The sequence below is a fragment of the Pseudoduganella aquatica genome (assembly GCF_020865585.1).
In the GTDB taxonomy this organism is placed as follows: Bacteria; Pseudomonadota; Gammaproteobacteria; order Burkholderiales; family Burkholderiaceae_D; genus Rugamonas; species Rugamonas aquatica_A.
Genome location: NZ_CP086370.1, coordinates 3,415,545 through 3,471,945, shown reverse-complemented (window position 1 = coordinate 3,471,945; position 56,401 = coordinate 3,415,545). Strand labels below are relative to the sequence as shown.

Below are 56,401 nucleotides of genomic sequence, written 5' to 3'. Positions count from 1 at the left end.
AGCCCGCCAGCCCGGCTGGTACGGCCAGCGCGGCCGACAGCATGCGCAGCGCGGCGCGCCGGCTGCGCAGATGCGCAGACTTGTCCGAAGCAGTGTTCATTTTGCCCTTCCCGGCTCCGGCGCGGGCGGCGGGCCGCCCGCGCGGCGCCTGCTTAGTTGCTCTGGCCTGCCATGTAGTCGACGGCAGCCTTGATTTCGTCATCCTTCAGGCCCGGATTGCCGCCGCGCGGCGGCATCATCTTCACGCCGTTCAAGGCGCTGGTGTAGAGCGCGTTCTTGCCCTTGGCGATGCGGGGCTTCCAGGCTGCCTTGTCGCCCGGCTTGGGCGCGCCCAGCACGGCGGCGCCATGGCAGGACAGGCAGGTGGCTTTGTAGATCTTCTCGCCGTCCACAGGTGCGGCGGCGGCGCTGCCGGCGCACAGGGCGAGCAGCAGGATGGCGGTTTGACGGTATTGCATGGTGCTTCCTTCTTCGTGGTTAAACCTGGGTCAATCGCATTGCGTAAGTATTCAGTGGGCGGCGCCGTGGTCCATGCCGTGCGCGCCGGCTCCGGCCATGCGCAGCTGGCTGCTGTCTACCTGGTCGAAGCGCAGCACCCTGCCGCCTTCAGCGGCGGCGAAGGCGCGCGCTGTTTCGGCTGTGCCGAAGGGCACGATGGTCGGCCCCATGGAACCGGCGCGGCGGCTGCCCGCCACATACCACGCATGCTGCGCGGGTATCCAGTGGCCCATGGGCCGGTCCCATACTGCGCGGGCCATGTCCTGCACGTACAGGCCGGCCACGGGACGGCGCTGGTCCGGCATCAGCACCATGCTGAACAGTTCCATCACATCGCAGAAATAGTCGGTCTTGCCGTCTTCATAGCGGATCTGCGCCTTCGATGACGGGAAGTCCTTCAGCACCATGCCGTCCAGCGCGCAGGCCGCGTTCGAGTCGGGTTCCAGGGCGGCCAGCTTGGTGACGGCCTGCCCGCAGGCGGCCAGCAGCAGCGTTGCGGCCCAGCCGGACCAGCGCAGGCGCAGCTTGCGCCTGGTCGCGCGCGTGGCGCTTGAATAGTCTTGGTTCATTTGAATCTCCTGTAAGCAAATAGAAAAGGCAGCGCCATCCAGGCCAGCATCACGGCCGGCAGCGCCGCGCCTGTGGTCCAGCCAGGCGGCAGCACTGCAGACAGCCCGCCCATGCCGGCGCCGGCGGTGTAGAGGCGGAATACGTCGGCTGGATTGAGCATCAGCAGCGCGGCAAACGCGCTGTTGGCCATGCTGCCCTGGCTGAGCACCAGGGCGCCCATCAGCAGCAAGTCGTACACCAGCACAAAGAAGAACCACAGCGCCAGCGCGACGCCGCTGGCGCGCACGCGGTCGCTGGCCAGCACCGACACCAGCAGCGCGATGCTGAGAAAAGCCCATCCCATGGCGATGGCGGAAGCGACGAAGGCGGCGTAGCGCCAGCCCTCGCTGACAGTTAGCTGGCTGGCCAGCGGCAGCAAGCCGGCGCCGAAGCCGAGCGCAGTGGCGCCAGTCAGCGCCGCGCCCAGCCCGAGGTACTTGCCCAGCAAGACCTCGAAACGGCTGACCGGCATCGACAGCAGCAGATCCAGCGCGCCGCGTTCGCGTTCGCCCACCACCGCGTCGTAGCCCAGCAGCAGCGCGATCAGCGGCACCAGGTAGACCACCAGGCTGGCAAGGCTGGCCAGCGTGGCGTCCAGGCTGCGGAAGCCCACCGCGCCCTGCTGCGCCGCGCCGAAATAGGCAATGGCGAGCGCAAACAGCGCAAACAGGGCCGCCACCGCCAGCACCCAGCGGTTGCGCAGCCGGTCGCGCCATTCCTTGGCGGCCAGCACGCGCACCAGCCGCCATTCAATGCGCCTGGGCATGCGCGTCTCCGTAACCGAGGAACAGCTGCTCCAGCGTGGGTTCCTGGATATCCAGTCCGGACGCCACCGGCGCCAGTGCGGCCAGCAGCTGCATCTTGCGCTCCGGCGGACAGGCGATGGTGGCGCGGCCCGCGCCCGGCGGAAGTTTCGCGTCCAATGTGGCCTCGTTCATCTCCAGCACCAGGCCCAGGCTGCGCAGGCTGTCCAGCGTGCACGCCGGCAGGCCGGGCCGCAGCGTGGCGGCGATGCGCAGCGGCAGCGGCTGGCGTTCGCGCAGTTCTCCCAGCGTACCCAGCGCGGCCAGGCGGCCGCCTTGCAGGATGGCCAGGCGGTCCACGCGCTGCTGGATCTCGGCCAGGATGTGCGAGGTGATGACGATGGTGGCACCGCGCCCGCGCAGCTCGTGCAGGATGGCGTAGAAGTCCGCGATACCGGCAGGGTCCAGGCCATTGGTCGGCTCGTCCAGGAACAGCAGCCGGGGTTCGCCCAGCAGCGCCTGCGCCAGGCCGAGTCGCTGGCGCATGCCCTTGGAATAGCCATGCACGCGGCGCCCTGCGGCGTCACCCAGGCCCACACGCTCCAGCAGCGCGGCGCAGCCGCGGCGCGGCGCGTTCTTCAGGTCCGCGAACAGGTAGAGTACTTCCAGGCCGCTCAGGTTTTCGTAGGTGACGAAGTTCTCGGGCAGGTAGCCTATGCGCGTGCGGGCGTTGCGGAAGGCTGCGCTGCGCGTATCCGCACCGAGCACACGCAGCATGCCGCCACTAGGCTGGATCAGGCCCAGCATCATTTTGAACAGCGTGCTCTTGCCGGCGCCGTTGTGGCCGATGAGGCCAAACAGTTCGCCGCGCCGCACCGTCAGCGACACGCCGTCCAGCGCCTGCACTGGGCCGAACTTGCGGCGCACGTCTAGCAGTTGCACCGGATCGGCGGCGTCATCGGGAAAATTTGGCATTCCAGTCTCTCCAGTCGGGATGTTGGGGTTGCATACGGGGCCGCCTGTCCACCACGCTGGGCGCGCGCAGCACGGGAAACTGGCGCGCGGCGTAGCGCAAGGTGCGCAAGGCGGGGCTGGCCGACAGCAGCTGCATCAATGGGTATTGCCAGGCGAGCCGGTCAACCAGGTCGTTCGCTTCGTAGGGGAAGTCGCCCACGCCGTCGCCGTCCTGGTCCCAGCCGCTGTAGTTGCTCCAGTAGTTGCCGGCGCTGCGGCCCCATTCGGTGTCGCGCGCGGCCACGAAGCGCACTTGCTCCTGGTTGCCGATGAAGTCGTTGCCGTCCACCGCGTTGTTGGAGGAGCCAGCCGACAGGTGCACGCCGGTCTGGTTGCCCACCACCAGATTGCGGCGCACCACGTTGTATTCGGCGTCGTAGATGAACAGGCCGCGCCCGTTGCCCGCCACGACATTGTCTTCAATGACGGAGTCCTGGATGGTGCGCAGCATGATGCCGTGGTCCGCGTTGCGCCAGGCCTGGTTGCGGCGCACCACCAGGTTGCGCACTTCCATCAGGGCCAGGCCGCCACGGTTGTCATGCACCTTGTTGCCTTCCCAGGTGCTGTGGTTGGTGTTCATATAGTGGGTTCCGTAGCGGACGTGGTGGATCTCATTGCCCCGGAATAGCGCGTCGCGCGAGACGTCCACATAGATGCCGTCGCGCGCGTGGCTAATGCGGTTGCCGATGACTTGCACGCCGCGCGTGTTGTAGACCTGGATGCCGTTGCCGCGCGCGGCCGATTGCAGATCGGGCCGGCCGACGACGAGGTTGCGCAACAGGCGCGCGTCGTCCGAGCGTTCAAGCCAGATGCCGAACAGGTTGTAGATGATGTCGCAGTCGGCCACGGTCACGCGGTGCGCCCCCGGCGCCACGTAGATGCCCGCGTTCTGCGCCGTGAGGTCGGCGCCGCTGTCGCGCACGACGAAACCGGTGAGGGTGACGCCGCTGGCGGTGATGCGTACCGCGTCGCCGCTGCCGCCTGCGCTGATGACGGGCTTACCGACGCCCTCCAGCGTCAGGGGCTTGTTAATTAGCAGATGGCCGGGATGGCGGCCGCCCAGAACCCGCACCGTATCGCCCGGCGCGGCGGCTGCCACAGCGTCGGCCAGCGCCATGCCCGGCCCCACGCTGATGACCGCGCCCCAGACCGGAGCGCACGCCGCCATCAGCAGACAGGCCATTGCCCGCAGCGCAGCCGCAGCCGAGTTGTCCACACGTGCGCGCCTCATGGCTCGCTCCTGCGCGCAGGCAGGCTGGCGCGCAGGCTGTCCAGCGGAATGAAATGGCCGCCCGCGTCTATGCGGCTGAGCGCCAGCCCCGCCTTCTCGCGCTGCTTGCGTTCGCGCACCAGCGGCGGACAGGCGTGGTCGTCGTAGTACATCACCATGCAGTCCAGGCAAAGCATGCATTCCGTCTGGTCGATGCGCCCTTGCGCGTCGATGGCGTGCGAGCCGCAGCCTGCCGCGCAGGCCTTGCAGGAAGTGCATTCCGCCTTGCGTTTCAAGCCAAGCAGCCGGAAGCGCCCCGGCAGCGCCAGCCCCGCGCCCAAAGGGCACAGGTATTTGCAGTACGGCCGCTCGCTGAACATGGCCAGGCCCAGTATGGCGCCCACAAACAAACCGTAAGGCCAGCTGCGCTGCCAGATCCCCACCAGGAAGGTGGTCTTGAACGGCTCCACCTCCGCAAGCAGCTCGGCGTTCTCCATCGACCACAGCGATACCGCCAGCAGCGTAAAGAACACGCCATACTTGAGCCACTTCAATCGGTCATGCAGGCGTTTGGGCAGCAGCTTCTGGTAGCGGCCGAGCCCAACCAGCTTGCCCAGCTTCAGCGCCAGGTGCTGCAGGGAGCCGAATGGACACAGCCAGCCGCAGAACAAGCCCCGTCCCCACACCAGCACCGTCACCGCGATGAAGCACCAGAACAGGAAGATGAACGGGTCCGACAGGAACAGCTCCCACTTCCACTGGTAAAGGATGGAATGCACCCAGGTCAGCACCTGCGTGATGCTGGGCTGCGCCTTCAGATAAAGGCCAAAGAAACCCGCGCTGGCCAGCCACAGCGCAAGGCGCGGCACGCTGATCCAGGGCTTGTGCTGCCGCGTGGACGCCCGCACCAGCCGGTCGCGCTGCGAATACAGCAAGGCAGTGAAGGCCAGCAGCGCACAGAAGGCAGCCAGCTGCGGCACGCGCGCCGCCCATATCGCCCGCCATGCGGGTTGTGCCTCCACCACCAGCGGATGGCCGCCCTCAAGATAACGCGCCGGCAGCCAGTACTCCTGCTCGAAGCGCTTGAAATCCACCTTGCCGCCCGCCTTGCCCCCTGCGGACGCGCCGTGCGCCAGCAAGCTGAGCGACCAGGGCCAGGCCGGATTGAAGTCCGCCGAGCGGACGATGAAAATGGCCGACTCCCGGTACGCGGGCGCACCGGCGGCGCGCACGCTGTACAGGTTCAGGTAGTCGGTATCGCGGAAGGTGTAGGTGCGGCTGTCCTGGCGCAGCTGGACGCGGTCATAAATGCCGCCGCGTACAAAGCCGGAGCCCTTGAACGAGCCGCTGCCATGCGCCACGATAAAGATCGCGTGTTCGTCCTGCGCCAGCCCGGCAATCAGCTGGCGGTAGCCCTCCTCGCCCAGCACGCTGTTACCAACGCTGGCCGCGTTCAGATAGCCGAACTGCAGATCGACATAGGGCTGGCCGCTGGCCAACGCACCAGCCTCCGCCTCGCTCACCCGCAGGCGTGCAATGCTGCCCTCCTTCGCCAGCGCGGCCCAGTCGAGCCGCTCGTCCAGCGCGGTAAAGCGGGCCGGCGGCCGCGCGGCGGTGGTGAAGATACCCACCTGCCGCCCTATTTCATAAGCGCTGCGCGCAATGACCTGGTTTTCCGCGATGGCTGTCACGGTGGCGCCGCTGATCGCGTCCAGCCCCGAAGCGCCGCCGATCTCGAAACGCGCGTCCGCGCGCCGGCCCGGATACTGGGCAATGAAACGCTGCAGCGCGGATTCCGGTATGCCTGCCAGCAGGATGGGCTCCGAGTGCTTGAGCACGCGCACGCCTGCGATCACGCCGCTGCGGTCCATGCCGACCAGCGTGACCACCGGCTTGCCGGAATAGGCTGGAATGTCCACCACGTCGGTGGACAGGAACACATAGCCCGCCAGCTGCTCGCTGCCGTCCGCCGCGCGCGCATAGCCTTCCACGTATTGCGGCGATCCCTTGCGCTGCGTGAAGCGGCTGGCCCGCGGCAGCACGGCGCGGCAGTCCGCATGCGCGCACAGGTCCGGGCCATGCAGCAGCGCAGCCGGCAGCTCCGCATCGTAGCTGCCCGCGCGCGCCGGCGCGGACAGTGGCCCGGCCAGCAGCAGGAGCAGGAACGGGAACAGCGCGAACAGGCGGCGCAGCACGGGCATCGTTCAAGCCTCGACCAGGAAACGGCTGCGCATCTCCAGGTGCAGCGCATGGCAGAAGTGCGTGCAATACAGCCAGAACGCCCCCGCGTGGTCCGCCTTGAAGGTGACCGACTTGGTCTCCTGCGGATTGACGATGAAGTTGATGTTATAGGTCGGCAGCGCGCAGCCGTGCGTCAGATCTTCCACCTTGTCGTGGTTGGTCAGCGTCAGCGTTACCTCGTCGCCCTTCTTCACTTTAATCACCGGCATGCTGTACGACGGCGCCTGCGACATCAGCCGCACATGCACCTTGTTGCCGCGCCGTTCCACGCCCGCCGTCTCCGCCGTCACCGCATTGGGGAAGTCCGTCATGGTGTAGATCTGCCGTGTTTTCACCACTTCGCGCTTGACGATAATGCCGTCGTGCGGCTCGGAGTAGGCCGTGTGGTCCGCCACCAGCTTCATGGCCGCGCCGCTGATGTCGATCAGCTGCTCGGTTTCCACATGCAGCGGGCCGATAGGCAGGAAGCGGTCCTTGGAGAACTTGTTGCCCGAGTTGAGGTATTTGCCGTCCGCCTGGCGCGTTTCCCCCATGGAGCTGTAGTTGTGGCCCGGCTGGTAGTGCACGTCCAGCTTTTCGATGATGACCTTGGCCGCCTTGTCGCCCTTGAACTGGGCAATGGCCTGGTCCACATTCCATTTCACGCACTGGCTGTCCAGGAACAGCGAGGTGTAGGCGTTGCCCTTGCCGTCGAAGGCGGTGTGCAGCGGGCCCAGGCCGATTTCCGGCTCCGCCACCACGGCTTCGCGCGCGTCCTTGAGCGCGCCGCCGAACCACTGCGCCACGCGCGCCAGGTCGATCACCGTGGCGGTGGGCGACAGCTTGCCCGAGCAAACGAAGTACTTGCCGTCCGGGCTGGCGTTCACGCCGTGCGGGTTCTTGCCGACCGGGACATAGCACGTCAGCGCCGTCTTCGGATCGCCGTTGGCTGCCAGGCGGCCGTCAACCACCGGCACCTTGGAGCTGCCTATGGTGGTGAACTTGCCCGCCTTGACCTGCTGCTCGATGCGCTCGATGTTGAAGAACACGCAGGCGTCGCGCTCGGCGGCCATCATGCCCGCCAGGTCGGCGGCGTTCTCGGTGTTGTACTGGTTGGATGCGGCGAACTTGCCGTCGTAGGACGTGGCCACCAGGTCCATATTGCCGTCCACGCGGCACTGCCACATCACTTCCATGGTGGAGGCGCTGACGCAGGTGAACAGCGCGCCCCATTTGGCGGGATCGTCCAGATCGTGGCCGTCGTTCGGCAGCGGAATATGGAACTCGGCGCCGCAGAACACGCGCGTGGTGTAATTGACGGACTTGTCCACCGGGTCGCACTTGTCCGGGAACAGGCCGTGCATGCCCATGACGTTGGGCAGTTCGGTGATCTTGTCGCACTCCATCGTGTCCATGCGGATGCGGGCCACGCGCGAATGCAGCTTGTCGTTGATGAACAGCCAGCGGCCGTCATAGGTGCCGTCACGGTAGCTGCCGTGCACGTGGTGGGTGTCGCCGGTGGTGTATTTGAGGGTGCCGTCCGGGCGCGTGCCCATGATGGCCTTGGATTCGTTGGTAATGCCCCAACCCACCATGCAGTCCATATTGAACACCGGGATGCGCTTGAGCGTGCGGCCGGACGGCATGCCCAGCACGCGCGCCTCGCCTGCGTGGCCGGAGCTGATAAAGGCATAGTAGTCATCCAGCTGGCCCGGCGCCACCTCGGAGCCGCCATGGGCGTGGGCTGGTGCGGCAGCTGCGGTGGATGCACCGGTGCCGGCATTGCCGCCTTCCGCCTTGCAGCCCGCCAGCGCCACGGCGGCGCCGGCCAGGCCCAGGGCTGCGCCCTTGCCGAGGAAGCCGCGCCGGCTCACTTGCACCTCGCCGTTGTCTATGCTGTTCTTCTTGCTGCTATCCATTTGCTGATTCTCCTGTGATCGGCCATCGAACGCTGTACGCCAGGCCGCGCATGGCACAAGGCATCGGCAGGCAGCGGTATTGTCGGCGCGGGGCTGACCGCAGGGCCATGATGTAAATCAACAATTGGGAAATGGTCCGGCTCCGGCCGCGCCAATTACTGCCTAGGCCGGACGAGCTATGGCGCGACGCCCCGCGCATGCGCACAATGACGCTTGCGACTCAACTGCAGGAGGACAAGATGGATGAATGTGACGCGCACAACTACGCGGGACCAACACTGGTCTGCACCGTCAGCGGCGACGGCTACCGCGTGCACCGGCTGGTGGACGACCAGCCCTACCGCTTCAAGGACAGCAAATGCCAGGTCCGGCGAGACCCCATGGTGGCCGCGCTGTTCGGCGCGGCCGGCAGCACCGCCAAGAAGGGGAAGAAGCTATACTCATAGCGATGAACCGACGCCAGCTCCTCGCCGCCCTCGCCCTCTCGCTGCCCCTTTGCGCGGACGCCGCGCCGCCGCCGGCGCCGCATGCGCTCCCGCGCGTGGTCGTCTCCACCGACATAGGCGGCACGGACTTCGACGACTTCCAGTCGCTGGTGCATCTGCTGCTCTACAGCGACAGCGTGGACCTGGAAGGCCTGATCGCCTCCCCCTGGGGCGAGGAGCGCAACCGCAAGCGGCATCTGCTCACACTCATCTCCGTCTACGAGCAGGACTATGCAAAGCTGCGCGCCGTATCGGCACGCTACCCCACCCCGGAACGCCTGCGCAGCATCGCCAAGCAAGGCGGCACCGACCTGGCCAGCCCGCGCGGCTGGGACCAGCCCACCGAGGGCTCCAACTGGATCATCGCCAGCGCCAGGCGCGACGACCCGCGCCCGCTCTGGGTGCTGCTGTGGGGCGGCTTTGAAGACCTGGCCCAGGCGCTGCACGACGCGCCCGACATCAAGAGCAAGCTGCGCGTCTACATGATAGGCGGGCCAAACAAGAAGTGGTCGCTGGCGGCTTACGACTATATCGCCCGCGAGCACCCGGACCTGTGGATCATCGAAAACAACTCCACCTATCGCGGCTGGTTTGTCGGCGGCCAGCAGTCGGGGGATCTGGGCAACGCTGGCTTCGTTGAGCGCCACGTCAAAGGCGCGGGTGCGCTGGGCGCCTATTTCAACGGCATCGCCCCGCAGATCAAGATGGGCGACACGCCTTCGCTGGCTTACGTGCTGGGGACCAATCCGGAGCAGCCCGGCGCGGGCGGCTGGGGCGGACGCTTCGTCCGCGCCTGGGACCGGCCGCGCGTCACCTTCACCAGGCCACCGACAGCGGCGGACGTGGTGGAAACCTTCGCCGTGATGGAACTGGTCTACCGCCCCGACGGCCCGGCGCCGGCCAAGGCCGAAGCCAGCCTGCTGGTGGACAAGCAGGAGTTCCCCGGCCACCTGGGCAGCGACGGCGCCTGGCACTTCCTGTTCTCGCCCAAGGAAGCCAAGACCTGGAGCTACCGCATCCGCAGCAGCCACCCAGGCCTGGACGGCCAGGGCGGCGGCTTCACCTCGCGCATGCCGGCGCCTGAGCTGGCCCGCCAGCCATCCGCGCGCTACCCGAACTGGTGGACCGACGATCCGGATCCCCAGTGGAGCGAAGGTCCGCACCAGGGCGCCAAGAGCATCAGCCGCTGGCGCGCGGACTTCCTGCGCGATTTCGCCGCCCGGCTCGCACCGCTGCGCGCAGACTAGCGGGCGCTCTCTCTTTTGGTCGGCAGCAAGTTTTTGTGTCCGCCTATATCATAGGAAGACACAAACCAACACTCGCTTAGAAAATGACCGCACAATTTGCCGCCGCAGTGGCGCCCGAGTTCTCCATGAGGAAGCCCAATTCGGAACAGGAGCGCGTGGCCGCGCTGGAACGCCTGGGCATACTGGACAGCCAGACCAATGAGTATTTCGACGGCGTGACGCGGCTGGCCATGACCATATTCGGCCTGCCGGGAGCCTTCATCTCCCTCATCGACCGCGACCGCCAATGGCTCAAGGCCAGCACCGGCTTCTGCACACCGGGCGACTCGCGCGAGCATTCCTTCTGCACCCACACCATCCAGGCCTCCGACGTGCTGGTGATCGAGGACACGCACGAAGATCCGCGCTTCCGCGACAACCCCATGGTCACCGGTCCGGACCGGATCCGCTTCTATGCCGGCGCGCCCATGCTCACGCGCGACGGCTTCGCCATTGGCGCCTTGTGCATTATCGACCAGCAGCCGCGCCAGCTCAGCGAGTCGCAGCGCCACAAGCTGCAAGGACTGGCCGCGCTGGTGATGTCGCACATCGAGCTGCGGCGCGCCGTTGGCCACGTGGACGCGGTCAGCGGCATCGCCAACAAATTCCAGCTGGAGGTGGACCTGACCGAGCAATGCGGCGTGGCCGAAGGCGAAGAACGGGTGCTGGTCTATATCGACATGCCGGATGCGGCCAAGGCCTTCGAAATCGCCAGCGTGCTTGGCATCGCCGTGTACGACGACGTGGTGCGCAGCGTGGCAGGCAGATTGTCCGCCCTGTTCCGCCACCGCGCCACGCTGTATCACGTGACCGACACGCGCTTCGCCCTGCTCTCGAAAGATGGCGACACGGCGGCGTTTATCGCCTTCCTGGACAGCGTGGACGCCACCCTGCAAGAGCCGCTGCTGGGCCTGAACCTTCCGCTCAACCTGGACAGCTTTGGCGGCATCGTGCAGTTCAAGCTATGTCCGCAATCCTCCACCGATGCGCCGCGCAAAGCCTCGGCGGCCGTGAACCAGGCCCTGATCGGCCGCCAGCGCTGGAGCGCCTACGACTCGCAGCTGGACGCCAGCCAGCAGCGCGCCTTCCGCCTGCTCAACAGCGTGCAGTCCAGCCTGGCCGACGACGCCTTCCACCTGGTCTACCAGCCCAAGCACGACGTGCGCACCGGCGCCTGCCACGCGGCCGAAGCGCTGCTGCGCTGGCAGCATCCGGAGCTGGGTTTTGTGTCGCCGGCGGAGTTCATCCCGCTGATAGAAAAGACCGCGCTGATCGGCCCCCTCACCCGCTGGATCATGCGCACAGCGATCAAGCAAACGGCGGCCTGGCACCGGCAAGGCCACGCCATCAAGATCGCCATCAACCTGTCGGCCTACAACTTCGAGGAAGTGGACATCTGCGAACGCTTGCTCGCCACTTGCCTGGAATTCGGGCTGGAGCCGCGCTACGTTGAAATCGAATGCACGGAAGGGACCTGGATGGAAAGCCCGGCCATCCTGAAAGCCATGCACGATATCCGCGCCGGGGGCATGAGTTTGGCGCTGGACGACTTCGGCACCGGCTACAGCAATTTCTCCTACCTCCAGAACGTGCCCGCCACCGTGGTCAAGGTGGACCAGTCGCTGATACGCAATGTGCACACCAGCGAGCGCGACCAGCGCATCGTCCGCTCGCTGATCGCCCTTGCCGCCGAGCTGCAGTACCAGGTGGTGGCCGAAGGCGTGGAGACGGCGGAGTCGCTGGAGCTGATACGGAGCTGGGGCTGCCAGGTGGCGCAGGGCTACTACTTCGCCAAGCCGCTGGCGGCGGATGCGTTTGTCGGGCACGTGGAGAAGTTCGTACAGCCGTCTTTTTCAAGCACTTAAGCCATCAAATACGGCACATATAGATCGTACACGCGTCACATTGCAGTCATAAACATTCGCTAGCATCACGGTTTCCAATCACACCCGAGGAAATCCATGAACTACCGCTTGATGATGACTGCAGGACTGGCCCTGTGCGCCAGCCCGGCTTTTGCCCTGAACATCGTGCTCACCAACGACGACGGCCTGACCAGCAATCTGAAGGCCCTGTACGACGAGCTGAAAGCCGCCGGGCATTCGGTCATTGTTTCGGTGCCCTGCTCCGGACAAAGCGGCCGCAGCTCGGCCATCGTCATGTACAGCACCACCAACATCGTGCCCGACAACGACAAGACGCAGATCGAAGCCGAAGGCGGCTGCCACAACGGCGCCGCGCCGCTGGGCGCTCCCGCTGTTGGTCCGTTCACCAAGACCGGCTACACCGGCGGCGACTTCAACTACGTGCACGGCACCCCGGTCATGTCCACCATGTACGGCCTGGACGTGCTGGCGCAGGCACGCTGGGGCAAGGCGCCGGACCTTGTGCTGTCCGGCCCCAATGAAGGCCAGAACGTGGGCAAGCTGGTGATCAATTCGGGCACCATAGGCAATGCGCAATTCGCAGCGGGACGCGGCATTCCGGCCATCGCCCTGAGCGCCGGCGCCAACACCACCGACAACGCCACCCTGGCCAGCCCCATCTCCCGCACCGTGGCGCAGCTCACCACCAAGCTGATCTCCGCGCTGCAGGCCAAGGCAGGCTCCTCGCCGCTGCTGCCGGCCGGCGTTGCGCTGAACGTGAACTTCCCCGATGTGCCAAGCACCACCACGCCTTGGGCCTTCTCGCGCCAGGGCACCTACGACACCTACAACCTCAAATTCAGCAGCGCGGCCCCATGGGGATTGAGCGGATCGGCTCCGGGCGCGGCCACCGCCGAACAGGCCGAGGATGAAGCGCTGGTCTACAAGACCAAGGTGTCCGTCACCGCCATGCAGGTGGGCTACGAGCAGCGTCCCGCCGGCCAGCAGTGGCTGCGCCTGCGCCTGCGTGACCTGTTTGCTCAATGAGGCGCGCCATGATGCACAAGACTTACACCCGCGCCGGCGCCGCGCGCCTGCTGCCGATCCTGCTGCCGCTGATGCTGGCCGCCTGCAGCAGCGGCGGCGATGATGCGCCCACCGTGAAGGTGACCGAGCTGCCTGCCGGCGTGTACGCGGTCAGCGCCGGCGACGCCGCCAGCCCGACTGCGGGTAGATACTACGCGGCAGCAGACGGCAGCCGCCTGCTGGTGCTCAATGCAGGAACCCAGCTGGCATCGGCCATGTACCAGCGCGAGACGGACGGCAAATGGAAAATGACGCCTGCCGCCACCAGCGATACGGCGCTGGATCTGCTGAACAGCAGCGCCATCCCGTCGAACGTGCTCAATGCCGCAGCCATCGCGCGCAGCTACACCGTCCGCCTGGCGGCAGGCGGCGTGGCGGCATTTTCGGTGAACGCCAGCGGCGATATCGTTGCGGGCGCCACCAGCTGCAAGCTGTCCGGCAAGCTCGCCGCCAGCGCACTGCCGCAAACGCTCAAGCTCTCGCTCAGCACCGCCGGCTGCGGCGACCTGCCTGCGCAGTCCGAGGGCTTCCTGGTAGCCGACAGTGACTACGCGCCGGCCGCCTTCCGCCTGCTCACCTCCGGCGCCGCGGCGCCGCTTGACCTGTGGGCCTATCCGGAATAGGCTGGCCCGCTCCCGCCTGCAGCCACTTCGCGGTGGCTGCAAAGGCCGAGGCGACCGAATTCTCGGACGCCTCGCCCGGCGGCTCGAGATTGGTCAAGCCGGTCAGCCCCATCGAGATCACCTGGGCGCACAAGCCATCGATGCCGCGCGCGCCGGGCATGTACTGTTCAAACACTTTCACCAGGTTGTTGCCGCGCCGGCTGCGCAAGCTGGCCGTGTAGTCTTTCAGATCGGGCATGCGCGCGGCGGCAATGGCCACCGCGAAGTTGGCGCGCGCCAGGTCCAGCTTTTTGCCGTCGCCCGCTATCCGCAAGCGCTGCAATTCCGTCAGGCTGCCCGCATCCACCGCCAGCAGGATGTGCGCGGCGATGGACTCCAGGCCCGCTATCACGAGGTCGTACTGCGTGGGGAAACGATAGCTCAGCGTCGTGTGCGGCACACCGATTTCCGCCGCAATGGCCCGGTGCGTAAGCCCGCCGACGCCCTGTTCGGCCAGCCGTATGCCGCAGGCGCGCGCGGCCAGCGCCATCCATGCGGGCGTTTGGCCCGTGCCGGATTCGGCGGCCAGCTTGTCGCCTCCAGGCTGCATCTGTTCGATCAGCAGCGCGAACAGGACGGCGCCCGCCTCGTCCGGCGCGGCAGCAAGGCCGCCGGCGAACAGCCGTTGCAAGCACACCCGCCGCAGCATGCGGTAGGACGAGACGGCGTTCAGGGCCACGCTGTAGGCGAGTTCCGCCACAACGTAGCCTTGCCACCACGCGCACTCCACCAAGGCTCCGGCCAGCCCGGCCCTCCGGGCAAACTCGTGCCAGAACGCGCGCCGCTCCTCAGCCCAGGGCTCGAAGGCGGGACGCAGCGCCGCGTCCCAGGTGCAGGCATGCAGCATTTCCAGGTAGAGCATGGAGATGGCGCGCTGTTCCGTGACCAGGTCGTCGAGTATGGCTTCCGCCATATCGGCTGCGATGGACGGCGGCGGGCTGCCCAAACCCGCCAGCAGCTTGCGCCAGTGGTCCAGGCGCTGCGCGTCATGCTCGCGCGCCGCTCGGCAAATGGCGGCGATAATATCTGCACGCGCACCGTAGTGATTGCTGAGCACTGTTACGGATACGCCCAGCGCTTCGGCCAGGGGCCGCAAGGTCAGGCCGGCCAGCCCTTCCGCCGCAACGATGCGGCAGGCCGCAGCCAGCAAGGCATTTGCCTGCGGCGCTTTTCTGGACCTTTTTTCAACGGCGGGGTCGGACAATGGGGGCTCGGGGATGGGAGGCGGAAATCAGGCCGATTGTAAAACATTTGTCCTGAATTGTGGAAATTCAAACCGGTGGAGGCCAGCAATGGAAACCGTCAGGCTAAAAAAGAAGATGGCACTGGCAGACGCGTTCAGCGCGCTGGGCCGGAGCTGCGTGGCGCAAATGGAAGCTAACATGGCCGGCGTGCAGGCCAGGGATGCCGAAAGCTTGCACCAGATGCGGGTTGCGCTGCGCCGCTTGCGCGCGCTGCTGAAGATGTTCGAGCCGCTGGTCACGGCACCGCAGAATATTCAGAAGGGCCTGGACTGGCTGGCCGCCGCACTGGGTCCGGTACGCGACTGGGATGTACTGGCCGGCACCACCCTCAAGCGGGTGCGCGGCGCTGATACGTCAGCACTCAGCGAAACGGCTCTCGCAAAAGCAGCCAAACTGCACCGCGCAATGCTGCGGACACTGGACTCACCCCGCTTCAAGAAGCTTATGCTGCGCCTGAACAGCTGGATGCAGGAAAAACAGTGGCGGAACGACGTGACCGAGGCTGGCCGCGTGGCCATGAAAAAACAGGCTGCGCGCAGCGCCATACCGCTGCTGAAAAAGGCGGAAAAGCGGCTACGCAAACGCATCGCGTTGCTGGAGCCGCGCGAAGCCCCGGCGGTTCACCGCGTGCGCATCGCAGCCAAGAAGGCGCGCTACGGCGCAGAGTTCTTCCGCGATCTTCTGGACCGGGAAAAGGCCGCGAACTATATACACAAGCTGTCTGCGCTTCAGGACAGGCTAGGCATGTTGAACGACATGACGGTGGCCGCGCGGCTGCTGGCAGAACTCCAGTATGAAAATAGTCAGCTGGCGCAGGCGGCGGCGTTCTCGCTTGGCTACCTGTCTGCGGAGGCCGAAGCTGGTCTTGAGCAGCTGGAAAAACCGCTCAAGGCCGTCGCAAAGCTACGCATGACCTGATAGCCTGCTGAATGCATTCGCAGGCGTTATTCTGCCTGACTAGAACACCCAGTGAATCTTGCCGCGCAAGGGGGCAGCACCGGCCCCGCAGCGGTTCTCGAAACGCACGTCCAGCGTCTTTACCTTGCCGAATGAATAGGTGATGCCATCGATCGCGAACCACCCCGCATCCGGAGCAGAGGTGCACCCCCGCCCCATGCCGCCCCAGTCAATTCCGCCCCATGCGGCTTTATGGTAGGGATAGCGCGACAAGCCGCCGTAGTAGCCCGGCTTCAGTTCGCGCAGCGCAGCCATGGCGGCAAGCTGCCCGGTCCACTTGTCGCCGCTGGGGCCGTCGTTCACATTGACGCTGAACAGTGTGCCAGAGACGGTGACCGCCGTTCCGCCCGCGTGCGTGTACAAATAGGTCTTGCCCAGGCCGACCGTGTCGCCCGCAACGCTTTCAAGGTAGACGTAATTGCCGGACGGCGCGCTGGCGGTGGGCGTCCACAGGCCGGCGGGCATAGGCAGCACCGGCAGCGGCACGTTGGTGGTGTCGGACGCATCCCAATGGATCTGGCCATGCAGCACGCCTGGGGCGCCGTCGCAGCGCTGCTCGAAGCGCAGGTCGATCGCGGCCAGTTCGCTGCCGCTGTAGCGCACTTTGTCGATCACGAACCAGCCTGCGGGCGCGGCGCACTTGCCGTCGGGGTTATCCCAGCGGAACGCGCCTGCTGTGCCTTCGCCCATCGGGAGGCCGGACAGGTCGCCATAATAGCCGGGCACCAGCCGGGTGCCCTTGCCCGGCAGCTGGAACAGGCCGCCCCAGTTCTCCCTTTCCCAGGTGCTGTAGCTGCGTTTCAGCCACACGTCTGCGACGTTGCTGTGCGCGGACAAGCTGAAGGCAGCATCGCTCTGCGTGTACAGATAGCTGCGGTTGCCAACGATAGCGTCGCCTTCCGTGCCCTGAAGATAAACATAGTTACCGCTTGCAGGCACCTTGCCCGCATCCGCTTTCCAGACGCTCGGAATGGTCTTGGCCGTCACCTGCAGCGACGCCTGGCTGCTGAACGAGGCGCCATCCCCTACCACCAGCGTGAGTCCGTAAGTACCGGCGAGATCGGCCGTGAAGGCAGGAGCCGCACTGTCTGCGTCCGACAGACCCGCCTTGCTGCCCTCCGGCTTGGAGGACAAGGTCCAACGGTAGGAAACCTTCCTGGCTGCGGAGCTGGCGCTGCCGTCGAGCCGCACCTCCGTCCCGACGAGCACCTCCTGCGACGCACCGGGGCGGGCGACAGGCGTGTAATTCACGCCTGGCTCGTACAGAACCACGCCCTGGCTCATGGCCGCCCGCGTGCCGTCCAGGTTCTCCTGGCTTTCGCTGAAGCTGACCAGCACTTGCGCCACCGTTGCGCGGCCCTGCGTCAAAACGCCAAGCCAGTAGGCGACGCCAGCCGCATCGCCCTCGCGGCGCAGCACGTTTCTGTACAGATTATCGACAGTGGCCTGCGCGCCCGGCGATTTGCCATACAAAGCCTGGTACTCCGAGGACGTGGCAAACCCGGTGGCGATGGTATCGAGCGACGCGCCCTGCTCCAGCAAGGGCGCCCAGTAGCTCAATCCCGCAGCGTCGGGCGCGCGATTGAATGCGGCCTGGTACAGCCTCAGTATGCGGGCGGCGGCGCTACCTGTTCCAAACACCAGGCTGCAGTCGTCGAAGCGCAGCGTACTGTCAGCCGGCACGGCAACCTGCGCGCCAGCCTTGCTGGTCACCGTCATCGAAGCGGCACCGGCGGAGATGGTGTAGTCCTCGCGCAGTCCTGGAAATTGCTTGACGCTGACCGCTGCTGCGGCACTGCTTGGGGCGGAGCCACCCAGCAGTTTTCGGGCGCCGGCGCTATCCTGCTGCGCGCCATCGCCACCGCAAGCGGTCAATCCTGCGCACAGCAGCACTACAGACGCAAATCTGAACATACTTTCAAGCCTGACTGACGGAAAAAGGTGCCAAGCGTACCACGCAGTTCCCGCCTGAATTGTCACCAATAACCACCGGCCAATATCGCCCCAGCGCACTGGCGCATAGCGCGAACCGGCTTACTGCCGGTTTTACAGCAGCCAATGCGCTAAAATACCCCGTACCTTCAACGATGTAAAACCGATGAACGATGAAAATTCTGGCGCTCGCCGCCCAATATCCGGCAGCACGATATGGACCCATCGCCATATGCGGCTGGCTGCGGCGTCGCTGGTGATGGTGTTGAATGCCGGGGCTGCGGTAGCGGATGTATCAAAACCGCCGCAGGCCATGGCCGCCACGGATGCCACGCCAGACACGGTAACCGTGCAGCGCGGCGACCTGCAGCAAACAGTCGACGCAATCGGGAAATTGCAGTTCCATCGCGTTTCGGACGTCAGTGTCCAGACGGCGGGCCAATTGAAAGCGGTACTGTTCGCCGTTGGGGATACGGTGCACGAAGGCACGGTGGTAATGGAGATGTCGCCGGCGGTCCAGGCCATCCAGGTCGAAAGCAATCGTGCGCAAATGGCGCGGCTGCAGGCCGAGCTGGCGGACCAGCAGGCGCAAACCGATTTCGCCGAGTTGCAGTTCAAGCGCCAGACGCAGCTCAAGGCGCAAAACGCCACGCGGGAAGAAAGCGTCGAATCGAGCCGCATGAATCTGTCTTCGGCGCGCGCCCGCATGGACTCCATCAAAGCGCAGATTCAGCAGCTCCAGGCGACGCTGAAATTCGATGAAGAAAGCCGCCAGCATACGCAGATATTGGCGCCGATCTCCGGGACCGTCGTGGCCGTGAATGCGCGCCCCGGACAAGCGGTCAGCATCGGCCAGGCGGGCGCGCCATTGCTGCGCATTGCGGACCTGTCGCAAATGACGGTCCAGGCGCGCGTGGCGGAAGCCGATGTGACGCGCCTGCGGCGCGGCATGACGGCCAATTTCCAGACGCCCGGCTATCCGGGCCGCACCTGGTCGGGCAAGCTGCGCCAGGTGCTTCCCGTGCCTGCCGAGGGAACCGGCGAACAGGGCAAGCAGACTTTCTACAACGTTCTGTTCGAGGTCGACAATCCGGAGCAGGATTTGATGAGCGGGATGACGGCCCAGGTGCAGTTCGTCGTCGCGCAGGCCAAGGATGCCTTGCTGCTGCCGGCCCACTTGCTGGGCAAGCGCGACGCGGCGGGAATGTATGAGGTCCGCGTCGTGAACGCCAACCGGCAGATCGTGCCGCGCGCAGTGAAGGTCGGCATGCGCAATCAGCAGCAGGTACAGGTGTTGTCCGGCCTGGAGGCCGGCGAGCAAGTTCTGGCAGGGCCGGTGCCCGTGCCGGCTGTCGCTCCCCTGCCCAAGCGGGCAGCACTGATGGGGACGCCATGAAACAACGCTCCCTGTTCGACGGATTGGCACAAGCGGGAATGCTGCGGACAGGCGCGCCAGCCTTGTGCCTCGCCGGCGCGCTGCTGACGGGCTGCGCGCACACGATTCCCGTTGCGGAACCGTTGCCGGCGGTCGACTTGCCCGCCGGCTGGTCACAGGCCGGGACGCCGGGCAGCCAGGAATGGCCCGATACCAACTGGTGGCAGCGCTTTGGTAGCGCCGAGCTGAGCCAGCTGGTGCGCGAAGGGCAAGAGAACAACCTGGAACTGGCCGCCGCGCTGTCGCGGCTGCGGCAGGCCGAGTCCCAGGCGCGGATTGCCGGAGTCGCGCTGTTGCCTTCCGTCGATGCTGTTGCAGGCGCCAGCCGGGATTTACCGGTCGCCGGACATCACAACGCCAATGTTTCATCGAGCGGGCTGTTGCAGGTGTCATACGAAGTCGATTTTTGGGGCAAGAACAAGGCCAATGTTGCCGCGGCCGCAGCATCGCTCAGGGCCAATGCCTATGACCGGCAAACTGTCGCCCTCACCGTGACCAGCGGCATCGTGGCGACTTATCTGCGCGTATTGTCCCTGCGCGACCGTCTGGACGTGGCGCGCGAGAACGCGACGAATGCCGAGCATGTGCTGTCGCTGGTCGAAGCCCAGAGCAGCGTCGGCGCCGCCACTTCGGTCGATCTGGCGCGCCAGCGCTCCGCTGTCGCCAATCAGCACGCTGCCATCCCCGATTTGCAGCAACAGGAACGCGAGGCGCATTCGGCCTTGGCGATTTTGCTCGGCCGCTCGCCGCAAACCTTTCGCATCCACGATAGCGGACTCAACACGATTCAATTGCCGGAGGTGGCGCCTGGCATGCCGTCCGAACTCCTGTCGCGGCGCCCCGACATTCGCCGTTCGGAAGCGGTCCTGGCTGCTGCCAGCGCCAATGTCGACGCGGCGCGCGCGGCGTTGTTCCCCAGCATACGCCTGACCGGAACGGCGGGCACGCAGAGCAGCGCCCTGCTGTCGCTGCTCAACGGCCAGAACTTGTTCGCCAACGTCGGCGCATCGTTGATGGCGCCGATTTTCGATGGCGGACGCCTGCGGACACAGCGTGACCTGGCCGTTGAACAAAAACAGGAACTGGTGCAGGCATATCGCTCGACGGTACTCGCGGCCTTGGCGGAAGTGGACACCGTGCTGGGCCAGATCAAAAGTCTTGACGAGCAGCGCCGGCTAAAAATGGTCGAGCTGGAACAGACGCGCATGGCCTTCAATTTGTCTGAGATCCGCTACAAGGCGGGGGCGGAAGACTTGATGACCGTGCTAGATACCCAGCGCAGCCTGTCGGACGTGCAGAATGAGTTGGGGATACTGAAGCTGAAACGGCTACAGGCCACGGTATCGCTGTACAAAGCGCTCGGCGGTGGGTGGCAAGCCGGATGACCGACGCGAGCGCCTGCTGAGCCGTTTCATCAAGACTGTCAGTGCTGCGGAAATGCCTCGCGCCCCGCTCTCGCCTCATCGAATTCCAGCGCCTGCTCCAGATCAAACTTGCAGATCCAGCCCTGCTGCAACAACGTCAGGGGAGACTCCAAACACTGCTGCTTGAGTTCGAAGCCGGATAAAGTGAAACGATCGGACGACATCCAGTCCAGGCCGCACTCGAGCAAAGGGAATTCCATGGAATCGGCCGCGCCGTCCCGTTCACCGATTGCGCCATACGTGGTACTGCGCCCAAAGATAGGGCTCAACATGCTGTCGACCACCAGACGGCCGGACGTGTTGCGGGCAAATCTGTCTGCCAGCATCCGCCTTTCCAGCTCAACGCCGTAGTCGAACATGTGGACCGCACGAAACCGCGTGACGCCACGGGGAACCGCAAGCCGGCAAATCCAGGTCTGCGCGACACGCCTGCGCCCTTTGTCGCTCACAACAGTCTCAACACCGCTGATCACAAGCTGCCAGGACTTGAACCAAACCAGCTTGGGCGCCAGCAGTTCGCCAATCACGCGCTGCGCTCCCAAAGGGTAAAGGCGGGCGACCTTGCCTGGCCTGCGCTGCCCTTGATCGGTCACGTTGAGCACCAGCAGTTCGCAAGGTTCGGAGCCGTCCCACAGCGGCACCGGATGGTCCAGCAACACACCAGACTGACGGCGCTTCGCAACCCATACCTTCACCTTCCCCTCCAAAAAATACTGTACACACATACAGTATATCAGCAAGAGCGAAAAGCGCTATCATTCCAGTCTCGTCTCCAGCTCACCACCCATTATGTGTGTCAACTTTCAACCTCCAACGCCGCAAATGCTCGAACAAGTCATGGGCGTGCTGATCGATTTGCACGACGTGGAGCGCTGGAAGCCGGAGACATGGAAGGACTATTCCGCCCCTATCGTTCGGCGCGGCACGGATGGGGCGCGCGAAGGACTGTTAGCGACCTATGGCATGGTGCCCAGGAAGCGTATTCCGGAAGGTGTGCGCCCTTTCGATACGATGAACGCACGCGCCGAGACGGTGGGCCAGTTGCGCTCATTCTCCGGCGCCTGGAAGCGTTCACAACTTTGCCTGGTGCCGATGTACCGGTTAGATTGCGAAGCATGGACATCCTTGAATGCCTTTGAAGACCTATGTTTCAGGAAAACTGCCAATGTCCATGACTAACGCAGATTTCCAGTGCAGCACCCGACATTTTGTCCATACGCCTTTCCATGCGAAACACCCCGGATCAACCCCAAAGGGATTCGGTTTGCGAAGCAAACTTGGCCGGATACAAGCGAAGCGCGGCAATACTTTTATGGACTAGCAACCTCCAACCTGAAGTAGCCATTAATTTGTTGGTTTCAGGAACTGCTTTGCAGCAACAGCGAACGGTCTGTCTTCCAGATGGCTGGCAAGTTCCGGCCAGAAGTTCATCGTCATCCGTGCGTAATTCACTTCTGTTGAGCAGCAAGTTCGACGAGGTGGACGTTTGTGTTCGGCAACGTGAGCATTTTCAGTATGAGTGGTCGATTAGGGCCGCTTACGCCCCAAACCGGAAGTTCGCAATACGGGTGAAACTGTAGGCTGGTTCATTTTTTTGCGCAGGTGGAAATACAGAACATCGACGATAAAGAATTTTGAATCATATGTCGAATAGAAAATTAGTAAGCGGCCAGCGCACCCACCTATGAATCCGTGAATCCCCAGTCCAAACTCCGTATTTTTATTTGGAGATGAGGATGGTGAACACCGAACGAGAAGCAGTGTGGCAAGAGCGTGTTGCGCACTGGCGAGCAAGCGGTCTGTCGCAGCGCGCCTTCGCCCTGCAAGAAGGTTATCCAGTACGGCAAATGGGTTACTGGGTTCGCCGACTGCGCGGGTCGCCGGCCGCGCCCGGGCTGCTGCCGGTGCGAGTTGCGCCAGCATCCCCAGTGCCCGTCGAGATCAGGCTGGTCAACGAGCGCGGTTGGACGTTGAGCTTGCCGAACGATGTGCCGGCCAACTGGCTGGCCGAATTGATGCGAGCGCTGTGATGGAACTGTCGGCCGATGCGATCTGGCTGGCGACGGCGGCGGTGGACATGCGCACCGGCATCGACGGCCTGTCCCTGCATGTGCAGCAGGCGCTGGGGCGCCCGCCGTGCGACGGCACGGCCTACGTGTTCGCCAATCGCCGCCGCACGCGCCTCAAGCTGGTGTGCTGGGACGGCACCGGCGTCTGGATGTGCCTGCGCCGCCTGCACCGTGGCCAGTTCGTCTGGCCGCAGGCGGACGATGCGTGCTGGCAGATGAGCGCCGAGCAATGGCGCTGGCTGGTCGCGGGCGTGGACTGGCAGCGCCTGTCGGCACCGGCGCCGGCCCAGTGGCGCTTGTGATGCCGTCGGCGGTGGCGCTTGTAAACCTAGGCCGCCGCCTGTAAACTGCGCAGCATGAACCCGCTCGACGACCTTGCCCGCACCGACATCGACCCAGCGCTGCTGGCGCAGGTGCAGGCGCTGTTCGCCCAGCAGCAGGCCAGGTTGGCGGAGAAGGACTTCAAGATCACCGCGCTGACGCACGAACTGGCCTACTACCGGCGCATCCGCTTCGGCAAGGCCAGCGAGGCGCTTGTCGGCGAGCAGCGCCTGCTGTTCGAGGAAACGGTCGACATGGACCTGGCCGCCATCGAGGAAGAGCTCGAGGGGCAGGCGCCGGCCAAGCGGCAGCGCCAGCGCGCCGGCCGGCAGCCGTTGCCGCCCGAGCTGCCGCGCATCGAGCACCGCCATGAGCCGGCATCGTGCCAGTGCGGCCGGTGCGGGGCCGACCTGGTCAAGATCGGCGAAGACGTCAGCGAGCAACTGGACGTGGAACCGGCGCGCTTTTTCGTGCATCGCCACATCCGTCCCCAATATGCCTGCCGTCCGTGCGAGACCGTGACGGCAGCGCCGATCCCGGCCGCCATCGTCGACGGCGGCATGGCCGCCGTCGGCCTGCTGGCGTGGATCGCGGCCTGCAAATACCTCGACCATTTGCCCCTGTACCGGATCGAGCAAATCGCGGCCCGCCAGGGCGTGCCGTTGGCGCGCTCGACCCTGGCCGAGTGGATCGGCCGCGTCGGCGTGGCGTTGCAGCCGCTGGCCGAACGGCTCGCCGAACTGCTGCGGCAACAGGCCTGCCTGCATGCCGACGAGACGCCGGTGCGCCAACTCGACCCCGGCAGCGGCAAGACCCGGCACGCCTACCTGTGGGCCTACCGCTCCGGCGTGCACGACGCCGGTCCGCCCATCGTCGTGTTCGACTACCAGACCAGCCGGGCCGGCGCGCACGCGCGCGCCTTCCTGCATGGCTGGCGCGGCCACCTGATGGTGGACGACTATGTCGGCTACAGGGCACTGTTCACCGACGGTCCAACTGAGCTGGCCTGCCTGGCGCATATTCGGCGCAAGTTCTTTGACGTGCACGCCGCCAGCGGCAGCCCCGTCGCCGAGGAGGCGCTGCGCCGCATCGCGGCGCTGTACGCGATTGAGCAGCAAGGCGCCGGACTCGATCCGCCGCAGCGGCTGGCATTGCGCCAGCGCCTGGCCGCGCCGTCGCTGGGCGAGCTGCACGCCTGGCTGCTGGCGACCCAACGCAACGTCGCCGCCGGCAGCAACACGGCCAAGGCCATCGACCACGCGCTCAAGCGCTGGCCGGCGCTGGCGCGCTACGCCGAGTCCGGCAGTCTGCCGATCGACAACAATCCGGTCGAGAACGCCATCCGTCCCATTGCCATCGGCAAGAAGAACTGGCTGTTCACCGGTTCGGAGCGGGCCGGCCGCCGCGCCGCCGCCATCCAAAGCTTGTTCGCCACCGCCAAGTTGAACGGACTCGATCCGTTGCGCTGGCTGGCAGGCGTACTGGAACGTCTCCCGACGTGCCCTAACAGCCAGCTCGATACGCTGCTGCCATTTCCGAACTCTACGCAGTCCTAAACCCGCTGAACAGGTGGGACGGCTGGACGCTTACGAAAATTATTGTCGACTTGAAGAATGGCCGGTTACTAATAGTTCAACGTCTATTATGGTGTTGGTGTTGGTGTTGGTGTTGGTGTTGGCGCTGGCCGGTCTGCCTGGCGTGGCGCGCTAAGCGTCGCGGTAGAGCAGTATCATACTCGCGACGTTTTCAAAATGATCGGAAGGGCCTCCATTTCGGACAGCTTGATCTCATTCTGATTGGTTGTGAACTGTGCTTGGAAAAAATTAAAATCGCTTCGGTTGTGATCGCGGCACTTTTCCGCGATCACTCTCATGACCTTTAGTTTGTCAGCGGCCGCAACCCTCACACCGAATATGATAGCTTCGAGGGATGAGAAGTCATAACTCAGGGTGCGATCCTCGGGAGTTAAATCGGCACTCATCGAGTGATAGACAAGGCGCTGCTCCTGCTCCGGCTTCCATGTCTCTGTCTTTGTCGTCGCAGAGACTAGAAACTGTTTCCAGTATTCGTCTCGCCACTTTTTTCGTTCCTCCTCCGTGCGCAGCAGCAGAGGACTAACCTCCTTCTTTTCGTTGGTATACCACTGTGCATTAAGGACAGGAGTAGGTGCGGCACCAAGCGTTTCAAAGAAATTGAGTGTGGCATGGTCGGCCCGGTACACAACCGGCTTGAAGTAATGCGGACGCATTGTGCGTTGGCTGCCGTTCATGTCAAAAGAGGTGGTCGTGTTGAGATTGATAAACCTCCCATTTGCGTCTGTATCAGTACGAAACTTGAGACAGATTCCAGAGTGGTTGCTTCCGTAGTACGCCCACATTGAGGGTGCGTCGCATGACTCCATGAAACAAGCGGCGTACCAAGGTGGGTACATCAATGCGCCGAGACGGCGAACATATGCGAAGCAAAAATCATTGAAAATGAAGACGCGGTTCGCATCGCTAAAGTCGATTTGCTCAGTGTAATAGTTCAGTAAGTCTGCTTCTTGATGCTTGCTTAGCACATTTGCATACTCGGCCTCAATAGAACCATGAGAATGGGCGTGCGTCCTTTCCAAGATATCGAAGAGGTCTATCGCGGATTGCACGCGCAAAAGCTCTGCTTTGATCCCCGGGGCAGGATCGAAGATTCGACCTTGATTTGTTCGCTCATGCACCTGACGCACGATGTCGAAAATCGTCATAATAACGAAGTAGTGCACCGAGCGGAGGTGCACAGTGACTTCGTTGCGACCAATATTCCGTTCAGTGCTCGCGATTCTATCTAACAACACGCTAATCGTAGGATTGCCAAAAAATAGCGTCTCCAGCTCATCGTGCACCGCGCTGCGTCCTGACAAATAGGGATTCTGTACAGGAATGTCCTGCCAAGTAATCGGACGCGCCCGTTTGTGGGTCGCCCAAAACGCGAACGCGTCAACCGTGCAGGCAAGGTAGTTCTTAAAAAAATTCCTCCAAATAATCGCGTCGCCTTTCCAATACAGATTTATGTGACCTTCAAGTGGGTCGTTCAACTGGTCGGGTGACGCGAAGTAGATCTGTTGCTGCAGCAGTTCCTGCCGCTTGCCAAGTAAATTGTCGACAGAGCGGAAGCGATAGAGGAAATGTTCGCCACCTTCATTTGTTGTCATTGGTTTGGTCCGTGATCTGTTAGGCGTGGCTTATGCATTATCGTATGATCGCATGGTCTCGCGAATGGCTGCTGTGGCCGTGCACTGTCGCTCATAGTTGCGGCTCAGCGCTAAGCATAGATTGCAAGCCGGAACTTGGCTTTAGCTACAAGTGGGGTCAGAGTTTTTCATTAAGTTCCACTGCTTTTGCCACCCAGCCCTTGAAATCACTCCTTATTGTGTTAAGTAAAGAATTTACACCTTCCTCTTCGGATGGAGCCCCTGGGATGACTTCAATCTCCTCCGTCCATAGATTGACACATTCCTTGGTCTGTCCGTTAAATATAGTTACATTAGTTTCGATAATTATTTTTGCATTATCGATATTTTTACCGTCGGTGATCATGCAAAGAATTTCCATTTCCACAAATTTTTTCTGAGCATTCCATGGCTTCCAGGGAACGACTGCTGTAATTTTAAAACCATATTGGTAATTGTCTATACTTGCGCCGACATTCGAAAAATTATTATCACTAAAAGTTTTTGCTAATACAGAAACACACGGACGGAAGCGTTCTCGGATCAGCTTCCTTGAGTTAGATCTAATGGCTTCTTCGTCCGTTTTTTTTGCAATAGCGATATCATTTATTGACTTTCTTGAAGCAAAATCGGCGGTTAAGTCAGATAGGTCAAATGCATCATTACTAGACGGAAGTGTCATCGGTTTTAGCCACTTAAACAATTCATCGGAAAATTCTCGCATCCTTATACGCTTTGACGGTGTATGCATGGTTGCAAGCATAATCAATTGATCCAATAGATATGCTCGGGGGTGAGAGACATACACGCTTATCGTCAATGCGGGGATGGACGTATCAAATGATCCTGGCAAGGGATATTTTTGACCGGTCGCAAATACCCAAAGGGTCTTCGCTAGAGAATACACATCGGCAGCCATCCCATCGGCTACTCCCGCATCGTTCAACATCTCAGGCGCGATATAGTATATCGGCCCGACCTTCTCACCTATTGCGGTTCTTGACTCCTTCCCAGGGAAGTGTGCCAGCCCAAAGTCACCAACTGCCCACGATTCCCTATACCGAAAAAGGTTATCGGGTTTGATGTCCCTATGAGAAAAGCCAAGATCATGCATGTTGGCCAAGGTAGCACTGATAGCTGCGACGGCCTCGACAATCTGTTCTAGTGAACTGGCGTCTGTTAGGTGTTTGACAATTGGCTCTGCCAATTCCATCACGAACCAAGATTTTTCCGCCATGGATGGGCTGTCCTGACTGAAGGATGAGTCCAAAACTGGCAACACACCGGGAATATCTTTGCATTGAACTAAAGCATCGACCTCGTCCTTGAAGCGCTTCGCACGTTCCGTTGATGGCTTCCCTTGGAAGACTTTTAGCGCGCCCTCCAGATTATCCCTTGTGGCGCGATAGACCTCCCCATTTCCGCCTTTTCCAAGTTTCTTTCCGCACATCCAATTCCCAAACGACTTCACAGCTCCTCCAAATTTCTATCATACTCAGGCGATATGGTCTGTCCGGTCTTGGCCGGTTGCTGCCTGCACACATTTATGGCATGACCATCGTGCCATCAATAGCTGAACAAAAGGCCAAAAACCAGAAGATTGGTACAAGAAGAAAAAGCCACGATGAAGAAAATACTAGCCTTGCAGCTAGTACCCGCCCCCTAGTAACGCGAAAGATACCCCAAAAACCGACAGCCAACAGACTTAGGCACGCTAGCACGAAGTATATTGGATGGCTTATCCAAGTTGAGTGACGCCAAAGTTCAAGGAAATAGAACCAAAACACAATTGGGGCTGCCGCAAGCGTCCAGTTTGTCACCAGACCCACACTTTTGTGCACTCCCTGTTTCATCGATACCCCGTTTCCAATGTCTGCTGTTGGCCGCTATACGTCATAGCTAAATGTCGTGACTTGCCAATTTGGTTCCAGCTTGAGCCGGAAGCCGTAAGGCGCCGGTCTGCTAATGTCGTATCGGCCAGCGAATAAATTTGCTGCCGCAAACTCGATAAACTTACCATCCTTGGCGGACACTACTCTGGCGCCAGGGCTGCTCAGAAGATTTAAGAGAACCACTGGCTCTGCCATTCCTTCGCAGCGAATCGTGAGTTCCACGTCACCCGCCATCGGCCAAATGGTGAGCGTTAAATTTAGGGGCTTTCTGTCAACGGAATAACTATACGAGATACCGTACTCCTCGCCAACAGGCACTACCCCCAAGGCCTCAAGAAAATCTAGTGGTTCCCAAGAAAATTCTGGCATTCGGTTTCCGATGAACTGATTGGTACAAAAAAATGGACACTTTTCGGCAAGGGTGACAGTCCGCTACTGGCCGATTTTGGTCAAAACGCGAAATCTCACATTCTGTAGCTTTCAAATTCCCAATGTGTCTTTATGGATAACTGTTTCGCAAGCTCGTCCCAGCTACCACCTTCGCAATCGGCCACAAAATCCTTAATTTTTTGAACTACTGTGCTATAGCTGTAGGGGCCGTCAAATTCAAAACGACGGCAATCTAATAGAAGGCCGTCCGCAGTCCTATGATTAAACCAAATCCTTGAGCAGACCAATATCTGGAAAAGGTCGCCGCAAGTTTCACATAGTGGGCCAATTGTTGCCGTTACATAAATTCCAAAATTGAGCGCATTCTCAGGTCGATAATCCTCAAACGCGGTGGAGCTACTTAGATCGAGACTTTTTAGTTCCGCTTTCACGATTGAATACCATTGAGAATTTGAGGGGCCGTTACTGGCCGGACTCGGCCATCGGCACTCAGGATAGCATCTTGCCCAGGTGAAAAATACACGCATTGTCACGAGCAGGCCGAAGCCGCCCCAACGCGGTAGCTCGAATTATTCTTCGTCACGCAACCGAGCCCGAGCTTCTAAGAGCGCTTGGGCATATTCCAGATCAAATGGAGCTACCGATTTCTTCTCAAAAATGCAGCATAGATTCCAGAGCGCCCTTTGTTCAGCCTGGTCTACTATATTTAACTGATCCGAATCAGAGTAGCGGCTCAAAAACTCAAATAGCACCAACGCCTCGTCAGCAGTAAGGGTTATTTGAACTTCAGAATTTGTTTGCTCGCTCATGTGGTGTAAATTCGCTCTTTATATCCGTCTGCAAATGGCCGGACTCGGCCATCGGCACTAAGGATAGCATCTTGCCCAGGTGAAAAATACACGCATTGTCACGAGCAGGCCGAAGCCGCCCCAACGCGGACTCCAGGGTTCAATGCTGGATCACTGGTAGTTCACCATCTTTAAACAACTCCAGTTTTCCGAACTTTGCAGTGAGCGCGTCGATGAGATGCCCAAAGAACAGATGATATGCGCCTTTTCGGGAAGTGATGAGGCCGCCAGTGATGATTTCACAGTCGACATCAAACTCTGGCTGCCCCGGAAGCTGGGAGTAAAAATAAAACGCTGTACCGTCACGAAAGGCGGCAAGGGACGACAAGCCACGAAGAAGGCTATCCAACTCATCTGCGTCGTTACAATCAAATAAAATTACTTGCCACATGAGCGCCTAACAACAGGTTTATCGAAAGTCCGTTTTTGGCCGCATACGGCCCTAGAGAAACAATAACTGCATCTTAGCACTAGAGAAATATTGAACCTTTGCTCGAACTAATTCCACGGCCAGTTTTTGGCGCAAGGCTAGTCCTTCCGCATCTAACTTATCAACTTCGGTCACGTCTGTGTATGCCCTAAAGTGCGCAATTTCATATCGCTGCTGCCAAGCCGAAATTTTATCGCCCAGACACTCGGAAATGCCGAGCTCAGATGCCGTCAAATACCCACCCTCAACCGCGTCCCTAATACCAGTTCCAGAGATATTTCCATCAACCACCAAATAGTGTGTTCTGTCGTTCATGTCGATGACCCATTCGTGAACGTCTGCAACTGGCCGAAAGTACGCCTAGCCAGATTGTGCCAGATACTATCTGCCTGATTCTTTTGAACCGGGTTGAAATTCAACGCACCGTCGTTTTGCTCGCTCGGAAGTAGATTCTCGGATCTGAATTGCAGCAAGTGGCGAATCCTTATCGTACGCTAGTGCGTATGATGCATACTCCAAGGCCATATCATAGTTTCCATTCTCGGCGGCATCATGGGCTGTTACTAGAGACATTATGCTTTGTGCCTTGCGTAGCTGTAGCTGCCTGTATTCGCTTGCTGCCCAACCGAGGCACGTCGATAATATTGATGTGAGGAATATTATCAAGCCGATTTTTGTTTTTGTCATACGCACTCCAACTTGCAGCTTTTGGCCGAACCCGGCCGACAGCAGTCAGGATAGCATCATGCTCATGTGCAAAATACACGAATTGTCACGAGCAGGCTGAAGCCGCCCCATTACAGACGGCCAGTGAGTTTTAGCCTACCTTCGGTTGCCATGGGTTCCCCGTTATCTCAGCATTTGCATACAAATGAATGACCGGTCCTGGCCGGTTGTCTGCGTTCGGATAGCAGCATGTTCTGCGCGTTCCGCATCCTGCACCCGCGCTGCACGAAAGCGAATTTCGATTGGGATTCGATCCTCGAGGACTTGCTCTCACCGGGCGCGCTCGGGCGCCGTGTTGCGGCCCACGTCGAACGCATTGTCTACGTGGCAGCCCGTTGCGACTGCCAATGCGGCGCCTCAGGCGGGAGCATCCCTGCAACTGCACTGAGCCTACAGGGGCAGCGGCTGGGCCGGGTCAAAAACGCGCGCACTCAAGCGCAGCCCGCAATAGCGCGCCCACAGTAGCATGCTCCACTCGCGCCGCTCCCATGTCAGTTCCAGTTGCTGCAGCGCCGAAATGAAGTCGCCATAAGTAATCACCCGGAAGCTGTCCACGCCATCACTCAGCTTGTCACGGAATGCCAGTCCGGTCTCAATCGCATCTTGGTCGCCGTCGAAGCAGAACAGTCCCGTCATCCTGAAATCGTAGTGCCCCTTCTGCACGCAGGACTCAGCAATGAGCTGGTTGCGCATTAACTGGTTGAACCTGGAGTCGAAGTAACTATCCAAAGGGTCTCGAAAACTGGCGCTAGCCGCCGCTATGGCCTGGTACTCCGCGCGTCTGTACTCCTTTGGTGAAAAGCTGTCGGTGTACTTGCACTCCAGGCCCAGCAGCCCGCGCCGCCCTCCTGCCGAAATCTCGAACGCGACATCGAAGGCCGAGTTGTCGCCGGTGTAGCGCTCCTTGGGTGCAAACTCAAACCGCACGGCTTCCACGGCATCAACGGACGGGAACAGTTTCTGGAGCACCCGTGTAGCCAGGTCCAGGTCTTTCTTTAAGTCCCCGAAGAAGTTGAATGCCAGCGGCTGGCTTGACAGAAGATTGTTGTAGAGCCGGTCCATATCGAACAGCCCAGCCGCATGGACCTCGCGCTCGCGCAGTGTCTCCTTCACCGCCCACTCCGCCAACGGCGACAGAAAGTTGGCTCGGGACTGCAACCCTCCCGTCACCGTATTGCACACCCGCGCATCTTTATTAGCTGGATTCGCCCCTTCCGGCTCACCTAGCACCACCGCTCGCCACCAGCCCTGATGGAAACGGATGCGGCGCTTGGCGCGTCCCTCGTCAGGCAAAGTACCAATCAGGGAGCGAAGGTCGGAAGCGTTCATCGGTGGTCTTTCGTGGGTGATCAAGGGAATAGCCAAGCCAGGCAAGGCGACGCGTGTTGCCGTCGAGTATGCCAGCTTTTGGACTATAGACTGTCACCCAATGTCACAGGCTTGTTACATCACGCCGACCCGCGGATGGTCCCTGCCGATTGTACTCGACCAAGAATTGGCCTGGATCAGCTCGGCGGCAGAACACGTCGCATTAATAAGCTGGAATTGCGACCGACGAAAGAAGAGGTGGTAGCGGCCTCTCATAACTCTAACTCATCCGACAGTCCGTGACGGGTCAAAGCTTGGCCAGCACAAAGTTAGGGGCTATGCGGTTGCATTTGATGGACATTCGTGGCGGGGAGCTTCTCCTCAAGCTCTGCGACGCGATCGGACAGTTCGAGAATCTTCGCATTCGCTTCGTTGAGCAGACTGGTAACCTCATCTCGTTGTTGCGAGATTTCATCGATTCGATCCCGAAGATTTCGGTTGCGCGTGCGTTGCGCCTGTAGCGTCTGACGCGGGGACAGCGGCAGATCACCTAAATGCTCCGAGACATGACGTTGAATGTCGGCGATCAGGGATGGGAACCGCGACTTCTTTAATGCGCTCGGGTCCGAGCCCGCTTCCTTTGCGACATTGTTCTGGCTGACCACCGTCCCTTTCGGCAAACGCTCGGGCTTATTCTCTTTTAGGCGCTCGAACGCCGCGCGATAGGCCGTTTCAGCGGATGACCGGGGGGATGGATCAATCGGATTCGATGACATGTAGATAGTTCCTTACGCTTCGTTTCTGGGCCTCGAGTGAAGCCTTCAGTGGACTATCCGGCGGCGCGTTTGCCAGCCGCTCGCCGAGCTGCAGGTCGAGTGCCTTTACCTGACGGCCTTTATCCCGGTCGTACAGAACCTCAGGGCAAGGCTTCACGTCACCTGCGGCGTCGCCGCCGCCGCAGTGCGCGACGGAATCGATACCGCCATAGGAACACGGCGCGCGGTTCGTGCAGACCCCTAGTAGGATCTCGCGGCAGGCGACACGGCCTTCCTTAGCCAGCTTGGTCAGCTTCTTCATGTCGCCCGGTGCTATGAACCGCACGATCTCTGCCTTTCGTTTGTCACCGTGCGGGCTGACGAACCTGTCGGTCGTCAGTCGCACGAATTCCCTGCCGAGCATCTCGTAGAGGGTACGGATGTACAGCGTCTGCGCATCCTCCTCGAACCTGACCCGTGAATAGCCTCGGCCGTAGTAAAGACTCATCGCCCGCGAGGCGTGTTTAAGCTGGTACTGCAGGGATGCATCCGACACGAGGCCTGACGCCTGCATATTTACTGCGCCGGTGCGCCTCAACTGATGCCATGCCAGCGGCCAGACCTTGCCTATTGCGAATTTGTCGGCATCAAGGGTCGGCGTCACGAGACGCGCGAGGTCAAGATCCTGCCGGGTGATGCGCAATTGTTCCGGGTCGAACAATTTAGGGTACGCCGCCAGCACCGTCTGGTATGAGGGATGGGCACGGCGGATGTGATAGTCTCCCTCCCGCCCCACCTTCCAGGGCTCAAACACGTAGGATTGCAGATATGGATGGCTGATATCTTTAGGCGTGACCGGCACTAGGGGATTGGACTGGGCGCAAGTCATGCGCAGGGCGGCAATCGAGGCCATGGCGTCGATTGCCGCCTGGACTGAAGGCGACGTGATCCAGATCGCCTCGTCGTCGTGCATCGTTTTAGTCGTTGCGCCACGGACCGTGTAGATCGGGCCGAATCTCGCATCGTCCTCGACGTGCAGGCAATCCGATCGCAGGTTCCAGCCTTCCTCGATACGCATCAGTGAGAAGTTCATCAGATAGGCTAGTCCAGCTCGGCTGACCAAGAGAAGGTATCCGGAAAAGGAATCGATACCGATCGATGCAAAACCCTCCTTGCGGCCTCGCGGTCCGACCCAGCGTTCGAGCAGCGCGTCGATCCCGAACTTCTCCGCAGTCAAGACGAACGGACCGAGGTAGCGCTTGCCGCTTCTCGCGCCGGTCACCTTGGGCGGCGACTGGAAAGGATTGGTCGCAGACGACCCGGTCTCGGTCAGCGCGGCGGCAAGTGATCCGTAGTTGGTGGCATAGGCGTCCAAGCAATACCCGAAGCAGGCTTCCACTTGCTCACGGTGCGCAAGAAAATCGTCGAGACATTCGCGCAAGCGCGTTACCTGGTATTGCCAGATACGTGGCGGGATATACGGCGTCTGACGCGCTTGGTGCGCGGGAAGAGCTGCTTCCAGACGGGCCAAGCCCGCGCGGTCCAGCAACGTGAAGCCGAGATCGTCGCGCTGCTCATAGATCGTATGCAGCAGTTGCAGAATGCTGTCGGCTCCAGATGGCGCGATCACTTCCGGCAGCCGATCCGCCACGCGCGGGAAGCGCATCAAGTCGGACGCCAGTATGCCCGCTTTTGCACACTGAACGAATACGGCACGGATCTGATCGAAGCGCGAACGCAACGTGCCGACCGTGCGCACGCCATTTGGGCCCCATATCCACCAGCCCACGATCCGACGCAACAAGTTGGCATTGTCTGGATCGATGGGCGGGCAGTGCACGACGCATCCATCCCCGAAATTGAGCGTTCTCGCCTTGCCAGCCCACGGATCCAGCCGCCAGACTGAATCACCCCAGCGGCTGATGACGCGACCAGCGGCATCGACAATGACAGGCCAGTCGCTTGCTGGCGGCCAGGTCGGTGGCCGGTAATTCGGCGCATTGGGCGTAACGATTGGCGATGCGATCGCCAATCCCAAGCGCAATGGATCGACACTCATGTCCGTATCTCCGTGAGCCGGATATAACCGTCCCAGGCGGGATGATAGTCACCTTCGGCGATGCGCGCGCGAGCCTCGCCGACCCATAATCGCCTCACGTCGCTACTGCCCTCGAAAAGCGCCAGCTTCGCGGTCAGCCGATCAACAGCAAGTTCGGCGGGATGCGGCGGCACGGGTGCCTTGCCCCCTCGCGCTGGATGATCGCGAGCCAATTCAAGTGACTTGAGGTGGCGGAAACTCGCCAGCGACCAGACGTGATCCTCGCTATCGATATCGCGCTGGTGCGCGCAGAACAGGCATCCCGCCGGGCTGACGCAATCTGGCGACGCGGCCTGCGCCGGTATGTTGGGCAGCGCTTCCGGTGTCGGTTCGACACAACGTCCCGGTCCTGGTGGTGTGATATTCGGATCGGTGCGCTGATGGAATCGGGTGATCTCTACCATCGCGATCTGCGGATGCGGTTCGGCGTAGTCGCGTAACAGGGTCCGCTCGGCATGCTGCGCCATCTCGGAGGTCAACGCCGGGTCCTGCGACTCGCGCAACAGCCAGTTGATCCGTATCTTTCGCAACGCTCGCGGCGGAATGAAGGCCATACCGAGCTTGCCACATATGGCGCGCATTGCGGAAAAGCGCAGCGGAGTGTCTGCCGTACCTTCACGCCGCACGAAAGGAAACAGCAGTCCGTCTGGGTCATCCGGAAACATGGCCGACCGCCATGCCAGGTAGCGTTCGAAAAAAGCCCGGTATTCGTGGTAGATATCGAACTCAACTTCACCTTGGCGACGCTGCTTGTAGCGTCGTACTTGGTAGCCGTCGAAGTGACTCGTATAGTGGAAATGCCCTATGCGCATCGTATGCGCTTGTGCCAAGCTCATGCCGGTCTGAGCAATGAACAGCAGCAGTTCGGCTTCGATCCGAAGGTTGACCAGAGGGGTGCGCATGCGCGGCGATGGGTCGCAGGCCCACGCCGTGCGCGCCGACTCGGAAATCGGTGGGCGACAATGCTGCGACGACGCTGCGTCAACGGGCTCTTCGGTATCGGGATGCGGCACGTACGACCAATATTCGATCACCTGCTTGCTTCGAAAGGCGATGCGGAGCGGCAGCGGGCCATGTATCGCGGCTACCGTCAAGGCATCGCAGATATCCACTAGGCCATACCCGAATACGAATGACTGCGCCAGATCCTGCTTGTCTGTCTTGGCCGCGTAAGACTGGCGGTCATCATGCGCCTTGCGAATGCGCGTATCGACCAAGATGCTCACATGCCGGTCCAGGACCTTGTCTAACACATGCGCGACAGACTTGGCCATCTGATAGACACCGCGCTGACGCAAGTCGCGCACGACGTGCTGGCGATGCAGCAGGTGATCACTCCAGAGGATAAATGCCCGCGTCACAGACTCAAGGCGAACCGATTCGCCGATATCATCGACCCAGGCAAAGAAGCGGCGTAGACAATGAATGTGCCCCTTCGCAGTACTCTTGGTCCAGCCGGCGGCCAGCGCGCCGGAAATCTCGGCGTGAACTCGCCGTACCAGTTCGAACCGTTCGGATAGCGGCGAGCCCAGGCGTCCGTCGGCGATCCATTGGTCAACATGAGCGGCATTGGCGCCTGCTCCACCTCGGTAGAGCAGGCAGCGCAAATCGCACGGCGCCTCCCTGGTACCGCGTGGAACAATGCGGACTGTCAGATCCGGCAGGTCGACATCAGACATGGTCTCTCCTGGACGTTCTCGATGGATTCACGACGCCGGTAAACGCAGCCATGAATGCACTGGCAGCCGCTTCCTTCGCGGACGATTTCTGAATGAACTTAATGTAGCGGAAGGTCGTCGCTTCGTCACGGTGCAATAGAGCGTCCTTCACGATGGCCACGGCATTGATCGCGCCGCCGGCGGCAATCGCCAGGCGCGCCAGTTCGGTGGCAAAGGTGCAGCGTGACTGATGCACGTGGAACCGGCGCAATACTGCAAGTCCGCTCGCGACACCGGACCGGCGTATGGCGGACATCTCGACATTGACAGCGGTCGACTGGTCGGAACCGCGCCTGCCATAGCCGTTGCCAAACCGTGTCAGAAACAGCAACGATCGGTCCTCAGGGGCTGCCTTCGCTTCTCGCAGTAGGCGGCGTACCGATCCGGTATACGCAAGCAAGTCTTCCAGCAGCGGCTGCGGGAGCCAGACGTGGCCCGTGACGCCGAACTTGGTGTGGACGGGTGGAGAGGCACCGGGTCCGACGGCGAGTCGGTACAGGCCAGGCGCGGCCGGATCTGGCACGGCCTGCTCGATTGTTTGCACTTTCAAGTCACATATCGTGCCGAGACGCATGCCCGTAAAGAAACCGAGTGACAAAATGCGGAACATCTCTGGGGTGGCTTGATCGCGGGCGAACGCGAGAATGGCGTCGCGGTCGGACGCCGATACGGGAAGCAATCCATCTTCTAGGCGCTCACCCGGACGGGCGCGATTAGGAATGGCCAAGTCGGTGGTCAACCGCATGAGGGTCCGCTCGAATCCGACAGCATCGAAATACTTGATGTAGACGATCTTGTCCCGCCAAAGAGGCGATGCCGGAGAAAACAGATCTCGCATCTGCACCCATCGATAGAATTGGATGACGTGGCGCATGCGTTGGCTCACGGTCGAGGGGCTGAGCTTGCCGGCGTCGCGCGCCTCGATAAGAGCACCGCGATACAGGACCAGACAGCGCTCGTCCTTGCGGCTTGGAAATGTGAACCATTGCAGATCCCGCGATTCAAGGAAAGTCGCGTAGTCGGTCAACGCACGTAGATTAGACTCAACTGTTTCTAAGGCGGTGCCTTTACGATTCGCTCGTTCGACCGCCCAGAGATTGGCTTCACGCCATGGCTTGCAATCGGCCCAGAATATTTGCGGCAACGTGGAGATGACGCGCGCATTGCATGCCGGTGCGTAGACGACCTTGCCGTCGACAACTTCGCAACGGTGTGGGACGAAACGGATGTGTTCGAGCTTGGCCATGGCCATCTCCCGCAAGGAATGTCCATAGTACAGCCGTTCCGGTGTGCGCGTCCTCGATATTAATCTTATCGTTACCCATGACAGCTTTCTATGAACCCTGCTATGAGAGTGGAAAGGCAAGCAGGTGGGGCATCGGCATGGCAGACCAGTCGATGTTTGCCGTCGGCGGTTTGTGGCGTGAGTGGGATGGGACCGACGGGCCGGAATGGTCGTTCACCCAGCTCACGATCAACGCGGACGACCATCCGCTGATGCAGCGCTTCCACAAGCCCGGAGACGAAAAGCGCGCGCTGGTCATCGTCCCGCAGAATGAGTGGGACGACTGGCTGCAGGCCTCCGAGCCGGAATATGCGCGTAGCTTCTTGCGCCATTATCCGGCCGAGGCTATGACGTCATGGGAATGCCCGGTGCCGTCACGGGCGAAGAAGGCGGACACGCCACCCGAGGCATCCGACGGCAACCTGGCTTTCGATTTCTAGGTCCAAGCGTACCGATAAAAGCGCGCGGCGCTCGACAAGCCGTCTGCCCTAGTCTGTGAGGACAAGAAGGCAGGGTAAATTACACCAGAAAATTACACAGGCGAAAAAAAGCCGACTTCGCAATGAGTCGGCATTTTTATAACTGCATGATTTCGCAGTGATATTCTGGTGGGAAGTGCAAGTTTCGAACTTGCGACCCCTGCAGTGTGAATGCAGTGCTCTACCCCTGAGCTAACCTCCCGTTGAGTGCGAGCATTATAGCGCACCGATTACATTTGTAAAAGGGCCCGCTCGAAAATTCTTACGCAGCCGGCAGGGCAAGCGCCGCGCGCCAGATGCAGCTGCCTTTCACCGCCTTGTCCAGGCCGTTGAGCGTGTCCTCGTGCGCGGCCAGTTCGTCGTCGCTGGCGGGCAGCACGATGATGTCGGCCAGCGGCACCGGCTCCAGCAGCACGCCGCCCACTTGCACTTCCTCTTCCACGTCCATGCCCAGGCTGTTCTGGCCGCGCGTCATGGACAGGTAGACGTCCGCCAGCAGCTCAGCATCCAGTAGCGCGCCGTGCAGCTTGCGGTGGGCGTTGGAGATGCCGAAGAAGTCGCACAGCGCGTCCAGCGAGTTGCGCTTGCCTGGACGCATTTCCTTGGCCACCGCCAGCGTGTCGATCACGCCGCTGATGTGGCCCTCGAGCGGCGGCATGTTCAGCAGCCGGTATTCGTGGTTCAGGAAGCCCATGTCGAAGGGCGCGTTGTGGATCACCAGCTCGGCGCCCTGGATATAGTCGTGGAAGCGCTGCGCAATCTCGCGGAATTTGGGCTTGTCGCTCAGGAACTCGGTGGTCAGGCCGTGCACGTTCAGCGCGCCCTCTTCCGAATCCCGCTCCGGGTTGATGTAGACGTGGAAGTTATTCCCGGTCAGCATGCGGTTGACCAGCTCGACGCAGCCGATTTCAATAACGCGGTTGCCCAGTTTGGGGTTGATGCCGGTGGTTTCAGTATCGAGTACGATTTGACGCATGGATTTCTTCAGGAAAGACTAAGAGCAAGCCGGGCAGTATAGCAAAGCCCGGCCACAGGGGCCGGGTTTGCCCGCCCCTTATTTGCGGACCGAGTCCACGCCCTTGTTGGCCAGCTGGTCGGCCCGCTCGTTGCCCGGATGGCCGTTGTGGCCGCGCACCCAGCGCCAGTCCACCTTGTGCACGGACTGCGCCTGGTCCAGCGCCTGCCACAGGTCGGCGTTCTTGACCGGTTCCTTGGCCGAGGTCATCCAGTTGCGCTTTTTCCAGCCGTGTATCCACTCGCTGATACCTTTTTGCACGTACTGGCTGTCGGTGTGCAGCACCACGTCGCAGGGGCGCTTGAGCGCGTTCAGCGATTCGATCACGGCGCGCAATTCCATGCGGTTATTGGTCGTATTCAGTTCGCCGCCAAACATTTCCTTCTCGGCGCCGTCGGCGCGCAGCCACGCCCCCCAGCCACCTGTGCCGGGATTGCCCTTGCATGCGCCGTCGGTAAAAATCTCAACCTTATCCATCCTGCTGTTCCCGCCTTTTGTTCGTTGCCGGCACGCCCGCCGGGGCGGTGGCCGTTTTTTTGGTCCATGCCGGACCGATCAGGTGCATGCCTTTAACGCGCTTGACCGCCTGCACCATGTACACCGCGCCCAGATACGGCCACGAGCGCGACCCCACCTTGTCCATGAAGGCGTAGCGCTGCAGCCATTTTTCGGTGCGGCAAGCGGGCGCGTAGCAGCCAAAATGGCTTTGCGTGGCGCCCAGATTCAATAATTTTAACCAGTCTTTCAGGCGCAGCATAGAGATGAATTCGCCATCGCGCGGCAGGAAATGGTTGCCGGTGATGCGCGCCGTCACTTGCCGCAAGCCCCACAAGCTGGCAGGATTGAAGCCGCAGATGATGAGCTGGCCTTCCGGCCGCAGCACCCGCTCCACTTCGCGCAGCACCTGGTGCGGTTCGGCGGCGAACTCCAGCACGTGCGGCAGCACCACCAGGTCCAGGCTTTGCGAGGCGAACGGCAGCTCGGCGTAGTCCAGCGTGACGGCCACCTGGCGCAGCTCGCTGCCGTCGGCCATGCGCAGCGGACGCGGGCGGGTATCGGCCAGCCATTTGCGCGGCATGCGGTTGGCGGCCAAGGCGTCGATTTGCGGCAGGCCGATCTGCACGGCGTTGAAGCCGAAGATGTCTGCCGTGAGCTCATCAAGGCGCGCCTGCTCCCAGGCGCGCACGTAGGCGCCCGGCGGCGTTTGCAGCCAGCCGTCCAGCGCTATAATGGATTTTTCGGATGCCGCGCTATCCATGCCGCTCTTTCCCTATGACTACTGCCCGCAAGCTTGCCGTCCTCACCGTTCCCGCCTTCAATGACAATTATCTGTGGTTAATCCATGACGGCGTCCACGCCGCCGTGGTGGACCCCGGCGATGCGCAACCCATCCTGGCCGCACTCAAGGCGCACGGACTGGCGCTTACCGCCATTCTACTCACCCATCACCATGCTGACCACACGGGCGGCGTCCCCGCATTATTGCAGCATTACGCCGTGCCCGTGTTCGGGCCGCGCAATGACGGCATCGCCGCTGTGACCCAGCCGCTGGCCGAGGGCGACACGGTGGCTGTGCCGGGGCTGGATTTGCAGCTGTCCGTGCTGGAAGTGCCGGGGCACACGCTGGGCCACATCGCCTATGTACGCTCCGGCGACGAGCCCTGGCTGTTCTGCGGCGACACCTTGTTCGCGGGCGGCTGCGGCCGCCTGTTCGAGGGCACGCCGGCGCAGATGGTGGACTCGCTGAACAAGCTGGCCGCCCTGCCCGCAGCCACCAAGGTGTTTTGCGCGCATGAATACACTTTGTCGAACCTGCGCTTTGCCAGCGCGGTGGAGCCGGGCAACACGGCGCTGCAGGCGCGCGTGGAGGCGGACACGGCCAAGCGCGAGCAAGGCGTGCCCACCGTGCCCAGCACCGTGGGCATGGAGCGCGAAACCAATCCCTTCCTGCGGTATGCCGAGCCGCAGATTGCAGCTCAACTGGTGGCGGCGGGGAAATTGCAAGGCGGCGAAGCGCCGGTGGCCGTGTTCGCGGCTCTGCGGCAGTGGAAAAACTCTTTCTAAGCGAGGCAGGATGAAGCACGTCACATGCTATTTCGACCCCATCAGCCCGTTCGCGTGGCTGGCCACCAAGGAAATCGGCCGCATTGAAGCGGCGGGATGCACGGTGGAGTTCGTGCCGGTGCTATTTGCGGCCATGCTCAATGCGCACGGGCAGAAAGGCCCGGCCGAGATTCCGGCCAAGCGCGTACACACCTTCCGCGATGTGATGCGGCTGGCGGCGGCCAAGGGCTTGCCTTTCGTGGGGCCGCCGGGGCATCCCTTCAATCCGTTGCCGGCCTTGCGCATCAGTACCGCGATTGGCGATGCGGCGGCGCGCAAGCGTTTTGTGCTGGCCATGTATGCGGCCTGCTGGGAGCGCGGGGCCGATGTGTCGGATATGGCGGTGCTGGCCGGGCTGGCCGACGGGTGCGGCCTGGATGGGGACGCGCTGGCGCAGGCTGCGGTGTCGCCGGAGGTGAAGCAGGCGCTGGCGGCTGCGACTGAACAGGCGATTGCGGCGGGCGTGTTTGGCGTGCCGACGTTTGCGTTTGAGGGGGAGTTTTTCTGGGGTGCGGACCGGATTGAGTCGCTGCTGTGGCGCCTGGCGGGCAACCATATTGACGAAGTTGCGCTGCAGGCGTTTTTGGATAGGCCGGCGCTGGCGCAGCGCAGGGCTGCTTGACGCTAGCAGCCTGCATTGGCGGGTTACGCTGCGCTAACCCGCCCCCCGCAATTGCACGATGCACGATGCACGAATGATGCGTAGGGCGGGTTAGCGGTGGAGCCGCGTAACCCGCCAGCTCGCTTAGATTTCTTCGTACAGCGGCAAGGTCAGGAACTCTGCAAACGCGGTGGACGTCGACATCTCTTCAAAGATCTCGGCGGCGCGCTCGTAGTTCATACTGCTGCCGTCCGGCGCGGAGGCCTTCACCTTCGGCAGTTCCTCGGTAATCATCGCGCGCACCATCTCGGCGGTCACTTTGCGGCCGTCTTCCAGCGTGCCCTTGGACGAACGGATCCATTGCCACACTTGCGAACGGCTGATCTCGGCGGTGGCCGCATCTTCCATCAGGTTGTGGATAGGCACGCAGCCATTGCCGCCCAGCCAGCTGCCCAGGTAGTGGATGCCCACGTTGATGTTGTAGCGCAGGCCCGCTTCGGTGATCGGCGCTTCCGGCTGGAAGTTCAACAGGTCGGCGGCAGTCACTTCCACGTCGGGACGCAGCTTGCTAATCTGGTTCGGCGCGTCGCCCAGCACTTTCTTGAACTCGCCCATGGCCAGGTCCACCAGGCCAGGGTGCGCCACCCAGCCGCCGTCGTAGCCGTCGGTCGCGTCGCGCGCCTTGTCATTGCGCACGCCGCCCATGGCCACGTCGTTCTTTTCCGGATCGTTCTTGATCGGGATCAACGCGGCCATGCCGCCAATGGCCGGCGCGTTGCGCTTGTGGCAGGTCTTCAGCAGCAGCAGCGCGTAGGAGCGCATGAACGGCGCCGTCATGGTCACTTTGGCGCGGTCCGCCAGGCAGAAGTCCTTGTCCAGCTTGAATTTCTTGATGCAGGAGAAGATGTAGTCCCAGCGGCCGGCGTTCAGGCCCGAGCTGTGCTCGCGCAGTTCGTACAGGATCTCGTCCATTTCAAACGCGGCCAGGATGGTTTCGATCAGCACCGTGGCCTTGATGGTGCCTTGCGGCAGGCCCAGTTCGTTCTGCGTCATCACGAAGATGTCGTTCCACAGGCGCGCTTCCAGGTGCGATTCCATCTTCGGCAGGTAGAAGTACGGACCGGCGCCGCGCGCCAGCTGCTCCTTGGCGTTGTGGATCATGAACAGCGCGAAATCGAAAATGCCGCCCGAGATGCGCTTGCCGTCCACCAGCACGTGCTTTTCATCCAGGTGCCAGCCGCGCGGACGCACCACCAAGGTGGCGGTCTTGTCGTTCAGCTTGTACGATTTGCCGTTCTGCTCCAGCGAGATGGTCTTGCGCACCGCGTCCATCATATTGACCTGGCCGCTGATCTGGTTGTCCCAGTTCGGCGTGTTCGAGTCTTCGAAGTCGGTCATATAGCTGTCGGCGCCGGAGTTCAGCGCGTTGATGACCATCTTGCGCTCCACCGGCCCGGTGATTTCCACGCGGCGACATTCCAGCGCTTTCGGAATCGGCGCAATGGTCCAGTCGCCGGCGCGGATGTGCGCGGTTTCCTTCAGGAAGTCCGGACGCTCGCCTTCATCCAGGCGCTTGGCACGCGCCACGCGGATCGCCAGCAGTTCCTGGCGGCGCGGCTCGAACTCGCGCGACAGCTTGGCCACCAGGGCCAGCGCAGCGGGAGTCAGTACGGTTTCGTAGCCGGGCTTGATGGCGCCGGTAATGTCCATGCCTGCTGGCAGAGTGAGGGTGGCTTGCGTCATGAGATCTCCGATGGTGGTAGGTGTGAATGCCTCAGTATAGGCGCTAGGCGTCTTGCTGTTTTTTCCAGTATATTCACTAAATAGTTATGCAAACAAGACTAAAAATCACTTCATCTATGCGTTTTTTGCACAAGTGAAGAAAAAACAGGGGTGTACACATCGATGGGACAATTCAGGCAGATCTCCACTTTTGTGGACGTGGTGGCCAAGGGCAGCTTGTCGGCCGCAGCGCGCGCGGAAGGCATAGCGCCCGCCGTTATTGGGCGCAGGCTGGATGCGCTGGAACAAAGGCTGGGTGTAAAACTGCTGCAGCGCACCACCCGCAAGCTGGCGCTGACCAATGAAGGCGCAGCGTTTCTGGAGGACTGCCAGCGCATCCTCACCGAGCTGGAAGACGCCGAAGCGGCGGTGGCGGAACGCAGCGCGCGCGCAACAGGTCACTTGCTGGTGTCCGCGCCGGCCGGGTTTGGGCGGCAGCACGTGGCGCCGCTGCTGCCCTCTTTCCTGTCCGAACACCGCGACGTGCGCGCCACGCTGAACCTGAACGACCGGGTGGTGGACATTATCGGCGAAGGGGTGGATGTGGCGATCCGCATCGCCTCGCTGTCTGATTCCAGCCTGGTGGGAGTGAAGCTGGCCGACAACCAGCGCGTGCTGGTGGCAACGCCTACCTATCTGAAGCGGCACGGCACGCCGCGCTCGCTGGACGACCTTAACAAGCACAACTGCCTCGCCATCAGCAGCGACGGTTCGCAGCGCGGCTGGACGTTCCGGCACGAGGGCAAGATCGTTACGCTGAAAGTGAGCGGAAATATGGGCTGCAACGACGGCGCGGTGCTGCACGACTGGGTGCTGGCCGGCAGAGGGCTGGCGTGGCGTTCGATGTGGGAGGTGGGCGGCGATATCGAGGCCGGACGGCTGCGCACCGTGCTTGACGAGTATGCGGCGCCGGGGAATGATATTTATGCGGTGTTCGCGCAGCGCAACCATCTGCCGCTGCGGATCAGGGCCTTCGTGGACTTCCTGCGCCGTACCTACGCGCAGCCGGGTTACTGGCGCAACGGCAGGGGTCTGACCCCAGGGGTCTGACCCCAGAAGCCACCAAACGTACAGACGAAAAAAAATCCTCGGAAACCGAGGATTTCTTCATCTCGTAAGATTCAGCGTATTACAGTGGCTGAATGTTCGAAGCTTGCTTGCCTTTAGGGCCGGCGGTTACTTCAAACGAAACGCGCTGGTTCTCTTGCAGCGATTTGAAGCCAGCCGATTGGATAGCCGAGAAGTGAGCGAACAGATCTTCGCCGCCTTCGTCAGGGGTAATGAAGCCAAAACCCTTCGAATCATTGAACCATTTTACGATACCAGTTGCCATTACAATTCCTATTTCAGTTAAGTTGGGCTTGCGCCCGTGATATCGTTTGAAGCAAGTAAGAAATGACAGACAAACTGCACTACTCTTGAATCTAACGATCCCGCATTATACCGAATAAAACGAAAAAATCTCGTTTTCACGAAAATAAATGCAAGGATGTGACTTCGGTGGTGTAGCCATCTAGCCAGATCTCCCCGAGCACAAATTCGCGCGGCATAAGTGTCACTATAGACAAGATCCGGAGATCGCGCTTGAGGAAAATCAAACGAGCGCGAAGAAACTTCGGTTTCAGGCCTCGAAAACCGGCGCTTTAGGATCCCGCGCCGCCCAGGCCAGGTAGCGCTCGACTTGCGCCGCCAGCGCCGCCCAGCCGGTCAGCTCGTCAGGACGTTTCCCCAACAACGGCAAGAGCTCCTGCTCCAAGCGGCGCGCTTCGGCGCCAAACGCGGCGTAGCCGAATGTCGCCGCCGAGCCCGCTACGCCGTGCAGCAAAGCGTGCAGTTTTTCCAGCGCGGCGGCATCCGCGTCGGCGTTGCGGCAAAGAGACAAGGCAGCATTAATCGCTTGCAGCGTGGCGGGTATGCCCGCCGCGTACTTGTCGCCCAGCGCGGCCAGCCGCGCACGGAAGTTCGGATCCACCAGGGTCGCCACGCTCTGCCCTCTTCTTCTTACTTGGTGCCGAAGATGCGGTCGCCCGCATCGCCCAGGCCGGGCACGATGTAGGCGTGCTCGTTCAGGTGGCTGTCCAGCGAGGCGCAGTAGATCTTCACGCCGGGATGGGCCTTCTGGAACACTTCAACGCCTTCGGGCGCGGCCACCAGGGCCAGGAAGATAATCTGCTCGTCCGACACGCCGCGCTTTTTCAGCACGTCCACCGCGTGCACGGCGGAATTGCCGGTGGCAACCATCGGGTCGCACAGGATGAAAGTACGCTCGACCAGGTCCGGCAGGCGCACCAGGTATTCCACAGGCTGGTGGGTGTCCGGATCGCGGAACACGCCGATGTGGCCGACGCGGGCCGATGGAACCAGGCTCAGCAGGCCATCGCTCATGCCGATGCCGGCGCGCAGGATGGGGACAATGGCCAGCTTGCGGCCGGCGATAACGGGCGCGTCGATGGTCATCAGCGGGGTTTCGATCTCGCGGGTGCCCAGCGGCAGGTCGCGGGTGATCTCATAGCCCATCAGCAGGGTGATCTCTTTCAGCAGCTCGCGGAAGGTGCGGGTTGAGGTCGCCTTGTCGCGCATATGGCTCAGCTTGTGCTGGATCAGCGGATGGTCGGTGATGAACAAATTGGGGAAGCGCGGGTCTTGTTTCATGGGGTGCTCATATCTAATCAGTTATAGGCCGCATTATCCCAGCCATCCGGCCCCGGTGGAAAGCTTTTGGACAAAATATTCCAGGCCCCGCCGGATACCCGTTTTTGCGGCAACTTTGCCCATCTGCTACTCTGTAAAAGGGCTTTTTCGAGCCGCCCCAGGGCTTTTTTGCAAAACATGCATAGATGTTGTCATTTTTCATGTTTTTCGCACGCCAACAGTGATACATTTCGTTTTGGTTTTGCAACAATAGTTCTGAAAGATAGACTGACACAATGCTATCCAGTGCCCCATCATTGCCCCTGCGCGCCAGCCACAACGAGATGGACAGCCTCATAGAGGAGGCTGGCGATGTCGTTTTCCGGCTCAATTTGCAAGGCGTAGTGCTCTTTGCCAGCAAACGCGCGCAAACGCTGGCGGGCCTGGAACTGGATGGCAAGCCCCTGGCCAACGTCACCAGCGAGACGGACCTGCCGGCGCTGAAGGCGGCGCTGACGGAACTGGTTCAGTCGGCCACGGCAGGGTGCGTGGAAGTGCGCCTGAAGGGCGAACAAAACGAAGTCTGGTTCGAGCTGCGCCTGTCCGTGTACGGCCAGGGCGGCGCCGCGCCGGGCATCCTGGTGGTGGGCCGCGACCTCACCGCCCAGCAAGCCACCGAAGAACGCCTGCGCCACATGGCCACCCATGACGCGCTGACCGAACTGCCCAACCGTTTGCTGCTGTCCGACCGCATCCGCATGACCATCGCCCAGGCGCGCCGTTCCGGCCAGGGCTTCTCGGTGGCGACGGTGGGCATAGACGGCTTCAAGAAAGTCAACGATGGCCTGGGCCACCCGGTGGGCGACGCGGTGCTGCGCATGGCAGCCGCGCGCCTGCGCAAGACCCTGCGCGACTCGGACACCCTGGCCCGCGTCGGCGGCGACGAGTTCGTGGCCGTGCTGCCCGGCACCGCCACCGAAGCCCAGATCAAGCTGGTCACGGGCCGCTTGCTGGCCACGCTGCAGGCGCCGTTTGAAATCGACAGCCACACCATCTACCTCGGCGCCTCGGTCGGCGTGTCGGTCTATCCGCAGCACGCCGAAGACGAAGTGCGGCTGGTGGCCCTGGCCGACGCCGCCATGTCGCGCGCCAAGGAAACCGGCAAGGCGCGCTGCGTGGTCTACAGCGCCCGCCTCAGCGGCCCGCCCGAGCACGACATTTCGCTGGAAGCGGCCATGTTCCAGGCCGTGCGCGAAGGCGAATTCATGCTGTACTACCAGCCCATCGTGGACGCCCGCACGCGCGAGATCGAAGGCTTTGAAACGCTGATGCGCTGGAAGCACCCTACCCTGGGCATGGTGCCGCCGGTGCGCTTTATTCCGATCGCTGAAACCAACGGCCTGATCAACCTGCTCGGCGCCTGGGCGCTGAAGGCGGCCTGCGTGCAGCTCAAGCAGTTCGAGGAGGTTGCCAAGCGGCCATTGTATATTTCTGTTAACATTAGCCCTCGGCAATTCCGCAACGACAAATTCCTCGACGTACTGGACGACGCAATGGCGTTCTCCGGCCTCCCAGGTGAGCAATTGGTACTAGAAATTACAGAAGGCACGCTGATGATCGATCCGGCCCACGCCGAAACGATCCTGACCCGGATGGCGGAGCGCAAGGCGCGCATCGCCATTGACGACTTTGGCACCGGCTACTCCTCGCTGGCCTACCTGAAGCGCTTCCCCATCTCCGTACTGAAAATCGACCGCGCCTTCATCCGCGACCTGCCCGGCTCGCAGAAGGATGGCGCCATCTGCAACGCCGTGCTGGACCTGGCCAAGCACCTGGACCTATCCGTGGTGGCCGAGGGCGTGGAAACCGAAGAGCAGCTGGCCCATTTGCAGGAGCGCGGCTGCCAGTACATCCAGGGCTACCTCACCGGCAAGCCGATGGCTGCCCACGTGGCCATGGCGGCCCTGCGCGAGCGCACTTACGCCAATCTCGTGCCGCAGGAGACGCGGCTGGATTCCAGGCCGGATCCGAGGCAGGTGCAGGCATGAACCAGGCGCAGACAGCCGACGGCGCCAAGACCCTGTCCCTGCTGTGGGACCGCACCCGCATGCAGGGCGACATGCCCGGCTTCGCCAAGGCGATTTCCGCCATCCTCGGCGCCATGCGCGGCGAGGACGAGAGCGATTTCAACATGACGCAGACGGTGCTGTCGGACCCGGTCCTGACGCAGAAGGTACTGCGCCTGGCCAACAGCGGCATGTATTCGGCCTTCGGCCAGCACGTCAACACCGTCAGCAAGGCGGTGCTGGTGCTGGGCACGGAGGCCATCGGCCACCTGGCGCTGGGCCTGAAGCTGATTGAAGAACTGTCCGCCACCTCGACCGACTCGGTGGCCGGCTCCTCCTGCGCACATATTGAAATGGAAAAGGCCGTGCTGGCCGGCATGGTGGCGCAGCAGGTGGCCACCAGCGCCAACAGCCGCCACGCGGAAGAAGCCGTGGTGTGCTCGCTGCTGCACACGCTGGGCCGCATGATGATCACCTTCTACATGCCCGAGCGCTGGAGCGAAATGCAGAAGCTGGCCGGCATCGACAAGGAGAACGACGCCGCCATGAAGGTGCTGGGCTTGAGCATGGAAGACGTGGGCAGCGCGGCAGCAGCCCACTGGGGCCTGCCGAAAAATCTGATCAGCGGCATGCGCAGCGTGGCGCCGCCCGAAGATGGCCAGGAAGTCAGCCACGCCGACTGGATCGCCGGCCTGTCCACCATGTCGGCCCGCTGCGCGGACGCGCTGTGGCACGACGACGAAGCCGGCGCGGAGGAAGTCAAGCGCATCACCGAAAGCTACTCCGGCATGCTGGGCGTGGACGCCGAAAAAATGAGCGCGGCCATAGAACGGGCCAAGGAAGTGGCGGCCAATGACTTGTCCATCGCGCCGCTGTCCAAGCCGGCCGAACGCCGCGCCAAGGCCCTGGCCAAGACGCGCCAGCGCGCCGCCGGCAACAACATCCTGCTCAGCGGCCTGGCCGATATGCGCGACCTGGTCGACTCGGCCAGCCCGGGGCAAATGGTCTCCATCGCGCTCGAGACGGTGTACAAGGGACTGGACTTCTCGCGCGCCGTCGCCTTTGTGCGCAACCACCGTGAGGGCCGCTACGCCGCCAAGATGTGCTTCGGTGAAGGCGTCAAGGACAAGCTGGGCGAAATGGTGTTCAACGAAGCCTATGAACCCAACGTCTTCCACGCCGCGCTCAATAGCGACCGCGTGATCTTCATTGAAAACGCGCGCGATCCTAAATTCGCCACCAAGCTGCCGGCCTGGTGGAAGTCCACCCTGTCCGAAGCGCGCAGCTTCGTCATCCTGCCGCTGCAATCGAACTCGCAGCCGGCCGGCTTTATCTACGGCGACTGGGACGAATCCTTCCCGCCCATCCAGCTCAGCCAGACCGAATTCAGCCTGCTCAACGACATGCGCGCCCTGGTCGTCAAGGCGGTGGAGCGCCGCTTGCACTTGGAGACGGTGGGCAACCGGGTCGCGTAAAGTGTCGAAAAACTTTACACGTTACAGAATAAAGATGCCCCATGACACAATTACTTGCCTATAAGTAACTGTATTTACGCAACTTTCTCGTCGGGCAGGCCTCCTGGCTTGCATCTTGCGTGTTATGCCGCACTGCATCGCGCACGCCACCCTGACCCCATCCTATCCACCACCGGGCGGCGTTACCTTTTCCGGCGCCGGCACCCAGGGCGCCACCGGCGGCCGCACCAACACCTACAGCGGCTTCAACACCAGCGCGTTCGGCCAACTGTATTGGGGCGCCAGCACGGCGTCCCTGCCAGGCGCTGCGCTGGACGGCTCGGTCGACCCGCTGACCTTCAGCAGCATCAACGGCACCACCGCCACCTGGACCGGCGTCACGAACTGGTACGACCAGCAAAATGGCGTCACCGGCACCGTGCAGATGCGCCTGTTGATCGACATCGGCGGCCTGGGCGCCACCCCATGGCTGCTCGCCAGCACCATTGCCGACATGAATGCGGCCACCGGCGCCGTGGTCAACGTCAGTTCGGCAGCCAGCTTCACCGCCAACCTGCAATTCCAGGCCAACACCGGTTCGGGCTTCCAGGCTATCAACAATATCAGCGTACTGCAGGGCAACACCCGCACCAGCTTCGGCGGCGCGTTCTACGCAACCCCGGCACAGACCAGCAACGTTCCTGAGCCTGGCTCGCTGGCCTTGGCCTCCCTGGGCCTGGGTGCGCTGGCCCTGATCCGCCGCCGCAAGGCAGCAGCAAACTAAGCGCCGCTGCTTCCGCTGGCGGCCTGGCCCTGCCTCTGCCAGCGGAACGACAGCCCCGCCGCAACGGCCGCGCATGCGGCCAGCGCGGCGGCCACGTAGTAGATCGATTCCGCCCCCAGCCTTTCCCAGCACTGCGACAAGCCCAGTCCGCCCAGCGTGCCGCCCACCCCATACGAAATGCTGATGTACAGCGCCTGTCCGCGCGCCTGCAGCGGCCCGGCGAACCAGCGCTGCATGGCCAGTACGGACGATGAATGGTGCAGCGCAAACGTGGCCGCGTGCAGCAGCTGGGCCAGCACCAGCAGCGCCAGCCAGTGCGCGCCGGTACCTATCATGATGAAGCGCACCACGGCCGCCGCGAACGCCAGCATCAGCATGCGCTGCGCGCCCCAGCGCTTGAGCAGCGGCGCCTGGAAATAAAACAGCAGCACCTCCGCCACCACACCCGTCGACCACATGGCCCCGATCACCGTCTTGCTGTAGCCGGCCCGCTCGAGGTAGAGCGAATAAAAGGTGTACAGCGACGTATGGGCGGACACCATCAGCGCGGTGGACGCGAAGAAGGCCAGCACCTCGCGCTGGCGCAGCACGGCCAGCAGCGCCGGGCGCGGCCCCGCGTGCTGCATGCGCGGCACCTCGCGCATGCGGAAAGCCGCCACTATCACGCACACCAGCAGCGCGCCCGCAGCCCAGGGCAAGGCGCGCGTGCCCCAGTAGTCCAAGGCGTAGGCGGTCAGCATGGTGGCGATGATGAAGCCGATGGAACCCCACAGGCGGATGCGGCCATAGTGCGTCAGGTCGCCGCGCATTTCGGACAGCATCAGGGCCTCGCAGATCGGGCCTTGCGCGCTGGTGAACAGGTTGAGCAGCACCATGGCCGCGAAGAAGTGCGCGAAGGTGGAGCCGATGAAGAAGCCGGAGAAGGCCGTGAGCGCCGCCAGGCCGGTCATGCGCAGCACCACCACGCGGCGCTCGGTGTGGTCGGCCACCCAGCCCCACAGGTTGGGGCCGAAGATGCGCAGCACCTGGATCAGCGACATCAGCACGCCGATCTGCGCCACCGTCAAGCCCTTGTCCGCGAAGAACAGGCTGGCGTAAGTGGAGAAAGTGCCCGCGTGGGCGTAGTAGAAAAACAGGAAGGAGCCGAAGCTGAAAAACTGTGTGGGCATATAGGGGACTGCAGACTGCTGGGGTCAGACCCATCGGGTCCGACCCCTGACCTTGCCTCAGATTCCGCGCGCGATATCCGGCGTGGCCACGCGCACGTCGCCGCACTGGGCGCGGTGCATCAGGGCGTGGTCCATCAGCACCAGCGCCAGCATGGCTTCGGCGATCGGCGTTGCACGTATGCCTACGCAGGGATCATGGCGGCCGAAGGTCTCCACCATGACGGGATTGCCTTCCTTGTCGATGGAGCGGCGCGGCGTGCGGATCGACGACGTGGGCTTGATGGCGATCGACACCGTGATGTCCTGCCCGGTCGAAATGCCGCCCAGCACACCGCCGGCGTTATTGCCGATGAAGCCTCCCGGCGTCAGCTCGTCGCCGTGCTCGGTGCCGCGCTGCGCCACCGACTTGAAGCCCGCGCCTATCTCCACGCCCTTCACGGCGTTAATGCCCATCATGGCGTAGGCGATGTCGGCGTCCAGCTTGTCGTAGATCGGCTGGCCCAGGCCCACGGGCACGTTCTGCGCCACCACGTCGATGCGCGCGCCGATGGAGTCGCCGTCCTTGCGCAGCGCATCCATCGCGTCCTCCATGCGGGCGATCAGCGCCGCGTCGCCGCTGGCGGCGAAGAAGGGATTGTTCGGCACATGCTCCCAGCCCTCGAACGGCACCGGAATGTCGCCCAGCTGGCTCATGCAGCCCTTGAACACCGTGCCGTACTGCTGCTGCAGCCATTTCTTGGCCACCGCCGCCGCGCCCACGATGGGCGCCGTCAGACGCGCCGACGAGCGGCCGCCGCCGCGCGGGTCGCGCACGCCGTACTTGTGCCAGTAGGTGTAGTCCGCATGGCCAGGGCGGAAGCTTTCGGTGATGTTGCCGTAGTCCTTGCTGCGCTGGTCCTCATTGCGGATCAGCAGCGCAATCGGAGTGCCGGTGGTCACGCCCTGGTACACGCCGGACAGGATCTCCACCCGGTCCGGTTCCTGGCGTTGGGTTACGTGGCGCGAGGTGCCGGGCTTGCGGCGGTCCAGCTCGGGCTGGATATCGGCTTCGCTCAGCGCCAGGCCCGGAGGGCAGCCGTCAATTACGCAACCGATCGCAATACCATGCGATTCGCCGAAAGTGCTTACAGAAAACAGCTTGCCAAAGGAGTTGCCGGACATAGGTAGAAGTATGAGTGGACTGAGGGAATCCTTCAATTCTACCAGTCCCCCGCCTTGCCCGTGGCAATCATGCCAAAACAGTACGTAAAAGTACTAAAACTTGCAATATATAAATCCAAATTTAACAATGCGCTTGCTATAACGATAAAATGTCGTTATTGGTACTAGGAAAGTACTGAAATGATCGTTCTCTTTAACAATTCGCTATATACTTGAACCAAGAACACCGAGATATCTGGAGAAGCGACACATGCCCGCACCGATCACGCCCCTTGACCAAAACAAGGACGATCAAGACGATCTGGTATTCTTAGAAGAACATCCGGCCGAGCCGGCGGCGCACCCCACCCGCGAGGTCTGGCGCGTGATGATTATCGACGACGACGAAGACGTCCACTCGACCACCACCTTCGCGCTCGGCAATCTGGACATGCAGCAGCGGCCGCTGGAATTCGTGCACGCCTACTCCGCCAGCCAGGCCCGCGAAATGCTCAAGCATGAGCAGGACATCGCCGTCATCCTGCTCGACGTGGTGATGGAACAGGACGACGCCGGCCTGCACCTGGTGCGCTACATCCGCGAAACGCTGAAACTGGCCGACGTGCGCATCATCCTGCGCACCGGCCAACCCGGCTACGCGCCGGAAATCGACGCCATCCGCGACTACGACATCAACGACTACAAGACCAAGTCCGAGCTGACCCGCATCAAGCTGTTCACCACCGTCACGGCGGCGATACGCTCCTACGAACAAATCCGCAAGATCAGCAACAGCCGGCGCGGCCTGGACCAGATCGTCCACGCCAGCACGGAGCTGATGTCGCTGCACGGCGTGCACAACTTCGCCGCCGGCGTGCTGGCGCAGATCGCCTCGCTGCTGCACCAGCCGGCGCACGGCGTGCTGTGCGTGCAGGAATGCCCGGACAGCGGCTGCCACGAACTGATGGCCATGGCCGCCGCCGGCAGTTTCTCCCACCTGGACGGCCTGCAGGTCACCAGCGCCAACGACCAGCGCGTCTCCGAGGCCATGGAACACACGCTGGACGAACGCCGCAACCACTACGGCAATGGCGCCATCACGCTGTACTTCGCGGGCAAGGCCAGCCGCGCCTTCGTGGCGTATTTGCTGGTGGACCGTCCCATCAGCGAGATCGAGGAGAGGCTGCTGGAAGTTTTTTGCAGCAACGTGGCCGTGGGCCTGGACAACGTGGAGCTGGTGTCGCACCTGCACAATGCGGCCTTCTACGACCAGCTCTCCAAGCTGCCCAACCGCACCCGCCTGGTCGAAATCCTGGACGCGGCGCTGGCCGGTCCGGCCAAGCAGGACGCCAGCCTGGCGCTGGTGGACCTGGACCATTTCGCCGAAACCAACGACGCCCTCGGCCACCAGTTCGGCGACTTGCTGCTGCTGGCCGTGGCAGACCGCCTGCAAACCAGCCTGGGCCAGCAGCTCACGGTGGCGCGCATCGGCGGCGACATCTTCTGCGTGCTGGGCGACGCCGCGCAAGTGAATCCGGCCATGATACTGGCGCTGTTCCAGGTGCCGTTCAGCATAGACGGCCAGGACGTGCAGCTGTCCGCCACGCTGGGCCTGGTGCGCCTGGGCGAGCATGACGGCACCGGCGCCGACGCGCTGAAAGACGCCGACATCGCCCTCAAGCGCGCAAAGACCCAGCAGCGCGCCGGCCACTTCTACTTCTCGCGCAGCATGGGCGTGGAGATCCGCGAGCGGGTGCGCATGATGCATGCGCTGCGCACCGGCTTCAGCCAGAACCAGCTGTTCGTGGTGTACCAGCCGCAGATCGACCTGGCCACGCGCCGCCCGGTCGGCGCCGAGGCGCTGCTGCGCTGGCAAACGCCGGACGGCAAGTTCATCTCGCCGGACCGCTTCATTCCGATTGCCGAGTATTCCGGCCTGATTATCGACCTGGGCGAGTGGGTCATGCGCACCGCCTGCCGCGAACTGGTGACGCTGCGCGCCGCCGGCCACGACAACTTCACCATGTCGATCAACGTATCGCAGGTGCAGTTCCGCCATCCCTACTTCCTCGAAATGCTGCGCCGCGCGCTGGCCGACACCGGCGCGCCGCCGGAGTTCGTGGAGCTGGAGATTACCGAGTCCATGGCGATGGAAGAACCGGACCTGCTGATCAAGATGCTGGGCCAGATCAAGCAGACCGGCGTCAGCATCGCGATAGACGATTTCGGCACCGGCTTCTCGTCGCTGTCTTATCTGCAGCGGTTGCAGATCGACCGGCTGAAGATAGACCGGGCCTTCGTCACCGAGATCACCGGCTCGGCGCGCGGCAGCAGCATCGCCGAGATGGTGATACAGCTGGGCCGCAACCTCGGCCTGGCGGTGATTGCGGAGGGCGTGGAAGACGAACGCCAGGCGCAGATCCTGCAAGCGCTGGGCTGCCCGCTCGCGCAAGGCTTCCTGTTCGCCCGCCCGATGACGGCGGACGCCCTCAACGGCTGGCTTAGCAACGACGCGCTGGAAGGCGTCGCGTAACGCTGGCGGGTTACGGCTACGCCTAACCCGCCCTACGCCTTCCCGCCAGCCAGCAAAGTACCCATTCACGTAGGGCGGGTTAGGCGGCACGCCGTAACCCGCCAAACCGCGGCGCAAACAAAAAAACGCTATCCGAAGATAGCGTTTTTTGTTTGCGGAGCCGGTTTAGTCCGCCGGCTGTTCTTCCTCGGCCGGCCAATCGCGGATGTAGGCTTTCAGCATGCGGTTCTCGAAGCTCTGCTGCTCCAGCACCGCGCGCGCCACGTCGTAAAACGAGATCACGCCCAGCAGGGTTTTCGCGTTCATCACCGGCAGATAGCGCGCGTGCTTCTCCAGCATGATGCGGCGCACTTCGTTCACTTCGGTATCCGGCGTCACGGTGATCGGGTGGTCCTCCATGTGCTTGCGCACCGTGCCGCCGCCCACCGAGCCCTTGTTCTCATGCAGCGCCTTGAGCACTTCGCGGAAGGTCAGCATGCCGACCAGATCGCCGAACTCCATCACCACCAGCGAACCGATATCCTTTTCCGCCATCGTCGTGGCGGCGTCGGCCAGCGGCTGATCAGGCGTGATGGTGTAGAGGATATTGCCTTTAACTTGCAGAATTTCGGAGACTTTCATTTTGGGCCGTCCTGTCCGTGTGAATGGGGTTTTGTAGTTATTGTAAGCCTTACTGCGAATGTAGCGTATGCCCGGCAAAAAATCCAGCATTGCGCAATATCAAATATTGCACGCTGTTGCTGCCAGCCGAATCGCGGTAGGATCTTGCCACGTCAATAACCATAACGAGACATTCATGAGCGGTCCCCACTACCCTGGCTTCGATACGCTTGCCTTGCACGCTGGCGCCGCGCCCGACCCGGCCACCGGCGCACGTGCAACCCCCATCCACTTCACCTCCTCCTTCGCCTTCCGCGACTCGGACCACGCCGCCGCCCTGTTCAATATGGAGCGCGCCGGCCATGTTTATTCGCGCATTTCCAATCCCACCAACGCCGTGCTGGAAGAGC

At 62.1% G+C, this 56,401-nt stretch carries 54 protein-coding genes and 1 tRNA gene (2 of these 55 only partly in view); 21 read left to right on the top strand and 34 right to left on the bottom strand.

Features of this window, described 5'->3' with window-relative positions; all coding sequences use genetic code 11:
* The 8 genes in view from KT882_RS15525 to nosZ are tightly spaced (at most 52 nt apart) and all read right to left on the bottom strand, a layout consistent with a single transcriptional unit that may run on beyond the window.
* Positions 1-100, bottom strand: the 5' portion of a protein-coding gene (locus tag KT882_RS15525; RefSeq protein ID WP_228892431.1) for an FAD:protein FMN transferase. The gene continues 968 nt to the left of window position 1, outside the view; the window shows 100 of its 1,068 coding nt (coding positions 1-100); the start codon lies at positions 98-100; its stop codon lies off the left edge, out of view.
* Positions 101-152: 52 nt separating this feature from the next.
* Entirely contained in the window at positions 153-458 is a 306-nt protein-coding gene (locus KT882_RS15520; protein WP_161074459.1) for a c-type cytochrome, read from the bottom strand.
* 51 nt (positions 459-509) lie between these two features.
* Positions 510-1,067 carry a nitrous oxide reductase accessory protein NosL gene (locus KT882_RS15515; RefSeq protein ID WP_161074460.1) on the bottom strand — a complete coding sequence of 186 codons (558 nt, stop codon included), beginning with the start codon at positions 1,065-1,067 and terminating at the stop codon, positions 510-512.
* Complete coding sequence (locus KT882_RS15510; protein WP_187358813.1) at positions 1,064-1,873, bottom strand: ABC transporter permease; 810 nt, start codon at positions 1,871-1,873, stop codon at positions 1,064-1,066. The genes KT882_RS15515 and KT882_RS15510 overlap by 4 nt, the downstream gene beginning before the upstream one ends.
* The gene (locus tag KT882_RS15505) at positions 1,857-2,825 is read right to left on the bottom strand and encodes an ABC transporter ATP-binding protein (RefSeq protein ID WP_228892430.1); all 969 of its coding nucleotides are present in this window, start codon (positions 2,823-2,825) and stop codon (positions 1,857-1,859) included. The genes KT882_RS15510 and KT882_RS15505 overlap by 17 nt, the downstream gene beginning before the upstream one ends.
* Positions 2,806-4,095, bottom strand: a complete 1,290-nt coding sequence (locus KT882_RS15500; RefSeq protein WP_228892429.1) for a nitrous oxide reductase family maturation protein NosD — start codon at positions 4,093-4,095, stop codon at positions 2,806-2,808. The genes KT882_RS15505 and KT882_RS15500 overlap by 20 nt, the downstream gene beginning before the upstream one ends.
* Positions 4,092-6,257, bottom strand: a complete 2,166-nt coding sequence (locus tag KT882_RS15495) for a 4Fe-4S binding protein (protein WP_407682049.1) — start codon at positions 6,255-6,257, stop codon at positions 4,092-4,094. Before KT882_RS15495 ends, KT882_RS15500 begins: the two co-directional genes overlap by 4 nt.
* A 21-nt stretch (positions 6,258-6,278) precedes the next feature.
* A complete protein-coding gene (nosZ, locus tag KT882_RS15490; protein ID WP_161074463.1) occupies positions 6,279-8,213 on the bottom strand; it encodes a TAT-dependent nitrous-oxide reductase in 1,935 nt (644 codons plus the stop codon).
* Between the two features lie 239 nt (positions 8,214-8,452).
* On the opposite strand from nosZ, the gene KT882_RS15485 reads away from it, so the two are divergent.
* The 5 genes from KT882_RS15485 to KT882_RS15465 all read left to right on the top strand — a co-directional run bounded on the left by KT882_RS15485 (position 8,453) and on the right by KT882_RS15465 (position 13,558).
* The gene (locus KT882_RS15485) at positions 8,453-8,659 is read left to right on the top strand and encodes a hypothetical protein (protein WP_161074464.1); all 207 of its coding nucleotides are present in this window, start codon (positions 8,453-8,455) and stop codon (positions 8,657-8,659) included.
* Positions 8,660-8,661: 2 nt separating this feature from the next.
* A complete protein-coding gene (locus KT882_RS15480; protein WP_161074465.1) occupies positions 8,662-9,945 on the top strand; it encodes a DUF1593 domain-containing protein in 1,284 nt (427 codons plus the stop codon).
* A gap of 83 nt (positions 9,946-10,028) precedes the next feature.
* Positions 10,029-11,849, top strand: coding sequence for a sensor domain-containing phosphodiesterase (locus tag KT882_RS15475; protein WP_228892427.1), 1,821 nt, complete (start codon positions 10,029-10,031; stop codon positions 11,847-11,849).
* A gap of 96 nt (positions 11,850-11,945) precedes the next feature.
* Positions 11,946-12,896 carry a 5'/3'-nucleotidase SurE gene (gene surE, locus KT882_RS15470; RefSeq protein ID WP_161074466.1) on the top strand — a complete coding sequence of 317 codons (951 nt, stop codon included), beginning with the start codon at positions 11,946-11,948 and terminating at the stop codon, positions 12,894-12,896.
* A gap of 8 nt (positions 12,897-12,904) precedes the next feature.
* Complete coding sequence (locus KT882_RS15465; protein ID WP_228892426.1) at positions 12,905-13,558, top strand: hypothetical protein; 654 nt, start codon at positions 12,905-12,907, stop codon at positions 13,556-13,558.
* Here KT882_RS15465 and KT882_RS15460 read toward each other — a convergent pair.
* Positions 13,509-14,747: a TetR family transcriptional regulator gene (locus KT882_RS15460; protein ID WP_228892425.1), complete on the bottom strand. Its 1,239-nt coding sequence runs from the start codon at positions 14,745-14,747 to the stop codon at positions 13,509-13,511. The genes KT882_RS15465 and KT882_RS15460 overlap by 50 nt on opposite strands.
* 142 nt (positions 14,748-14,889) lie before the next feature.
* On the opposite strand from KT882_RS15460, the gene KT882_RS15455 reads away from it, so the two are divergent.
* Positions 14,890-15,759, top strand: a complete 870-nt coding sequence (locus tag KT882_RS15455; protein ID WP_228892424.1) for a CHAD domain-containing protein — start codon at positions 14,890-14,892, stop codon at positions 15,757-15,759.
* 39 nt (positions 15,760-15,798) lie between these two features.
* Here KT882_RS15455 and KT882_RS15450 read toward each other — a convergent pair whose 3' ends face one another.
* Positions 15,799-17,712 carry a DUF4214 domain-containing protein gene (locus KT882_RS15450; RefSeq protein WP_228892423.1) on the bottom strand — a complete coding sequence of 638 codons (1,914 nt, stop codon included), beginning with the start codon at positions 17,710-17,712 and terminating at the stop codon, positions 15,799-15,801.
* A 184-nt stretch (positions 17,713-17,896) separates the two neighbouring features.
* Between KT882_RS15450 and KT882_RS15445 the strand changes: the two genes are divergently transcribed.
* Both KT882_RS15445 and KT882_RS15440 read left to right on the top strand, forming a co-directional pair.
* Positions 17,897-19,126, top strand: a complete 1,230-nt coding sequence (locus KT882_RS15445) for an efflux RND transporter periplasmic adaptor subunit (protein WP_228892422.1) — start codon at positions 17,897-17,899, stop codon at positions 19,124-19,126.
* Entirely contained in the window at positions 19,123-20,550 is a 1,428-nt protein-coding gene (locus KT882_RS15440; protein WP_228892421.1) for an efflux transporter outer membrane subunit, read from the top strand. The genes KT882_RS15445 and KT882_RS15440 overlap by 4 nt, the downstream gene beginning before the upstream one ends.
* A gap of 38 nt (positions 20,551-20,588) precedes the next feature.
* Here the strand turns inward: KT882_RS15440 and KT882_RS15435 are convergent, their stop codons facing one another.
* Entirely contained in the window at positions 20,589-21,284 is a 696-nt protein-coding gene (locus tag KT882_RS15435) for a hypothetical protein (RefSeq protein ID WP_228892420.1), read from the bottom strand.
* A gap of 142 nt (positions 21,285-21,426) precedes the next feature.
* Here KT882_RS15435 and KT882_RS15430 point away from each other — a divergent pair, with 142 nt between their 5' ends.
* The 4 genes from KT882_RS15430 to tnpC all read left to right on the top strand — a co-directional run bounded on the left by KT882_RS15430 (position 21,427) and on the right by tnpC (position 24,535).
* Entirely contained in the window at positions 21,427-21,768 is a 342-nt protein-coding gene (locus tag KT882_RS15430; RefSeq protein ID WP_228892419.1) for an SOS response-associated peptidase, read from the top strand.
* Between the two features lie 557 nt (positions 21,769-22,325).
* Positions 22,326-22,619: an IS66 family insertion sequence element accessory protein TnpA gene (tnpA, locus tag KT882_RS15425; protein ID WP_228892418.1), complete on the top strand. Its 294-nt coding sequence runs from the start codon at positions 22,326-22,328 to the stop codon at positions 22,617-22,619.
* Positions 22,619-22,960, top strand: coding sequence for an IS66 family insertion sequence element accessory protein TnpB (tnpB, locus tag KT882_RS15420; protein ID WP_228892417.1), 342 nt, complete (start codon positions 22,619-22,621; stop codon positions 22,958-22,960). The genes tnpA and tnpB overlap by 1 nt, the downstream gene beginning before the upstream one ends.
* Before the next feature lie 54 nt (positions 22,961-23,014).
* Positions 23,015-24,535: an IS66 family transposase gene (tnpC, locus tag KT882_RS15415; protein ID WP_228892416.1), complete on the top strand. Its 1,521-nt coding sequence runs from the start codon at positions 23,015-23,017 to the stop codon at positions 24,533-24,535.
* Positions 24,536-24,708: 173 nt separating this feature from the next.
* On the opposite strand, the gene KT882_RS15410 is transcribed toward tnpC, so the two are convergent.
* The 12 genes from KT882_RS15410 to KT882_RS15355 form a co-directional block, all read right to left on the bottom strand.
* Positions 24,709-26,166 (bottom strand): DUF2971 domain-containing protein, encoded by a 1,458-nt coding sequence (locus KT882_RS15410; protein WP_228892415.1) that lies wholly within the window; start codon positions 26,164-26,166, stop codon positions 24,709-24,711.
* A 157-nt stretch (positions 26,167-26,323) separates the two neighbouring features.
* A complete protein-coding gene (locus tag KT882_RS15405; protein ID WP_228892414.1) occupies positions 26,324-27,655 on the bottom strand; it encodes a serine/threonine protein kinase in 1,332 nt (443 codons plus the stop codon).
* Positions 27,656-28,070: 415 nt separating this feature from the next.
* Positions 28,071-28,445, bottom strand: coding sequence for a hypothetical protein (locus KT882_RS15400; protein WP_228892413.1), 375 nt, complete (start codon positions 28,443-28,445; stop codon positions 28,071-28,073).
* Between the two features lie 95 nt (positions 28,446-28,540).
* Entirely contained in the window at positions 28,541-28,897 is a 357-nt protein-coding gene (locus KT882_RS15395) for an Imm8 family immunity protein (protein WP_228892412.1), read from the bottom strand.
* 138 nt (positions 28,898-29,035) lie between these two features.
* Entirely contained in the window at positions 29,036-29,275 is a 240-nt protein-coding gene (locus KT882_RS15390) for a hypothetical protein (protein WP_228892411.1), read from the bottom strand.
* A 139-nt stretch (positions 29,276-29,414) separates the two neighbouring features.
* Positions 29,415-29,705, bottom strand: coding sequence for a hypothetical protein (locus KT882_RS15385; RefSeq protein WP_228892410.1), 291 nt, complete (start codon positions 29,703-29,705; stop codon positions 29,415-29,417).
* Positions 29,706-29,756: 51 nt separating this feature from the next.
* A complete protein-coding gene (locus KT882_RS15380; protein ID WP_228892409.1) occupies positions 29,757-30,059 on the bottom strand; it encodes a hypothetical protein in 303 nt (100 codons plus the stop codon).
* Between the two features lie 801 nt (positions 30,060-30,860).
* Positions 30,861-31,799: a PGN_0703 family putative restriction endonuclease gene (locus KT882_RS15375; protein ID WP_228892408.1), complete on the bottom strand. Its 939-nt coding sequence runs from the start codon at positions 31,797-31,799 to the stop codon at positions 30,861-30,863.
* 308 nt (positions 31,800-32,107) lie between these two features.
* Complete coding sequence (locus tag KT882_RS15370) at positions 32,108-32,554, bottom strand: hypothetical protein (protein ID WP_228892407.1); 447 nt, start codon at positions 32,552-32,554, stop codon at positions 32,108-32,110.
* Entirely contained in the window at positions 32,535-34,592 is a 2,058-nt protein-coding gene (locus tag KT882_RS15365; protein ID WP_228892406.1) for a hypothetical protein, read from the bottom strand. The genes KT882_RS15370 and KT882_RS15365 overlap by 20 nt, the downstream gene beginning before the upstream one ends.
* Positions 34,589-36,310, bottom strand: coding sequence for a site-specific integrase (locus tag KT882_RS15360; protein WP_228892405.1), 1,722 nt, complete (start codon positions 36,308-36,310; stop codon positions 34,589-34,591). The genes KT882_RS15365 and KT882_RS15360 overlap by 4 nt, the downstream gene beginning before the upstream one ends.
* Positions 36,303-37,595 carry a site-specific integrase gene (locus KT882_RS15355; RefSeq protein ID WP_228892404.1) on the bottom strand — a complete coding sequence of 431 codons (1,293 nt, stop codon included), beginning with the start codon at positions 37,593-37,595 and terminating at the stop codon, positions 36,303-36,305. The genes KT882_RS15360 and KT882_RS15355 overlap by 8 nt, the downstream gene beginning before the upstream one ends.
* Here KT882_RS15355 and KT882_RS15350 point away from each other — a divergent pair.
* Positions 37,517-38,074 (top strand): SOS response-associated peptidase family protein, encoded by a 558-nt coding sequence (locus KT882_RS15350; protein WP_321170246.1) that lies wholly within the window; start codon positions 37,517-37,519, stop codon positions 38,072-38,074. The genes KT882_RS15355 and KT882_RS15350 overlap by 79 nt on opposite strands.
* A 166-nt stretch (positions 38,075-38,240) precedes the next feature.
* On the opposite strand, the gene KT882_RS15345 is transcribed toward KT882_RS15350, so the two are convergent.
* From KT882_RS15345 to KT882_RS15330, 4 genes are all read right to left on the bottom strand, one after another.
* A tRNA-Val gene (locus KT882_RS15345) sits at positions 38,241-38,315 on the bottom strand.
* Positions 38,316-38,375: 60 nt separating this feature from the next.
* Complete coding sequence (dnaQ, locus tag KT882_RS15340) at positions 38,376-39,089, bottom strand: DNA polymerase III subunit epsilon (RefSeq protein WP_161074788.1); 714 nt, start codon at positions 39,087-39,089, stop codon at positions 38,376-38,378.
* 78 nt (positions 39,090-39,167) lie between these two features.
* On the bottom strand, positions 39,168-39,605 hold the full coding sequence (gene rnhA, locus KT882_RS15335) for a ribonuclease HI (protein WP_161074789.1): 438 nt from the start codon (positions 39,603-39,605) through the stop codon (positions 39,168-39,170).
* Positions 39,598-40,386: a class I SAM-dependent methyltransferase gene (locus tag KT882_RS15330; protein ID WP_161074790.1), complete on the bottom strand. Its 789-nt coding sequence runs from the start codon at positions 40,384-40,386 to the stop codon at positions 39,598-39,600. Before KT882_RS15330 ends, rnhA begins: the two co-directional genes overlap by 8 nt.
* A gap of 14 nt (positions 40,387-40,400) precedes the next feature.
* Between KT882_RS15330 and gloB the strand changes: the two genes are divergently transcribed.
* Positions 40,401-41,192: a hydroxyacylglutathione hydrolase gene (gloB, locus tag KT882_RS15325; protein WP_161074791.1), complete on the top strand. Its 792-nt coding sequence runs from the start codon at positions 40,401-40,403 to the stop codon at positions 41,190-41,192.
* A 10-nt stretch (positions 41,193-41,202) separates the two neighbouring features.
* Entirely contained in the window at positions 41,203-41,853 is a 651-nt protein-coding gene (locus KT882_RS15320; protein ID WP_228892402.1) for a 2-hydroxychromene-2-carboxylate isomerase, read from the top strand.
* A gap of 123 nt (positions 41,854-41,976) precedes the next feature.
* Here KT882_RS15320 and aceB read toward each other — a convergent pair whose 3' ends face one another.
* The gene (aceB, locus tag KT882_RS15315) at positions 41,977-43,575 is read right to left on the bottom strand and encodes a malate synthase A (protein ID WP_228892401.1); all 1,599 of its coding nucleotides are present in this window, start codon (positions 43,573-43,575) and stop codon (positions 41,977-41,979) included.
* A 162-nt stretch (positions 43,576-43,737) separates the two neighbouring features.
* Here aceB and KT882_RS15310 point away from each other — a divergent pair, with 162 nt between their 5' ends.
* Positions 43,738-44,664 carry a LysR family transcriptional regulator gene (locus KT882_RS15310; RefSeq protein WP_161074794.1) on the top strand — a complete coding sequence of 309 codons (927 nt, stop codon included), beginning with the start codon at positions 43,738-43,740 and terminating at the stop codon, positions 44,662-44,664.
* A gap of 79 nt (positions 44,665-44,743) precedes the next feature.
* Here KT882_RS15310 and KT882_RS15305 read toward each other — a convergent pair whose 3' ends face one another.
* From KT882_RS15305 to upp, 3 genes are all read right to left on the bottom strand, one after another.
* Positions 44,744-44,947 (bottom strand): cold-shock protein, encoded by a 204-nt coding sequence (locus KT882_RS15305; protein ID WP_008448165.1) that lies wholly within the window; start codon positions 44,945-44,947, stop codon positions 44,744-44,746.
* Between the two features lie 288 nt (positions 44,948-45,235).
* A complete protein-coding gene (locus KT882_RS15300; RefSeq protein WP_161074795.1) occupies positions 45,236-45,598 on the bottom strand; it encodes an Hpt domain-containing protein in 363 nt (120 codons plus the stop codon).
* 17 nt (positions 45,599-45,615) lie between these two features.
* Positions 45,616-46,266, bottom strand: a complete 651-nt coding sequence (gene upp / locus KT882_RS15295; RefSeq protein WP_228896522.1) for a uracil phosphoribosyltransferase — start codon at positions 46,264-46,266, stop codon at positions 45,616-45,618.
* Between the two features lie 275 nt (positions 46,267-46,541).
* Between upp and KT882_RS15290 the strand changes: the two genes are divergently transcribed.
* The 3 genes from KT882_RS15290 to KT882_RS15280 all read left to right on the top strand — a co-directional run bounded on the left by KT882_RS15290 (position 46,542) and on the right by KT882_RS15280 (position 50,549).
* Positions 46,542-48,293: a putative bifunctional diguanylate cyclase/phosphodiesterase gene (locus KT882_RS15290; RefSeq protein ID WP_228896521.1), complete on the top strand. Its 1,752-nt coding sequence runs from the start codon at positions 46,542-46,544 to the stop codon at positions 48,291-48,293.
* Positions 48,290-49,786, top strand: a complete 1,497-nt coding sequence (locus tag KT882_RS15285) for an HDOD domain-containing protein (protein WP_228896519.1) — start codon at positions 48,290-48,292, stop codon at positions 49,784-49,786. Before KT882_RS15290 ends, KT882_RS15285 begins: the two co-directional genes overlap by 4 nt.
* Positions 49,787-49,910: 124 nt before the next feature.
* The gene (locus KT882_RS15280; RefSeq protein ID WP_228896517.1) at positions 49,911-50,549 is read left to right on the top strand and encodes a PEP-CTERM sorting domain-containing protein; all 639 of its coding nucleotides are present in this window, start codon (positions 49,911-49,913) and stop codon (positions 50,547-50,549) included.
* On the opposite strand, the gene KT882_RS15275 is transcribed toward KT882_RS15280, so the two are convergent.
* Entirely contained in the window at positions 50,546-51,718 is a 1,173-nt protein-coding gene (locus KT882_RS15275; RefSeq protein ID WP_161074799.1) for an MFS transporter, read from the bottom strand. The genes KT882_RS15280 and KT882_RS15275 overlap by 4 nt on opposite strands.
* Positions 51,719-51,775: 57 nt before the next feature.
* Positions 51,776-52,879: a chorismate synthase gene (gene aroC, locus KT882_RS15270; protein WP_161074800.1), complete on the bottom strand. Its 1,104-nt coding sequence runs from the start codon at positions 52,877-52,879 to the stop codon at positions 51,776-51,778.
* 250 nt (positions 52,880-53,129) lie between these two features.
* On the opposite strand from aroC, the gene KT882_RS15265 reads away from it, so the two are divergent.
* The gene (locus tag KT882_RS15265) at positions 53,130-55,391 is read left to right on the top strand and encodes a GGDEF/EAL domain-containing response regulator (RefSeq protein WP_161074801.1); all 2,262 of its coding nucleotides are present in this window, start codon (positions 53,130-53,132) and stop codon (positions 55,389-55,391) included.
* Between the two features lie 165 nt (positions 55,392-55,556).
* Here KT882_RS15265 and KT882_RS15260 read toward each other — a convergent pair whose 3' ends face one another.
* Entirely contained in the window at positions 55,557-56,012 is a 456-nt protein-coding gene (locus KT882_RS15260; RefSeq protein ID WP_161074802.1) for a CBS domain-containing protein, read from the bottom strand.
* Between the two features lie 175 nt (positions 56,013-56,187).
* On the opposite strand from KT882_RS15260, the gene KT882_RS15255 reads away from it, so the two are divergent.
* Positions 56,188-56,401 carry the start of an O-acetylhomoserine aminocarboxypropyltransferase gene (locus KT882_RS15255; RefSeq protein ID WP_228896514.1) on the top strand. 1,097 nt of this gene lie beyond the right edge of the window, so only the first 214 of its 1,311 coding nucleotides appear in the window; the start codon lies at positions 56,188-56,190; the stop codon falls past the right edge of the window.

Excerpts from the sequence above, each read along its gene's own strand:
- KT882_RS15520 (WP_161074459.1), bottom strand. The coding sequence starts at position 458 with ATGCAATACCGTCAAACCGCCATCCTGCTGCTCGCCCTGTGCGCCGGC.
- KT882_RS15515 (WP_161074460.1), bottom strand. The coding sequence starts at position 1,067 with ATGAACCAAGACTATTCAAGCGCCACGCGCGCGACCAGGCGCAAGCTG.
- KT882_RS15510 (WP_187358813.1), bottom strand. The coding sequence starts at position 1,873 with ATGCCCAGGCGCATTGAATGGCGGCTGGTGCGCGTGCTGGCCGCCAAG.
- KT882_RS15505 (WP_228892430.1), bottom strand. The coding sequence starts at position 2,825 with ATGCCAAATTTTCCCGATGACGCCGCCGATCCGGTGCAACTGCTAGAC.
- KT882_RS15500 (WP_228892429.1), bottom strand. The coding sequence starts at position 4,095 with ATGAGGCGCGCACGTGTGGACAACTCGGCTGCGGCTGCGCTGCGGGCA.
- nosZ (WP_161074463.1), bottom strand. The coding sequence starts at position 8,213 with ATGGATAGCAGCAAGAAGAACAGCATAGACAACGGCGAGGTGCAAGTG.
- KT882_RS15485 (WP_161074464.1), top strand. The coding sequence starts at position 8,453 with ATGGATGAATGTGACGCGCACAACTACGCGGGACCAACACTGGTCTGC.
- KT882_RS15480 (WP_161074465.1), top strand. The coding sequence starts at position 8,662 with ATGAACCGACGCCAGCTCCTCGCCGCCCTCGCCCTCTCGCTGCCCCTT.
- KT882_RS15475 (WP_228892427.1), top strand. The coding sequence starts at position 10,029 with ATGACCGCACAATTTGCCGCCGCAGTGGCGCCCGAGTTCTCCATGAGG.
- surE (WP_161074466.1), top strand. The coding sequence starts at position 11,946 with ATGAACTACCGCTTGATGATGACTGCAGGACTGGCCCTGTGCGCCAGC.
- KT882_RS15465 (WP_228892426.1), top strand. The coding sequence starts at position 12,905 with ATGATGCACAAGACTTACACCCGCGCCGGCGCCGCGCGCCTGCTGCCG.
- KT882_RS15455 (WP_228892424.1), top strand. The coding sequence starts at position 14,890 with ATGGAAACCGTCAGGCTAAAAAAGAAGATGGCACTGGCAGACGCGTTC.
- KT882_RS15450 (WP_228892423.1), bottom strand. The coding sequence starts at position 17,712 with ATGTTCAGATTTGCGTCTGTAGTGCTGCTGTGCGCAGGATTGACCGCT.
- KT882_RS15445 (WP_228892422.1), top strand. The coding sequence starts at position 17,897 with ATGAACGATGAAAATTCTGGCGCTCGCCGCCCAATATCCGGCAGCACG.
- KT882_RS15440 (WP_228892421.1), top strand. The coding sequence starts at position 19,123 with ATGAAACAACGCTCCCTGTTCGACGGATTGGCACAAGCGGGAATGCTG.
- KT882_RS15430 (WP_228892419.1), top strand. The coding sequence starts at position 21,427 with ATGGGCGTGCTGATCGATTTGCACGACGTGGAGCGCTGGAAGCCGGAG.
- tnpA (WP_228892418.1), top strand. The coding sequence starts at position 22,326 with ATGGTGAACACCGAACGAGAAGCAGTGTGGCAAGAGCGTGTTGCGCAC.
- tnpB (WP_228892417.1), top strand. The coding sequence starts at position 22,619 with ATGGAACTGTCGGCCGATGCGATCTGGCTGGCGACGGCGGCGGTGGAC.
- tnpC (WP_228892416.1), top strand. The coding sequence starts at position 23,015 with ATGAACCCGCTCGACGACCTTGCCCGCACCGACATCGACCCAGCGCTG.
- KT882_RS15410 (WP_228892415.1), bottom strand. The coding sequence starts at position 26,166 with ATGACAACAAATGAAGGTGGCGAACATTTCCTCTATCGCTTCCGCTCT.
- KT882_RS15400 (WP_228892413.1), bottom strand. The coding sequence starts at position 28,445 with ATGCCAGAATTTTCTTGGGAACCACTAGATTTTCTTGAGGCCTTGGGG.
- KT882_RS15390 (WP_228892411.1), bottom strand. The coding sequence starts at position 29,275 with ATGAGCGAGCAAACAAATTCTGAAGTTCAAATAACCCTTACTGCTGAC.
- KT882_RS15385 (WP_228892410.1), bottom strand. The coding sequence starts at position 29,705 with ATGTGGCAAGTAATTTTATTTGATTGTAACGACGCAGATGAGTTGGAT.
- KT882_RS15380 (WP_228892409.1), bottom strand. The coding sequence starts at position 30,059 with ATGAACGACAGAACACACTATTTGGTGGTTGATGGAAATATCTCTGGA.
- KT882_RS15375 (WP_228892408.1), bottom strand. The coding sequence starts at position 31,799 with ATGAACGCTTCCGACCTTCGCTCCCTGATTGGTACTTTGCCTGACGAG.
- KT882_RS15370 (WP_228892407.1), bottom strand. The coding sequence starts at position 32,554 with ATGTCATCGAATCCGATTGATCCATCCCCCCGGTCATCCGCTGAAACG.
- KT882_RS15365 (WP_228892406.1), bottom strand. The coding sequence starts at position 34,592 with ATGAGTGTCGATCCATTGCGCTTGGGATTGGCGATCGCATCGCCAATC.
- KT882_RS15360 (WP_228892405.1), bottom strand. The coding sequence starts at position 36,310 with ATGTCTGATGTCGACCTGCCGGATCTGACAGTCCGCATTGTTCCACGC.
- KT882_RS15350 (WP_321170246.1), top strand. The coding sequence starts at position 37,517 with ATGCCGGTGCGTAGACGACCTTGCCGTCGACAACTTCGCAACGGTGTG.
- KT882_RS15355 (WP_228892404.1), bottom strand. The coding sequence starts at position 37,595 with ATGGCCAAGCTCGAACACATCCGTTTCGTCCCACACCGTTGCGAAGTT.
- dnaQ (WP_161074788.1), bottom strand. The coding sequence starts at position 39,089 with ATGCGTCAAATCGTACTCGATACTGAAACCACCGGCATCAACCCCAAA.
- rnhA (WP_161074789.1), bottom strand. The coding sequence starts at position 39,605 with ATGGATAAGGTTGAGATTTTTACCGACGGCGCATGCAAGGGCAATCCC.
- KT882_RS15330 (WP_161074790.1), bottom strand. The coding sequence starts at position 40,386 with ATGGATAGCGCGGCATCCGAAAAATCCATTATAGCGCTGGACGGCTGG.
- gloB (WP_161074791.1), top strand. The coding sequence starts at position 40,401 with ATGACTACTGCCCGCAAGCTTGCCGTCCTCACCGTTCCCGCCTTCAAT.
- KT882_RS15320 (WP_228892402.1), top strand. The coding sequence starts at position 41,203 with ATGAAGCACGTCACATGCTATTTCGACCCCATCAGCCCGTTCGCGTGG.
- aceB (WP_228892401.1), bottom strand. The coding sequence starts at position 43,575 with ATGACGCAAGCCACCCTCACTCTGCCAGCAGGCATGGACATTACCGGC.
- KT882_RS15310 (WP_161074794.1), top strand. The coding sequence starts at position 43,738 with ATGGGACAATTCAGGCAGATCTCCACTTTTGTGGACGTGGTGGCCAAG.
- KT882_RS15305 (WP_008448165.1), bottom strand. The coding sequence starts at position 44,947 with ATGGCAACTGGTATCGTAAAATGGTTCAATGATTCGAAGGGTTTTGGC.
- upp (WP_228896522.1), bottom strand. The coding sequence starts at position 46,266 with ATGAAACAAGACCCGCGCTTCCCCAATTTGTTCATCACCGACCATCCG.
- KT882_RS15290 (WP_228896521.1), top strand. The coding sequence starts at position 46,542 with ATGCTATCCAGTGCCCCATCATTGCCCCTGCGCGCCAGCCACAACGAG.
- KT882_RS15285 (WP_228896519.1), top strand. The coding sequence starts at position 48,290 with ATGAACCAGGCGCAGACAGCCGACGGCGCCAAGACCCTGTCCCTGCTG.
- KT882_RS15280 (WP_228896517.1), top strand. The coding sequence starts at position 49,911 with ATGCCGCACTGCATCGCGCACGCCACCCTGACCCCATCCTATCCACCA.
- KT882_RS15275 (WP_161074799.1), bottom strand. The coding sequence starts at position 51,718 with ATGCCCACACAGTTTTTCAGCTTCGGCTCCTTCCTGTTTTTCTACTAC.
- aroC (WP_161074800.1), bottom strand. The coding sequence starts at position 52,879 with ATGTCCGGCAACTCCTTTGGCAAGCTGTTTTCTGTAAGCACTTTCGGC.
- KT882_RS15265 (WP_161074801.1), top strand. The coding sequence starts at position 53,130 with ATGCCCGCACCGATCACGCCCCTTGACCAAAACAAGGACGATCAAGAC.
- KT882_RS15260 (WP_161074802.1), bottom strand. The coding sequence starts at position 56,012 with ATGAAAGTCTCCGAAATTCTGCAAGTTAAAGGCAATATCCTCTACACC.